General features: G+C 47.6%; 60 protein-coding genes (2 of these 60 cut by a window edge). 2 read left to right on the top strand and 58 right to left on the bottom strand.

The features are described 5' to 3' along the window. The 9 genes in view from ccmI to ccmA are tightly spaced (at most 46 nt apart) and all read right to left on the bottom strand, a layout consistent with a single transcriptional unit that may run on beyond the window. Positions 1 to 682, bottom strand: partial view of a c-type cytochrome biogenesis protein CcmI gene (gene ccmI / locus L4D76_RS10645; protein WP_428440882.1) — the 5' portion only. The gene continues 536 nt to the left of window position 1, outside the view; the window shows 682 of its 1,218 coding nt (coding positions 1-682); its start codon is at positions 680 to 682; its stop codon lies beyond the left edge, outside the window. Continuing rightward, positions 679 to 1,188, bottom strand: a complete 510-nt coding sequence (locus L4D76_RS10640) for a cytochrome c-type biogenesis protein (RefSeq protein ID WP_428440881.1) — start codon at positions 1,186 to 1,188, stop codon at positions 679 to 681. Before L4D76_RS10640 ends, ccmI begins: the two co-directional genes overlap by 4 nt. Then, the gene (locus L4D76_RS10635) at positions 1,185 to 1,739 is read right to left on the bottom strand and encodes a DsbE family thiol:disulfide interchange protein (RefSeq protein ID WP_428440880.1); all 555 of its coding nucleotides are present in this window, start codon (positions 1,737 to 1,739) and stop codon (positions 1,185 to 1,187) included. The genes L4D76_RS10640 and L4D76_RS10635 overlap by 4 nt, the downstream gene beginning before the upstream one ends. Next, positions 1,739 to 3,721: a heme lyase CcmF/NrfE family subunit gene (locus L4D76_RS10630; RefSeq protein ID WP_428440879.1), complete on the bottom strand. Its 1,983-nt coding sequence runs from the start codon at positions 3,719 to 3,721 to the stop codon at positions 1,739 to 1,741. Before L4D76_RS10630 ends, L4D76_RS10635 begins: the two co-directional genes overlap by 1 nt. Next, the gene (gene ccmE / locus L4D76_RS10625; protein WP_428440878.1) at positions 3,718 to 4,203 is read right to left on the bottom strand and encodes a cytochrome c maturation protein CcmE; all 486 of its coding nucleotides are present in this window, start codon (positions 4,201 to 4,203) and stop codon (positions 3,718 to 3,720) included. Before ccmE ends, L4D76_RS10630 begins: the two co-directional genes overlap by 4 nt. Then, positions 4,200 to 4,406, bottom strand: coding sequence for a heme exporter protein CcmD (gene ccmD, locus L4D76_RS10620; protein WP_428440877.1), 207 nt, complete (start codon positions 4,404 to 4,406; stop codon positions 4,200 to 4,202). Before ccmD ends, ccmE begins: the two co-directional genes overlap by 4 nt. 7 nt (positions 4,407 to 4,413) lie before the next feature. After that, positions 4,414 to 5,145, bottom strand: coding sequence for a heme ABC transporter permease (locus L4D76_RS10615; RefSeq protein ID WP_428440876.1), 732 nt, complete (start codon positions 5,143 to 5,145; stop codon positions 4,414 to 4,416). Between the two features lie 46 nt (positions 5,146 to 5,191). Further along, positions 5,192 to 5,860: a heme exporter protein CcmB gene (ccmB, locus tag L4D76_RS10610; RefSeq protein WP_428440875.1), complete on the bottom strand. Its 669-nt coding sequence runs from the start codon at positions 5,858 to 5,860 to the stop codon at positions 5,192 to 5,194. Between the two features lie 2 nt (positions 5,861 to 5,862). Next, positions 5,863 to 6,516 (bottom strand): cytochrome c biogenesis heme-transporting ATPase CcmA, encoded by a 654-nt coding sequence (ccmA, locus tag L4D76_RS10605; protein ID WP_428440874.1) that lies wholly within the window; start codon positions 6,514 to 6,516, stop codon positions 5,863 to 5,865. 117 nt (positions 6,517 to 6,633) lie between these two features. Between ccmA and L4D76_RS10600 the strand changes: the two genes are divergently transcribed. Continuing rightward, on the top strand, positions 6,634 to 7,479 hold the full coding sequence (locus tag L4D76_RS10600) for a hypothetical protein (protein WP_428440873.1): 846 nt from the start codon (positions 6,634 to 6,636) through the stop codon (positions 7,477 to 7,479). A gap of 17 nt (positions 7,480 to 7,496) precedes the next feature. Then, the gene (locus tag L4D76_RS10595; protein ID WP_428440872.1) at positions 7,497 to 7,793 is read left to right on the top strand and encodes an EscU/YscU/HrcU family type III secretion system export apparatus switch protein; all 297 of its coding nucleotides are present in this window, start codon (positions 7,497 to 7,499) and stop codon (positions 7,791 to 7,793) included. A 20-nt stretch (positions 7,794 to 7,813) separates the two neighbouring features. Here L4D76_RS10595 and L4D76_RS10590 read toward each other — a convergent pair whose 3' ends face one another. The 49 genes from L4D76_RS10590 to L4D76_RS10350 form a co-directional block, all read right to left on the bottom strand. Beyond that, positions 7,814 to 8,248, bottom strand: coding sequence for a DUF2802 domain-containing protein (locus tag L4D76_RS10590; protein WP_428440871.1), 435 nt, complete (start codon positions 8,246 to 8,248; stop codon positions 7,814 to 7,816). Next, on the bottom strand, positions 8,248 to 8,733 hold the full coding sequence (locus tag L4D76_RS10585) for a chemotaxis protein CheW (RefSeq protein WP_428440870.1): 486 nt from the start codon (positions 8,731 to 8,733) through the stop codon (positions 8,248 to 8,250). Before L4D76_RS10585 ends, L4D76_RS10590 begins: the two co-directional genes overlap by 1 nt. 23 nt (positions 8,734 to 8,756) lie before the next feature. Next, a complete protein-coding gene (locus tag L4D76_RS10580; RefSeq protein ID WP_428440869.1) occupies positions 8,757 to 10,100 on the bottom strand; it encodes a chemotaxis protein CheW in 1,344 nt (447 codons plus the stop codon). Beyond that, positions 10,090 to 10,869, bottom strand: a complete 780-nt coding sequence (locus tag L4D76_RS10575; RefSeq protein WP_428440868.1) for a ParA family protein — start codon at positions 10,867 to 10,869, stop codon at positions 10,090 to 10,092. The genes L4D76_RS10580 and L4D76_RS10575 overlap by 11 nt, the downstream gene beginning before the upstream one ends. A 10-nt stretch (positions 10,870 to 10,879) precedes the next feature. Further along, entirely contained in the window at positions 10,880 to 12,040 is a 1,161-nt protein-coding gene (locus tag L4D76_RS10570; RefSeq protein ID WP_428440867.1) for a protein-glutamate methylesterase/protein-glutamine glutaminase, read from the bottom strand. 93 nt (positions 12,041 to 12,133) lie between these two features. After that, positions 12,134 to 14,422: a chemotaxis protein CheA gene (locus tag L4D76_RS10565; RefSeq protein ID WP_428440866.1), complete on the bottom strand. Its 2,289-nt coding sequence runs from the start codon at positions 14,420 to 14,422 to the stop codon at positions 12,134 to 12,136. Between the two features lie 9 nt (positions 14,423 to 14,431). Continuing rightward, entirely contained in the window at positions 14,432 to 15,151 is a 720-nt protein-coding gene (locus L4D76_RS10560) for a protein phosphatase CheZ (RefSeq protein WP_428440865.1), read from the bottom strand. 37 nt (positions 15,152 to 15,188) lie between these two features. Beyond that, positions 15,189 to 15,560 (bottom strand): chemotaxis response regulator CheY, encoded by a 372-nt coding sequence (gene cheY, locus L4D76_RS10555; RefSeq protein WP_170107603.1) that lies wholly within the window; start codon positions 15,558 to 15,560, stop codon positions 15,189 to 15,191. 75 nt (positions 15,561 to 15,635) lie between these two features. Continuing rightward, complete coding sequence (locus L4D76_RS10550; RefSeq protein ID WP_428440864.1) at positions 15,636 to 16,358, bottom strand: RNA polymerase sigma factor FliA; 723 nt, start codon at positions 16,356 to 16,358, stop codon at positions 15,636 to 15,638. Beyond that, the gene (locus L4D76_RS10545; protein ID WP_428440863.1) at positions 16,351 to 17,238 is read right to left on the bottom strand and encodes a MinD/ParA family protein; all 888 of its coding nucleotides are present in this window, start codon (positions 17,236 to 17,238) and stop codon (positions 16,351 to 16,353) included. Before L4D76_RS10545 ends, L4D76_RS10550 begins: the two co-directional genes overlap by 8 nt. Next, on the bottom strand, positions 17,231 to 18,928 hold the full coding sequence (gene flhF / locus L4D76_RS10540) for a flagellar biosynthesis GTPase FlhF (protein ID WP_428440862.1): 1,698 nt from the start codon (positions 18,926 to 18,928) through the stop codon (positions 17,231 to 17,233). Before flhF ends, L4D76_RS10545 begins: the two co-directional genes overlap by 8 nt. 109 nt (positions 18,929 to 19,037) lie before the next feature. Next, a complete protein-coding gene (gene flhA / locus L4D76_RS10535) occupies positions 19,038 to 21,134 on the bottom strand; it encodes a flagellar biosynthesis protein FlhA (RefSeq protein ID WP_428440861.1) in 2,097 nt (698 codons plus the stop codon). A gap of 258 nt (positions 21,135 to 21,392) precedes the next feature. Next, entirely contained in the window at positions 21,393 to 22,523 is a 1,131-nt protein-coding gene (flhB, locus tag L4D76_RS10530; protein WP_428440860.1) for a flagellar biosynthesis protein FlhB, read from the bottom strand. A 20-nt stretch (positions 22,524 to 22,543) separates the two neighbouring features. Then, a complete protein-coding gene (gene fliR, locus L4D76_RS10525) occupies positions 22,544 to 23,326 on the bottom strand; it encodes a flagellar biosynthetic protein FliR (protein WP_428440859.1) in 783 nt (260 codons plus the stop codon). A gap of 114 nt (positions 23,327 to 23,440) precedes the next feature. Beyond that, on the bottom strand, positions 23,441 to 23,710 hold the full coding sequence (gene fliQ / locus L4D76_RS10520; protein ID WP_428440858.1) for a flagellar biosynthesis protein FliQ: 270 nt from the start codon (positions 23,708 to 23,710) through the stop codon (positions 23,441 to 23,443). A gap of 23 nt (positions 23,711 to 23,733) precedes the next feature. After that, complete coding sequence (gene fliP, locus L4D76_RS10515) at positions 23,734 to 24,591, bottom strand: flagellar type III secretion system pore protein FliP (protein ID WP_428440857.1); 858 nt, start codon at positions 24,589 to 24,591, stop codon at positions 23,734 to 23,736. Further along, positions 24,578 to 24,979 carry a flagellar biosynthetic protein FliO gene (gene fliO / locus L4D76_RS10510; RefSeq protein WP_428440856.1) on the bottom strand — a complete coding sequence of 134 codons (402 nt, stop codon included), beginning with the start codon at positions 24,977 to 24,979 and terminating at the stop codon, positions 24,578 to 24,580. Before fliO ends, fliP begins: the two co-directional genes overlap by 14 nt. Positions 24,980 to 24,987: 8 nt before the next feature. Beyond that, the gene (gene fliN / locus L4D76_RS10505; protein WP_428440855.1) at positions 24,988 to 25,380 is read right to left on the bottom strand and encodes a flagellar motor switch protein FliN; all 393 of its coding nucleotides are present in this window, start codon (positions 25,378 to 25,380) and stop codon (positions 24,988 to 24,990) included. 16 nt (positions 25,381 to 25,396) lie between these two features. Continuing rightward, complete coding sequence (fliM, locus tag L4D76_RS10500) at positions 25,397 to 26,449, bottom strand: flagellar motor switch protein FliM (RefSeq protein WP_428440854.1); 1,053 nt, start codon at positions 26,447 to 26,449, stop codon at positions 25,397 to 25,399. A gap of 7 nt (positions 26,450 to 26,456) precedes the next feature. Then, a complete protein-coding gene (gene fliL / locus L4D76_RS10495) occupies positions 26,457 to 26,942 on the bottom strand; it encodes a flagellar basal body-associated protein FliL (RefSeq protein ID WP_428440853.1) in 486 nt (161 codons plus the stop codon). Positions 26,943 to 27,070: 128 nt separating this feature from the next. Continuing rightward, entirely contained in the window at positions 27,071 to 29,122 is a 2,052-nt protein-coding gene (locus L4D76_RS10490) for a flagellar hook-length control protein FliK (RefSeq protein ID WP_428440852.1), read from the bottom strand. Positions 29,123 to 29,224: 102 nt separating this feature from the next. Then, on the bottom strand, positions 29,225 to 29,662 hold the full coding sequence (gene fliJ, locus L4D76_RS10485; RefSeq protein ID WP_428440851.1) for a flagellar export protein FliJ: 438 nt from the start codon (positions 29,660 to 29,662) through the stop codon (positions 29,225 to 29,227). Between the two features lie 75 nt (positions 29,663 to 29,737). Then, positions 29,738 to 31,063, bottom strand: a complete 1,326-nt coding sequence (fliI, locus tag L4D76_RS10480; protein ID WP_428440850.1) for a flagellar protein export ATPase FliI — start codon at positions 31,061 to 31,063, stop codon at positions 29,738 to 29,740. Beyond that, complete coding sequence (gene fliH / locus L4D76_RS10475; protein ID WP_428440849.1) at positions 31,063 to 31,863, bottom strand: flagellar assembly protein FliH; 801 nt, start codon at positions 31,861 to 31,863, stop codon at positions 31,063 to 31,065. The genes fliI and fliH overlap by 1 nt, the downstream gene beginning before the upstream one ends. A 30-nt stretch (positions 31,864 to 31,893) precedes the next feature. Beyond that, positions 31,894 to 32,937 carry a flagellar motor switch protein FliG gene (fliG, locus tag L4D76_RS10470; protein ID WP_428440848.1) on the bottom strand — a complete coding sequence of 348 codons (1,044 nt, stop codon included), beginning with the start codon at positions 32,935 to 32,937 and terminating at the stop codon, positions 31,894 to 31,896. Beyond that, the gene (gene fliF, locus L4D76_RS10465) at positions 32,930 to 34,678 is read right to left on the bottom strand and encodes a flagellar basal-body MS-ring/collar protein FliF (protein WP_428440847.1); all 1,749 of its coding nucleotides are present in this window, start codon (positions 34,676 to 34,678) and stop codon (positions 32,930 to 32,932) included. The genes fliG and fliF overlap by 8 nt, the downstream gene beginning before the upstream one ends. 14 nt (positions 34,679 to 34,692) lie before the next feature. Next, positions 34,693 to 35,004, bottom strand: a complete 312-nt coding sequence (gene fliE / locus L4D76_RS10460; RefSeq protein ID WP_428440846.1) for a flagellar hook-basal body complex protein FliE — start codon at positions 35,002 to 35,004, stop codon at positions 34,693 to 34,695. 120 nt (positions 35,005 to 35,124) lie between these two features. Then, positions 35,125 to 36,561, bottom strand: coding sequence for a sigma-54-dependent transcriptional regulator (locus L4D76_RS10455; RefSeq protein ID WP_428440845.1), 1,437 nt, complete (start codon positions 36,559 to 36,561; stop codon positions 35,125 to 35,127). Continuing rightward, entirely contained in the window at positions 36,558 to 37,646 is a 1,089-nt protein-coding gene (locus tag L4D76_RS10450; protein ID WP_428440844.1) for a sensor histidine kinase, read from the bottom strand. The genes L4D76_RS10455 and L4D76_RS10450 overlap by 4 nt, the downstream gene beginning before the upstream one ends. Positions 37,647 to 37,787: 141 nt before the next feature. Further along, entirely contained in the window at positions 37,788 to 39,245 is a 1,458-nt protein-coding gene (locus L4D76_RS10445) for a sigma-54 dependent transcriptional regulator (RefSeq protein WP_428440843.1), read from the bottom strand. Between the two features lie 250 nt (positions 39,246 to 39,495). Next, on the bottom strand, positions 39,496 to 39,900 hold the full coding sequence (gene fliS, locus L4D76_RS10440; protein WP_428440913.1) for a flagellar export chaperone FliS: 405 nt from the start codon (positions 39,898 to 39,900) through the stop codon (positions 39,496 to 39,498). 15 nt (positions 39,901 to 39,915) lie between these two features. Continuing rightward, complete coding sequence (locus L4D76_RS10435) at positions 39,916 to 40,200, bottom strand: flagellar rod protein FlaI (protein WP_428440842.1); 285 nt, start codon at positions 40,198 to 40,200, stop codon at positions 39,916 to 39,918. 18 nt (positions 40,201 to 40,218) lie between these two features. Next, positions 40,219 to 41,592 carry a flagellar filament capping protein FliD gene (gene fliD, locus L4D76_RS10430; protein WP_428440841.1) on the bottom strand — a complete coding sequence of 458 codons (1,374 nt, stop codon included), beginning with the start codon at positions 41,590 to 41,592 and terminating at the stop codon, positions 40,219 to 40,221. Between the two features lie 24 nt (positions 41,593 to 41,616). Next, entirely contained in the window at positions 41,617 to 42,051 is a 435-nt protein-coding gene (locus L4D76_RS10425) for a flagellar protein FlaG (protein WP_428440840.1), read from the bottom strand. Between the two features lie 80 nt (positions 42,052 to 42,131). Beyond that, entirely contained in the window at positions 42,132 to 43,280 is a 1,149-nt protein-coding gene (locus L4D76_RS10420) for a flagellin (protein WP_428440839.1), read from the bottom strand. A 581-nt stretch (positions 43,281 to 43,861) separates the two neighbouring features. Beyond that, positions 43,862 to 45,007: a flagellin gene (locus L4D76_RS10415; protein WP_428440838.1), complete on the bottom strand. Its 1,146-nt coding sequence runs from the start codon at positions 45,005 to 45,007 to the stop codon at positions 43,862 to 43,864. 316 nt (positions 45,008 to 45,323) lie between these two features. Beyond that, the gene (gene flgL, locus L4D76_RS10410) at positions 45,324 to 46,514 is read right to left on the bottom strand and encodes a flagellar hook-associated protein FlgL (RefSeq protein WP_428440837.1); all 1,191 of its coding nucleotides are present in this window, start codon (positions 46,512 to 46,514) and stop codon (positions 45,324 to 45,326) included. A gap of 15 nt (positions 46,515 to 46,529) precedes the next feature. Beyond that, complete coding sequence (gene flgK / locus L4D76_RS10405) at positions 46,530 to 48,413, bottom strand: flagellar hook-associated protein FlgK (protein WP_428440836.1); 1,884 nt, start codon at positions 48,411 to 48,413, stop codon at positions 46,530 to 46,532. A gap of 400 nt (positions 48,414 to 48,813) precedes the next feature. Continuing rightward, entirely contained in the window at positions 48,814 to 49,773 is a 960-nt protein-coding gene (flgJ, locus tag L4D76_RS10400) for a flagellar assembly peptidoglycan hydrolase FlgJ (RefSeq protein ID WP_428440835.1), read from the bottom strand. A gap of 63 nt (positions 49,774 to 49,836) precedes the next feature. Continuing rightward, on the bottom strand, positions 49,837 to 50,892 hold the full coding sequence (locus L4D76_RS10395; protein WP_428440912.1) for a flagellar basal body P-ring protein FlgI: 1,056 nt from the start codon (positions 50,890 to 50,892) through the stop codon (positions 49,837 to 49,839). A 141-nt stretch (positions 50,893 to 51,033) separates the two neighbouring features. Continuing rightward, complete coding sequence (flgH, locus tag L4D76_RS10390; RefSeq protein ID WP_428440834.1) at positions 51,034 to 51,804, bottom strand: flagellar basal body L-ring protein FlgH; 771 nt, start codon at positions 51,802 to 51,804, stop codon at positions 51,034 to 51,036. A 17-nt stretch (positions 51,805 to 51,821) separates the two neighbouring features. Next, positions 51,822 to 52,610, bottom strand: a complete 789-nt coding sequence (gene flgG, locus L4D76_RS10385; RefSeq protein ID WP_428440833.1) for a flagellar basal-body rod protein FlgG — start codon at positions 52,608 to 52,610, stop codon at positions 51,822 to 51,824. Between the two features lie 20 nt (positions 52,611 to 52,630). Beyond that, positions 52,631 to 53,380, bottom strand: coding sequence for a flagellar basal-body rod protein FlgF (gene flgF, locus L4D76_RS10380; RefSeq protein WP_428440832.1), 750 nt, complete (start codon positions 53,378 to 53,380; stop codon positions 52,631 to 52,633). Positions 53,381 to 53,627: 247 nt separating this feature from the next. Next, a complete protein-coding gene (gene flgE / locus L4D76_RS10375; protein ID WP_428440831.1) occupies positions 53,628 to 55,007 on the bottom strand; it encodes a flagellar hook protein FlgE in 1,380 nt (459 codons plus the stop codon). A gap of 23 nt (positions 55,008 to 55,030) precedes the next feature. After that, a complete protein-coding gene (flgD, locus tag L4D76_RS10370; RefSeq protein ID WP_428440830.1) occupies positions 55,031 to 55,747 on the bottom strand; it encodes a flagellar hook assembly protein FlgD in 717 nt (238 codons plus the stop codon). A gap of 19 nt (positions 55,748 to 55,766) precedes the next feature. Next, positions 55,767 to 56,183 carry a flagellar basal body rod protein FlgC gene (gene flgC, locus L4D76_RS10365; RefSeq protein WP_428440829.1) on the bottom strand — a complete coding sequence of 139 codons (417 nt, stop codon included), beginning with the start codon at positions 56,181 to 56,183 and terminating at the stop codon, positions 55,767 to 55,769. 3 nt (positions 56,184 to 56,186) lie between these two features. Continuing rightward, positions 56,187 to 56,582 carry a flagellar basal body rod protein FlgB gene (flgB, locus tag L4D76_RS10360; RefSeq protein WP_428440828.1) on the bottom strand — a complete coding sequence of 132 codons (396 nt, stop codon included), beginning with the start codon at positions 56,580 to 56,582 and terminating at the stop codon, positions 56,187 to 56,189. 164 nt (positions 56,583 to 56,746) lie between these two features. Then, positions 56,747 to 57,577, bottom strand: a complete 831-nt coding sequence (locus L4D76_RS10355) for a protein-glutamate O-methyltransferase (protein ID WP_428440827.1) — start codon at positions 57,575 to 57,577, stop codon at positions 56,747 to 56,749. Between the two features lie 13 nt (positions 57,578 to 57,590). Further along, a protein-coding gene (locus tag L4D76_RS10350) for a chemotaxis protein (protein WP_428440826.1) crosses the window boundary here: on the bottom strand, positions 57,591 to 57,671 show its end. The gene runs 843 nt beyond the window's last position; only the last 81 of its 924 coding nucleotides appear in the window; its start codon lies beyond the right edge, outside the window — the gene reads right to left on this strand; its stop codon occupies positions 57,591 to 57,593.

Raw genomic sequence — 57,671 nt, 5'->3', positions numbered from 1 at the left:
AACGTAATAACCGGCGGGCGTAATCACTTTGCCCCGGATCCCCGATCAACATCAGAGTCTGGGCATAACCCAATTGAATCTCCAGATCGTTAGGTGCAAGAGCATAAGCACGCTTCATCGCGCCCTGTGACGTTTCAGCATCGCGGTTAGCCATACCGATACGTCCCAGCAACAACCACCCCATTGCATCATCCGGGTTGTTATGCAGTCGGGTACGCAGTGCCAGAGTCAGATCCACCATTTCCTCATCGGTTAATGGTGCTGCGCCCTGCTCGTCCATCAGACGTTTTGAGAGTTCTGGCAAACGTGAAGCCGTCTGCTGCCAGCTTTCCACCTTATTGATATTTCCAACGGAAAAATACATGCCATAGCAAATACCGACCAGCAGAATTAATCCCGGGAAGAGCATCAACGGACTCACCGTCACGGCTTGCTGCTTCGAGCTGACAGGAACATCATCCAATAGCGACTGTTGCAGCTCAGAAACCAACTCTTGTTGATTGACCACCAAACCTTCGCTGTCTTCTTCATTCAATTCGTTAATGCGATCTTTAAAGAACGCTTTATTCAGCTCGTCACGACTTGCAACGTCATCCTGCTCTTTCCCAAAGTACATAGGAGCAACAAAAACAACAGCAGCGATCAGAACCAAAATGACCGTTAGTATCCAAAACAGCGTCATTTCTTCACCTTACCGTTTTTATTCGGGGTTTGTTGTTCCATCTCTTCTAATAGCGTTTGTAAACGCTGCTCTTCTTCGGCTTCTAGCTTGACCTGGCTTTTCGCATCTTCCGTTTTACGTGAGCGCATAACCAAGATGGTAAAACCGATGATAATGAACAGAATTGGGCCCAGCCACAGAATCAACGTCGATGCCATGAGTGGAGGATCATAGGTAACAAAGTTGCCATAACGTGCAACCATGTAGTCGATCACATCTTGCTGACTCTTACCTTCGTTCAACAATTCGAAGGTTTTCTGACGCATATCTTGAGCAAGACCGGCATTGGAATCTGCGATGGTATTGTTCTGACACTTTGGACAGCGTAACGTTGCCGTCAGCTCCTGAAAGGCCTGTTCTTGCTTGACATTCTTAAACTCATAAACATCAATAGCCGCTAGTGCCGGCATCGCTGCAGCAACGATAAAACCCACACCGGCAAGCATGGCGAATAAACGTTTCATCATCCTTTCGCCTCCTCTTGCAGGGCTTTATACATGGGCTCTAATGTGCCGGCCCAGTTACGCTCATTCACATCACCGACATGGCGATAACGGATAATGCCGTTAGCATCAATCAGAAATGTTTCAGGCGCGCCATAAACGCCCAGATCCATGCCCAGCATACCGTTACCATCGAACAGGCTATGGATATAGGGGTTTCCCAGTTCATTTAGCCAGCTTACGGCTTTCAGGCGTTCATCTTTATAGTTAAGACCAATGATTTTTACACCTTTGCTCGCTAACTCATTAAGGTAAGTATGCTCAGCATAACAAGTCGGACACCAGGTCGCCCAAACGTTCAGCAGCAAAGGCTCGCCGGTGAAGATATCCTGCTGGTACACCTTGCCCGCTTCCACCAGATCTTCAAGCTTAAATTCTGGTACCGGCTTACCGACCAAGACTGACTCCAGCTTGGTGGGATCATCACCGCCGGCATTACGTGTCAACTGGATCGTAAAGACTATCGCCAGCCCCATAAACAGGACTAGCGGTACAAACAAAAATTTCTTATTCATCAGTTCACCTCTGCCTGTTTAGCCACTGCAACTGTGTCAACTTTCGCTTTTCTACGGAAGCGGTAACGTTTATCACTGATCGCGAATGCACCACCTAATGCCATTAACGCGGCACCAAACCAAATCCAGTTAACAAATGGTTTGTAGTAAATACGCACAGCCCAAGCGCCATCACCTAGCCTCTCACCCATTGCAACATACAGATCACGGGTAACACCGCTATCGATAGCCGCTTCTGTCATCATCGAGCCTGTTGTGCTGTAAAAACGTTTTTCCGCATGCAGGGTTGTCACCGACTTGCCGTTTTTAGTGACGTTGAAATCGGCAATATAACCATCATAGTTAGGACCATCAGCATCGCGCAGACCGTCAAACGTAAAGTCATAACCTTGCACCTGAACGGTCTCACCCGGAGCCAGACGTACATCATGCTCAAGATCATAGTTGGATACCAGCGTAATACCGATAACAGATACCGCCATACCTATATGAGCCAGCATCATCGCCCAGTGACTACGGCCAAGTTTACCCAGACCAGCCATGAAACTGTGGCGGTGAGTCGCACGCTGGTAAAGCTCAAAGCAGTGCATCACTATGATCCAGGTTGCCATCACCAGGCCAAGAACAGCCATTGGTTCAAACGTATCGGCAAAAATCAGTACAGAAACGAATGCAAACGGCACTGTTACCATCGCGGAAATCAGCATTTGCTTACTGACATTAGATACCTGATCACGCTTCCAGCGCACCAGTGGACCAATACCCAGAATAAAAGCAAACGGGATCATCAGCCAGGTAAACAGCATATTAAAGAATGGAACACCAATCGATACTGAACCCAGACCAATTTGTTTATGGACTAATGGTAATAGCGTACCAATCAGTACAACCAATAAAGCGGCTATTAATAACAGGTTATTAGCCAGCAACAGATTCTCTCGCGAGAACAGACTGTAACTACCACGCGAACGGATTTGACCACCACGCAAGGCGTATAACAGCAAAGAGCCGCCGATCACCACAATCAAAAAACCAAGAATGAACATACCGCGAGCGGGATCAGAAGCGAAGGCGTGAACCGAGACTAAAACACCGGAACGCACCAGGAAAGTCCCCAGTAAGCTTAAAGAGAAAGCAGAAATTGCCAGTAGTACCGTCCACGCTTTAAATGTACCGCGCTTCTCCGTCACCGCTAATGAGTGCATCAGAGCGGTACCGGCCAGCCAAGGCATGAAAGAAGCGTTTTCGACTGGATCCCAGAACCACCAACCGCCCCAGCCAAGTTCGTAGTATGCCCACCATGAACCCAGAGCAATACCCACAGTCAAGAATGACCATGCTGCAATTGTCCATGGGCGAGACCAGCGAGCCCATGCCGTATCAAGACGACCCGTCATCAGTGAAGCAATCGCAAATGCAAAGGCTACCGAGAAACCAACATAGCCCATATACAGCATAGGCGGGTGAATGATCAGACCCGGATCTTGCAATAACGGGTTAAGATCACGACCATCAATAGGAAAATAGGGCAAGGTACGCAGGAACGGGTTGGACGTCACAATAATAAACAGCAGGAAACCTACCGATATCATGCCCATTACCGCCAATACACGGGACACAGATTCTAGTGGCATGCCACGACTAAATCTCGCAACAGCAGCTGCCCATCCCGCCTGAATTAACACCCACAACAGCAGTGAGCCCTCATGCCCTCCCCACACAGCGACGATGCGGTAATACCATGGCAGTAAACTATTGGAGTTACTGGCAACATAACTCACGGTAAAGTCATTGGTATAAAACGCCCAGCACAATGCAGCAAAAGAGAGCATCAACATGCCAAACACACCGTATGACAACGGGCGAGCCATACGCATCACTGTCTGGTTGCCGACGGAGGCACCGTACAATGGATAGATACTGGCTAAAACCGACAGGCCAAGCGCAGCAATGAGGGCAAAGTGCCCTAACTCAGCAATCATTGAACACTACCTTGTTTTTGTACATCCGTGTATTCAAGAGGAACATGCGTTTTCTCCATCGCTTCCGCGACTTCAGGAGGCAGATACTCTTCATCGTGTTTTGCTAATACTTCATGCGCTTCAATCGTCGTAGGATTAAGCAGTACACCCTGTGCCACGATGCCCTGACCTTCACGGAACAGATCGGGCAGGATACCAGTATATTTAACCGTCACTGCCGGACCGACATCGGCCACGTCAAAACTCACTTCCAATGACTGAGGATCACGCTTAACAGAGCCTATTACCACCATGCCGCCGATACGTAAACGCTGGCCAACGTGAGGTTTGGTTCCGTCAGGCTTGCCTTGTACCAATTCGGTTGGGGTGTAAAACAAGTCCATATTCTGGTTTAACGCATACAACATTAAACCTATGGTTGAGCCGAGGCCAAAAACCAGCGCCAGTACAAGGGTCAGGCGCTTTTTACGTCTCGGGTTCATAATGTGTTCTCCAGTTTTTTCGCGTCTTCAATACGTTGTTCACGAGCCATTTTATTTTTAATGTCAGCCAGTAAGCGGCGCTTTTTACTTAAACTCGTCAATAAAATCCATAACATTGCGGCAAAAGAAATCCCGTATGCACCCCACACGTAAGATGCATAACCCCCCATCGCAAAAAAGTCACTCAATGATTCAAAATGCATTCTGGCCTCACTTCACTAAGTTACGTACCCAAGGTCGATGACTTTCACGGGCAATGATTTCATTACGCAGGCGCACTAGCGTCAGCGCACCAAAGAAACAGGCAAAACCAACGGCATTAATAAGCAGTGGCCAGAGCATGCTTGCGTCCATCGATGGTTTATCAAATTTAGTGATCGTGGCCCCTTGGTGTAAGGTGTTCCACCACTCGACCGAAAAATGAATAATAGGCAGGTTGATCACGCCGACAATAGCCAGAATACCCGCCGCTTTAGCCGCCGTTTTCTGATCATCAAAAGCGCTATGAAGGGCAATGACTCCCAGATAAAGGAAAAGCAAAATCAATTCAGAAGTCAGGCGTGCATCCCAAACCCACCAGGCACCCCACATAGGTTTGCCCCAGATAGCGCCGGTTAATAGCGCTATTACCGTAAAGACCGCTCCGATTGGGGCCATTGCTGCCGCAGCCAGATCTGACATTCTGATTTGCCAGACTAGCCCGATAAATGCCGCTATAGCCATAGACATATACGCGCCCATTGACCAAATCGCCGCCGGAACGTGCAAATAGATGATTCGGAAACTATCTCCTTGCTGGTAATCAGTTGGTGCAAACATCAAGCCCCAGACAGTACCGACAATAATAGATACAAAGGCAATGACAGAAAACCACGGTAACAGCTTGCCGCATAAACGGTAACAGTTTTCGGCTTTAGCATAGGGATGTAACCACTTCCACATAAATCTACTCTACTCAGTTTTGAAAGTATTCAATAATAATAGGTTATCAATTAACGCTTATGCGTAACGATGCAGCTACGGCAAACGGGGCTAACGTCGCAGAGCCTACCAACATGGCACCCATTAAGGCTAATTGTCCGTTATATGGCATGCCCAGACTGGCTGCATCAATCGCTGATGTTGCGAATATCAGAACTGGAATATACAACGGCAATATGAGCAAGCTCAATAAAACCCCGCCTTTTCGTAGTCCAACTGTTAACGCAACCCCTATCGCACCCAGAAAACTTAACGTTGGAGTACCGATAAGCAAAGTCAGCACTACTGCTTTCCATGTTGTCCAGTCTAACGACAATAAAATCGCCAGTAACGGACTAATCACCAGCAGCGGGACGCCGGTCAACAACCAGTGCGCAATCATTTTTGCCAACGCCAGAATCGAAAGTGGCGTTGGCATCAATAACATCTGCTCTAAAGAGCCGTCAACATAATCATCCCGGAACAAGCGCTCCAGCGATAACAGTGCCGCTAATAATGCTGCAACCCAAACAATACCCGGGGCAATACGCGCCAGTAAGCTTGGCTCGGGACCGATCCCTAGTGGAAACAAGGTGATCACAATAATAAAAAACCACAGCGGGTTAAATACATCTGCCTGGCGGCGAAAAGCGATCAGTAATTCGCGTCGAATTACTTGTGAAATGGCATTCAACATCCTTATTGCAGCCCCAACCTAATCTTGCGTAAATGGTTACTGTCCGCAAACATATCCTGATGGGTGGTTAAAATCACGATTCCGCCCCGCGCTACATGAGATAGGAATAGGCTTTCTAACACTTTCACCCCTTGCTTATCAATAGCCGTCAGAGGTTCATCAAGGATCCAGAACTTATGATTGCTGATCCACAATCGCGCCAGTGCGACTCGTCGCTGCTGGCCTGCGGATAACTGTCCTGCCGTCACATCTTCCCGTCCGGCCAATCCGACCTGTGCCAGCGCTTGCCATAAGCTATTATCACCTGAGACTTGGGGCTGGCCTGTCAGATCCTGATCTGTCTTATCAGTGTGCATCGCCTGAAAAAAAGCCAGGTTCTCATAAGCCGTCAGTTCACGTTTGACCCCGGTCTGGTGACCAAGGAACAACAAATCCTGATGGTAATCTTCTCGTGCTGATTCGATATTTTCATTATTCCAACAGACCTGACCGCTATCTGCATGGCCTAATCCCGCAATAATTCTCAGCAACGTAGTTTTACCGGCACCGTTATGGCCTTCAATCTGAACCAATTCCCCATTCGAGACGGTAAAATTCAAATTGTCGAACAGTACCCGCTCATCACGAACACAGCTTAATTTTTCTACTGACAGCATATGTAATGATGCATCCTAAGTGACACAATTGAGAATTCATATTACCACAATCACTTGCAATTTGGTTAGACACCGGGTTGTATAGATTAGTGACGAAGGTTAGTAAATGTGAAGTGAATGCGTATCCACAGCCCTGCAGCAACCCCCTCCCTGAACAATAGCAAGGCAGAGGGGCAACAGAAAATAGAAAAAATGCCAGTAAACGGTAGATTTTCGGCTAATTTTCAACCAGTTAATACTTCAGCTAAGATGAGCAACCAGACCACACAGTTAGATCAGCTATTGTTCCGGCTTGATGCGCTGCAACGTTTATTTACAACATTGTCACTGGTTTCGTCATTACCGGGACGTCCCCCCAGCCCCATTACACAGCTTTTGCCGCAATTATTAATCCCGCAACATCAGGCACTGCTGGTTAACTGGCTTAAACACGGCGCTGGTAATAAAGTGCTGGGTGAAATACTCACGCAACTTGCCAACCCGCAAAGTATGTTAATCCAATGGCTTGATGCACTTCCTGAAAGCCACCAAGATGACATCAAGGCGCTATTGCGGCTGGCCGCAGAACAGCGAGTCACTGAACCGGCCAAAGATTTGGATAATACCGCGATTCAACTCTACCTCCCGCAACCAAGCGGGCGGGAAATTCAGCTTAAAATTCGCCAGCAACAGGCAAACACCAATAGCAAGAAGAAAGACTTGCCCAGAAAATGGACGGTAGAATTAACATTACCTGTCGGTCCGTCTGACGCATTCAGTGCAACGGCTATATGGTGCGATGATCAGCTTAGCCTAGCCTTTGAAAGTGAAAACGCCGCAATGATCGACCGGGTAGAGCACCTTTCCCCACTTCTATTTGAACGGTTAGGTGCGATGGGAATAACAACCGACACGGTTAATTTTCGAGTAAGCCAGGCAGCAAGCTCGCCTTCGCCAGCCAACGGCTTATTAATAAAGGTCTGATAGAGTCCAGTGAGAATATGAAAAGCAGTAAAAAGGCGATAGCCCTAACCTATGATGGAGTGCAAGCTCCGCATGTCAGTGCCAAAGGCTTTGAACACCTGGCAGAACACATTATTGAGCAAGTGAAACAGCAAGGCGGGTTGATCCATAAAGACGAAGTGCTCGCCCAATACTTAAGTCAGTTTGAGATCGGTGATGAAATTCCAGAAACCTTATATCAGATCATTGCAGAATTGATTGCATTTTCCTGGTACTTAAACGGCAAAACCCCTCCGGGATGGGAGGGGCTTAAAAGCATCAATCAGAAAGTATAATCTCGACAGATTGGCAAAAACTAACGACGTCTTGGTGGCGCCATTTTTTGCTGAAGCCTTAACAATAATTCTGCTTCGGCTTGTGGCAAATCGCATTCTTGCATTAACTCGTTAACATCAGCACCTAATTCAACCATCTTACTGGCGCGGCTATAGAGCTTTCCATCCGGATCCTGCATTGCCATTTCACCTTGACGATCAGCGACATCTTCAAGGTGAAGTGCCATATCAGCCAATTTCTGACTCATCGCCATTGTACCAGCACGTAACTCATTAAATTGCTTTAACAAACTTTCATGCTGCTGACGGGCATTTTTTGACACCAGCTCCATCGCCTCGATTTTAGTTTCGAGTACCCGGCGAGCTTTTCGCTCCCGTCGAACCAGCACAAAAGCGATTACGATGGCTAGCACCGCAATCACCACAGGCGACCACTGTATGACTAGGTTAAGCATTATAGGTACGCCATGTCATCCCATTCTTCATCTGACAATAGCTTGTTCAAATCAACCAGGATCAATAGCTCACCATCACGGTTGCTGACACCTTGAATAAACTTAGCGCTTTCTTCGGTACCAACACTTGGCGTACTATCGATTTCAGAGCCACGCAAATAAACCACTTCCGCAACACTATCAACAAGAATACCAATAACCTGCTTTTCTGCTTCAATGATCACGATACGTGTATTGTCAGAAATTTCACCTGGCATCAAACCAAAGCGTGAACGGGTATCAATAACCGTGACCACATTGCCACGAAGGTTAATAATACCCACTACGTAGTCTGGCGCGCCTGGTACAGGTGCAATTTCTGAATAACGTAATACTTCACGAACCTCCATTACGTTAATGCCATAGGTTTCATCTTCCAACTGGAAGGTAACCCACTGCAGTACTTCGTCTTCTTTTTGAATCTCGGCTACACTAACCTGCGACATGTTTTTTCCTCTTTGGCCTATCGTCACATAATACCCTTAACATCTAAACCCTCATTCAGCATTGAGATAAGAGCATTAACATGAATTAAAGCACACATTTTTTCTTTAACCATTCCAGCAAGCCAAGGGCGTTTTCCTGCCTTTTCCCGCCAGCGAACACTTTGCTCTGTCAGGGTTTCAGTGCCATGGAGCTTATCACAAGCCAGCCCCCACTTACTCTCACCTAACATCACGATATAACGATAATTTTTCTGATATTCATCAGTATCTAGTTTTTCTGGCATCACCCAGCAGGCCGTATCCACCACATCGAACTGTTGTTCACGATTGGTCATTAATCCTAAATACCAAGCTGGTCGACCGAGTAAATGATTCAATTCACCCATTTGGTGAATGCCACCCAACTCATTCAACGCCACGGCAAAAGTTACGCCATTAACCTCGAAAAACAATGCTTGGAATGCCTGCTCAGTGCCAAGTTTACGCCATTGCTCAGGCGGCTCATCACCACCTTCTTTTGCCTCAAGTGACGTTGACACATCTGGTTTAAGATCAATTTGAGCCTCTTTCTGAACAACAGATCCAATGTCCGGTTCTGTTATTGCAGGCTGAAGCTCCGCATTGTTAACCTCAGCAAAAGCTTCAACCTTAGAAACCGCTTCAAGATCAGGTGCGGCTTCAAGATCTGTAGCAGTGTCATTCTCAGCAACGGCCAGAAATTCAGCTTCAGTCTGTGTGGCAATCAGTACATCACTTTCCAGTTGGATCTCTTGTTGCATCCGGCTCATCTGACTCAGCAGCCGTTGAACGCCCTGTAACTCCGAACGTTCATTGTCTAATACTGCCGTTGCCGGTGAACTGTCACTCGACCTCGGTTGCACCTTAGCGGCAGGTTCTGCCCGGGGTACCCATCCCGATGCCTGACTTCCTCTTGCGGGCCAAGCCACTTCAGAAGCCATAGCACCAGAACCGTTGTCAATCTCAGATAACGCATCCTCCGAGTCTGATGGCTTTTCTAACCCATCAGATAATTTCTCGGTATCACCAGATAACTGATCAAAATCAAACGGTGCCGCGGTTGGCGCATCTTCATTATCAATCGAGTGAATACTTTGCAGATCCCGGCTATCCTGCTGTTCAGCAAGGCGGTGACCTTCTGGATCCGCTGAATCCTCGCTCAGATTACCTTTATTATGGCAATCTTGCTCAATAGCAGGAACAGAAGAAAGAGAATCCGCACTTTCTTCAATTACGGCGGTCTTTTGCTCTGCAGCGCTTTCCTCGTCAAAAATTGACGGTTCAGCCAGCAAGTCAAAAAAATAATCATCCAGCGCTTGCTCGCTGGATAAACGATTTTTATCGTTCATCTTGTTCTAATCGCTCAAGATAATTTAATAAGGTTTTATAAGCAAAAACACCACGGCAATTACGAGCAAACAAAGATGGCGGCATATGTTTGATGCTGGCATCACGGAACTTGGTATCGATAGGGACAGCCGAAGCCCACACCTGTTCGGGAAACCTGACTTTAAGCTCCTGCAATGTGTGCAATGATGCCCGGGTTCGCTTATCGTACATGGTTGGCACAATACAGACCTTAAACCCTGCAGGTTTTGATTTCTGCATGATCTGCAAGGTGCGCATCATACGTTCCAGTCCTTTCATTGCCAGAAATTCAGTTTGTACCGGGATCAGAATCCGATCACTCGCCGCTAACGCATTGACCATCATGACACCCAGAATAGGCGGGCAATCGATCAACACATAGTCATAATCATCAACCAGACTCTGCAATGCTCTTTTCAGCACTAAGCCCATACCGCCCCGATTTCCCATTACCCTGTCGAGCGTTGCCAGCGACATATGGGCAGGAATAATGTCGATCCCTTTAAACGCTGTGCTCAATATTAAAGGCTGCACGGCGGCACGAGAAATCGCAGGTAGCTGAAACAGATCAAATAAACTTGCCGGTACATGATCCGCGTCAAAATTCAAATACGTAGTCAGCGAAGCATGGGGATCGGTATCAACTAACAATACCCGCTTATTACGCTCGCTTAACAAGCCAGCCAAGGCCACCGTCGTTGTCGTTTTACCAACGCCGCCTTTTTGGTTGGCAATGCTCCAGATAATCAATGCCCGCTCCTTATCCTAGTCCAACCTCAACCAGAATACGCTCCGCAATACGCTCCAGCGGCAAATCTTCACTAGAAATCCCCGCTTTAGCAACTGCTTGCGGCATCCCGTAGACCACACAACTCTCTTCATCTTGAGCCCAAATGGTCGAGCCATTTGTTTTCAGCATGCGTGCACCTTCCCGGCCATCTGCCCCCATACCGGTCAATACCATAGACAATACTTTGTCATGGTAGACTTTGGCAGCAGAACCAAAGGTGACATCAACACATGGTTTATAATTCATGCGATCACCACCATCAAGAATGCGGATACGCGCAGCCCCCGGACGTCCTTCTACCATCATTTGCTTTCCGCCTGGGGCCAGATAAGCGACCCCGGCTTGCAAGGTATCGCCATCCTGAGCTTCTTTGACACCAATCTTACAAAGGTTATTCAATCGCGCAGCAAACGCCGCAGTAAACGTCGCTGGCATATGCTGGATCAGTACGATTGGATACGGGAAATTAGCGGGAAGCTGGGTCAATACTTTCTGCAGTGCAACTGGCCCTCCGGTCGATGTCCCGATTGCCATTAACTGGTATTTTTTCCCCGAGGCTTTAAAACGAGCCATCGGCTTAGCCGTAGCCGGACGTGCTAACGGACGCGTCGTCGCAGCGGGTCTCAATGACGTCGCGGCTGGTGTTACCCGTCCTGCCGACAGAGGTTTAGTCAGCTCACGAGTAGCCTTGGTAGCAGGCGCTGCCGTACGAACAGCACGGCGCATATATAAACGCTTACGGGCTAATTCACCCACGCGCTTTTGTAATAACGCTACCGCTTCGTCACGATTACGAGCGATGTCTTCAAATTTTTTCGGCAGAAAATCCAATGCACCGGCATCCAGTGCATCTAACGTTGATTTCGCGCCTTCGTGAGTCAGTGATGAGAACATCAAAATCGGCGTTGGCGCAATTTTCATGATTTCACGCACAGCCGTAATGCCATCCATTACAGGCATCTCAATGTCCATGGTAATAACGTCTGGCTGCAACTTCTGAGTTAACTCAACCGCTTCTTTACCATTAACGGCATTGCCGATCACTTCAAGGCGAGGATCCGAATTAATAATTTCACTTACTCGGCGACGAAAAAAACTCGAATCATCCACCACCAAAACTTTTACTGCCATGTAGTATTTATCTCGTCGTTATAAATTACCGGATCTTAATGTTCAGTCAGGGGCGCGAGCCCCTAACATTACTCGCAATCAATGAGTCACTAATTAATGACCAACGTAATGCTTCAGCAGATTTGGAACATCAAGGATCAGTGCTATGTGGCCATCACTGGTGATGGTTGCACCAGCCATACCTGGCGTACCCTGAAGCAGCTCATCCAGAGGCTTGATCACGACTTCCTCTTGCCCGATTAAGGCATCAACCACAAAACCAATTCGCTGGTGGCCAATCTGGACAATTACCACATGCCCATGAGCGCGCTCATTTTTTGATACGCTTGCACCCACTAACCAGTCTTGCAGGTAGAACAGCGGGATGGCTTTATCACGAACAATGATCGTTAACTGCCCGTCTACGCGATTTGTCTTGCGCAGATCCAGATGGAAAATTTCGTTAACACTGGCCAGAGGTAAAGCAAATGGCTGATCAGCTACACCCACCATCAGAGTTGGCAGAATGGCGAGTGTCAGTGGCACTTTAATATCGATACGAGTGCCTTTACCAAGCGCTGAATCAATATAGATAGAACCATTTAACTGGTTAATCGCAGTTTTCACGACATCCATACCCACGCCACGACCAGAAATATCTGAAATCTCTTTCTTGGTCGAGAAGCCCGGTGCAAAAATCAGGTTATACGCTTCGTTATCAGAGATACGAGAAGCAGCATCAGCATCCATCACACCACGCTCAACGGCAATAGCACGCAGTCTGTCCGCATCCATACCACCACCATCATCTTCGATAGTGAGTAAGATATGATCCCCTTCTTGTGAAGCAGAGAGCAATACGGTACCAACGCGTGGCTTGCCGGCCTTCTCACGAATGTCCGGCATTTCAATACCGTGATCGACGGAGTTGCGTACCAAGTGAACCAATGGATCCGCTAGGGCTTCAACCAGGTTCTTATCAAGATCCGTTTCTTCTCCGCGCATTTCCAGCACGATATCTTTCTTCAAAGTACGCGCAAGATCGCGAACCACGCGAGGAAAACGACCAAAGGCTTTCTTGATTGGCTGCATACGGGTTTTCATTACCGCGCCCTGCAGATCGGCGGTCACCACATCCAGATTGGATACAGCTTTTGACATTTCTTCGTCGGCGGTGTTCAGGCCAAGACTCACCAGGCGGTTTCGTACCAATACCAGCTCACCGACCATATTCATAATGGTATCAAGGGTTGAGGTATCAACACGCACTGTCGTATCAACTTGCGGTTTAACTTTATCTTTCGCAGCCACAGCCTTTGTTTTACGTACTGCAACTGGCTGACTTTCTGGCGCAGGAGCCACCGGCGTAGCAGATGCAGGGGTCGACGTGGATGCCGGTGTTACAGAAACCGGAGCTGGCGCTGGTTTAACACTCGGCGCCGGATTAATTTCAGCGATCATGTCAGCAACGGGTTTCGTCGCCATCTCTAATTCTTCTATTGTAGGACCTTTGCCACTACCGTGCAGTTCATCTAACAGGCGTTCAAATTCATCGTCTGACATCAAATCATCGCCAGCGGCGCTCGAGCCGCTATCGGCAGGAATTGATGACACCGGCGTCGCAACTGGCGCCGAGGCGACGGGTGCAACTGGAGCACTCGGACTATTCGCAGGTCCATTACCGGCACCATGCAATTCATCAAGCAAGCGTTCAAATTCATCATCAGTGATGTCGCCAGTTTCAGTCTGGATTTGAGAAACCACATTCTGGTTTGCCGCTGATGGTGTACTCGTGGCTTTCGGTTGCTCAACTGACGGGCTCGAACCTTGCCCGTGAAGCTCATCAAGCAGACGTTCAAATTCATCTTGAGTCATATCATCAACAGAACCGCCCGCCATTGCTGATGAAGCGGGAGCTGGCTCTGCCGGCACTTCGGCTATCGGTGCAGGGGCTGGCGCGGGTTCTGCTGCTATAGATTCTGCCACAGCTGGCCCAGCTAACTCAGCTGCCGTCGGTGGATGGCTAAAACGATGCAGTGCATCAAGCAAACTTTGCTCTGCCGGATCAAGGGGTTCACTTTCCTGAACCTGACCAAACATAACATTGATCGTATCCAACGCTTCTAAAATCACATCCATCAATTCAGACGTAACCTGGCGTTTGCCAGTACGAAGCAAATCGAACACGTTTTCCGCACCATGGCACGCATCAACAAGTTCAGTTAAAGAAAGAAAGCCTGCGCCACCTTTAACGGTGTGAAAACCACGGAAAATGGCATTCAACAACTCTGAATTTTCAGGGTTGCGTTCAAGCTCTACCAGCTGCTCAGAAAGCAGCTCAAGAATTTCTCCTGCTTCAACCAGGAAGTCCTGCAGGATGTCTTCGTCTAAATCAAAGCTCATAAATTTCCCCTAAAATCCAAGACTAGATAGCAAATCATCAACGTCATCTTGAGAAGACATCACATCAGAGCGTTCTTCAGCGTTGACGATTGGCCCTTCAGGGGTAAGCGCATTCGCTTCCTTGAGGGCTTCGGTTCTATCATCTTGTTCCATGCCAAAAGCTTTCAGGATATCGACCAACCGATCTTCCACTTCATGCACCAGTTCGATCACCCGGCGAATAATCTGACCGGTAAGATCCTGGAAATCTTGAGCCATCAGGATTTCCGTTAAATGATTTCGAAGTTCACTGCTATCACCGTCGATCTGTATCAGTAGATGATCAATGCCATGGCAAAGAGTTTTGAACTCATTGAGTTCAATCTGCCCCTTCATTAATCGTTTCCACTGAGGGTGAACCTGCAGCAAATTCTGATGCAATTTATCAGCGATAGGTAATGTAATTTCGACCGCATCCATTGTTTTATTTGCTGCCGCTTCGGTCTTGTCTATCACATAGGACAAACGGCCACGAGCGTCAGGTATTTCGGTCTTCGCTAAATCATTGATGCGGGGATCCAGGCGAAAATTTGCCAGCGAGTCATGTAACTGCCGGGTTATTTTGCCCACTTCCGCAAACATGGGATCATGGCTATCGGAAACCAAAGTCTGCACAAGCGAGTTGGCATCTGCCTGTTTGCCTTGTTCCAACAAACTGACCAGCTGTTTTGCCTGATCGAGTGAAATCATTATTATTATTATCCTTTTAGCATCCGACTAAAGATGATTACTGCAACCGCTCAAAAATTTTATCTAATTTCTCTTTTAGCGTTGCTGCGGTAAATGGCTTAACAATGTAACCATTTACACCGGCCTGTGCGGCTTCAATAATCTGCTCGCGTTTTGCCTCGGCCGTGATCATCAGTACCGGCAGGTGTCTTAATTCAGCATCTGCACGAATGTGCTTCAGCAAATCAATACCTTGCATACCTGGCATATTCCAATCGGTAACGACAAAGTCAAAATCACCTTTCTTCAGCATGGGTAGTGCAGTCAATCCGTCATCCGCCTCAAGGGTGTTATTAAAACCCAAGTCACGTAGCAAGTTTTTAACGATACGGCGCATTGTTGAAAAGTCGTCAACAATGAGGATTTTCATGTTTTTGTTCAAAGTTGCCTCCACTGAGGTCACAGTGTTTTTTATCTAGGTTTAATTTAGTAATACTAAACAGTATTAAAGAGCCCAAGCTTTCAGCTTGGATCGCAAACGTTGCATAGCCTGACTCTGAATCTGGCAAACCCGGGATTCACTCACCCCGATAACGGCCCCGATCTCTTTAAGATTGAGTTCTTCGTCATAATAAAGAGACAGAACCAAAGCCTCTCTTTCAGGTAATGTCTTGATGGCTTCAGTCAATGATTGACGAAAATTATCATCTACAACACCCTGAAAGGGAAGATTTTCTTCCAGTGACTCTTCACTTGCCACTGCATCTTCTGACACGCCGAGATCATCCATCCCAACCAGACGTCCACAATTAACATCATTTAACGCCTGATGGTACTGATCGAGTGTCATTTCGAGATATTCAGCTATTTCTTGATCATTCGGGTCACGTCCCAGTTCATTTTCTAACCGGGAAATGGACTCACTGATACGTCGGCTATTTTTGTATACCGAACGAGGTACCCAGTCGCCACGACGAAGATCATCGAGCATCGCTCCCCGAATACGAATACCGGCAAAGGTTTCAAAGCTCGCCCCTTTAGTCGGATCGTAGTTTTTTTGTGCTTCCAGCAAACCGATCATACCGGACTGAATCAAATCTTCTATGAGCACGCTAGGAGGAAGCCGGCCCTTAAGATGATGGGCAATACGTTTAACCAGCGAAGAATAACGCTCGATAAACGCTTGCGGACTTTCCTTGTAGCGTCCGTAAGTGAGTGCTTTATTCACCGACTGACACCTCAACAGGTGCTTTTTTTACGATCAACTTCTCAACAAAAAATTCCAGGTGACCACCCGCATGTGTGGGGATGGGCCAAGTCAGCGCTTTGTTGGACAGAGAAGTTAACGCTAATGATGCCGGACAACGTGGGTATGCATCAACGACAATTTTCTGACGCTTCACAGCCTGGCGGACGCGATCATCAAGTGGAACACATGCCACTAATTCAAGATTTGCATCTAAAAAGCGTTCAGTCACCCGGGTCAGTTTGGTGAATAAATCACGACCTTCGCGATAACTACGCACCATATTGGCGACAATTTTAAACCGTTGAACATCGTATTCACGGCTCAATAATTTGATTAATGCATAAGCATCTGTAATTGACGTCGGCTCATCACACACCACAACCACTACGTCCTGAGCAGCGCGAGAAAAACTCAGCACCATATCGGAGATACCAGCGGCAGTGTCAACTAACAGCACATCAATATCATCCTGCAAGCTGCCAAACGCACGGATCAGGCCGGCGTGTTGGGTTGGGGTTAATTCTGCCATATTTTGCGTACCAGATGAAGCTGGCACGATTTTTACGCCATAAGGACCTTCAACAATAATATCCTGAAGCTCACATAACCCCGCCAATACGTGCGACAGATTGCGTCCGGACCGTAGCCCTAACATAATATCAACATTGGCCAGACCTAAATCAGCATCCAGTACCATGACTTTCTTACCCTGGCGGGCCATAGAGATCGCCATGCTTAGCGTAACATTGGTTTTACCAACCCCGCCTTTACCACCGGTTACTGTAATAACCTTGGTGGATGATAATTTTGTCATACGGCGCAGGCCGCTCGCTTGATCGTGCATCATGTTCTCAATCATAAAAATCCGCCGCCTGATTTTCTGAGTTATCACTACTCCAGAAATGAGATTGCTGACTAATTTCTTGTTCTAATAATTCATTAGCGCGTGAAACAATATAGTTACCCGTGGCAACTTTAATGTCTTCCGGCACACGTTGACCGTCTGCTAAATAGGCAATAGGTAATGCATTTTGTATTGTTACGCACATCACTTCACCTAAACTTAACGACTCATCGAGTTTTGTCAGCACACACCCTGAAAGCGGTATCCGACGGAAGTGTTCAATGGTTTCCTGTAACACCCGACGTTGTGCCGTTGATGGCAATACCAGGAAACTACGGATATGTGCGCCACTGTTTTGCATTAATGTATCAAGTTGCTCAGATAAGCGAATATCTCGCTGTCCCATACCGGCAGTATCGAGCAACACTAAACGGCGATGTCGCAACTGGTGAAGTATATCGGCAAGTTCTTCAGCATCTTTAGCAACTCGTACCGGACAACCCATAATTCGACCGTAAGTGGCCAGTTGTTCATGAGCGCCAATACGGTAAGTATCTGTTGTTACGAGCGCAATCTCATCAGGTCCGAAGTCCATTGCCGCTCGTGCTGCCAGTTTTGCAATGGTGGTTGTTTTACCCACGCCAGTGGGACCCAGAAGAGCCACGACACCACCGGTATCTAAAATACAATCATTGGTGGTGATGATCTGATCTGACAGTAAATCTAATACTGCCGGCCAGGCTTCATGAGCCGGTACATCTTCAGGGATATAACAAGCTAGCTGGTCTGAGAGTTCCGGGGATAATCCCATTTTTTCCAGACGTTTGATCAACATGGCGCGCATTGGCTCACGGCGTTCAACTTCCTGCCACATCAAACCGGACAGCTGATGTTCCAGCAAACGACGAATGGATGCCATTTCATTGCGCATCACGTCAAATTCATCATTCTGACGGCCAGATTTTGAGTCATAACGGGTAGGGTCAATACGCGGTTTATTCGTCCGCTCGCCACCTCGTCCAAACTCAGACTGCTGATCATGGCGCGAAGCTGAAGGACGACGAAGATCACCGCGGTCCATGGCAGAATTTGTTTGCCGCTGCCCCAAACCGGCAGATCGAGACTGCCGCTCATCAGCACCGCGTCGAGCAGCCCCCTGCCTGAAGCTATCTGCATTCATCATGTTTGGTTTTGGATCACGTCGAGGCTCGTTCTGGCTGTAACCGTTACGGTTCAGACTCGTGTTATTACGGTTCTGACTGCTGCCGCTACGATTAAGGTTATTACGTTCTGGCTGCGCACTGTGTGCGCCATGCTGCTTCGACTGACGCTTTAACAGCGCTGATAATGAATCAATTTCACTCTCGTCGTCGGCATTATGCTGTGACTCACCCGCTTGCGGTTTATCACCGGTATAGTTTTGCAGCACATTGGCAAAACGGCTGACCGCTGACGGTTGTTTTAACTGCACCTGATCATCAGCCAGCTTACGCTTAGCTTGTCCGAGGCGACTGGCCAGTGCATCGCGAGTGGCCTGAAGAGCTTTCGGCGGCTCATTGGCAACGTCTGTATCAATGGCGGCAACAATTTCGACACCACCCGTGACTTTCTTATTCGACATGATCACGGCATCAGCACCGAGCTCTTCTTTCACTTCGCTCAGTGCAGTCCGCATATCCTTGGCAAAAAATCGTTTAATTTTCAATTTTGTCTTCCCGTCAGATGGCGCTTCACCATGCTTGTACGTTTTACTCAATTACCGACTTGTTCAGTTATCTGCTGACCTAGCCACAATCTGTTTCGTTGCTACGGGCTTAGTTACCCACCGCATTCACAATGCGTATCTGTTTTTCATCAGGCACTTCCTGATAGGACAGTACGCGTAAACTCGGAATGGTATTTTTAACAAACTTCGCTAAGGTGGATCGTAACACACCAGAAGTCAGCAGTACTGCTGGCTCCCCTTTCAGCTCTTGCTGTTGGGTCGCCTCGGTGAGCGAACGCTGTAGTCGTTCTGCCAAACCAGGTTCAATCCCTGATGATTCACCACCGGCAGACTGCATTGTTTTATGCAAAAGTTGTTCCAACTCTGGAACCAATGTAATCACCGGCAATTCAGGCTCTATTCCATTGATTTCTTGTACGATTAGGCGTTTTAAGCCAATTCTGGCAGCGGCTGTCAGTATGTCAGGATCTTGACTCTTCGATGAATATTCAGACAAAGTCTGAACAATTGTTCGAATATCACGCACCGGAATGGCTTCATTGAGCAGGTTCTGCATCACTTTCACCACAACGCCCAGAGATAACTGATCCGGCACAAAACCATCGACTAGCTTAGGTGTTGATTGTCCCAACATCTCAAGCAGATTCTGTACTTCTTCATGACCCAGCAACTGAGACGCACTGTTGGTTAAAATCTGGCTTAAATGGGTGGCCAGCACCGTTGCCGAATCCACCACGGTATAACCCAGCGCCTGAGCATGCTCCCGTTGGGCTTCCATTATCCATACGGCTTCCAGACCAAAGGCCGGATCGGTCGTGTTTTCCCCGTCAATGGTACCGAATACCTGGCCCGGGTTAATCGCCAGCTCCATATTGGGATGAATATCCGCTTCACCACAAGCCACCCCCATCAAGCTGATACGGTAGCTATTCGGCGGCAATTCCAGATTATCCCGAATGTGGACTGGCGGGATAAGAAAGCCAAAATCCTGGGATAGTTTTTTGCGGACCCCTTTCACTCGGTCAAGCAACTCACCGCCCTGCTCTTTATCAACCATAGGGATCAGACGATAACCGACTTCAAGGCCGATAATGTCAACAGGTTGAACATCGTCCCACGAAAGTTCTTTTTGTGATGGTTGCAGTGCCAGTTCCGTCGACGGAGCCTCTTGTTCAACCAATGCCGCTTCTTTTTCTTTTTTCACGCGCCAATAAGCAAAACCACCAATCATCATTGCAAAAAGAAGGAAAGGAACATGGGGCATGCCCGGTACAATGCCCATTACAAATAAAATACCACCCGTAACAATCAATGCTTGCGGCTTATTGAATAACTGGAAGTTCAGTTGCTGGCCCATGTCTTCGTCAGTATTTTGACGGGTCACCATCATTGCCGCACCGATAGACAATAATAAGGAAGGGATTTGAGCGACCAGGCCATCACCGATAGTCAGCAAACTATAAATTTCAATGGCATCGCCAAATGGCAAGCCATGTTGACCCATACCTATAATAAGACCACCCACGATATTGATCACCAAGATCAAAATACCGGCAATGGCATCACCTTTTACGAATTTTGACGCACCATCCATCGAACCGTAGAAGTCGGCTTCTTTGGTTACTTCAAAACGGCGGGTACGCGCTTGTTCCTGATCAATCAGTCCGGCATTCAAATCAGCATCGATTGCCATTTGTTTACCCGGTAAGGCATCCAGGGTAAAGCGGGCACTCACTTCAGAAATACGGCCAGCACCTTTGGTAACCACCATAAAGTTAATGATCATCAAAATCAGGAAGACAACCAAACCGACAGCATAGTTACCGCCAATGACCACAGAACCAAAGGCATCAATCACCTGGCCCGCGGCATCTGAACCTTCATGGCCATACAGTAAAACCACACGGGTTGAAGCCACGTTCAACGCGAGACGCAATAAGGTCGCAATCAGAAGTACCGTTGGAAATGCAGCAAAGTCCAGTGGGCGACGTGTATAAATGGTGACCAGCAATACCACTAAAGACAAAGCAATATTAAAGGTAAAGGCCAGATCCAGTACCAGCGGAGGTATCGGTAATATAACCATCGCTAAGGTTGTAAGCACCATGATTGGTGCGCCAACAGCTGGCATAGACTGTAATCGGGATAACGGTAACTTATCCGTAAAAGGTATCAAAAACTTCATGAAATATAATTATTCGGTGCGCCGCTGAAATTGCTATTGAAAGACTCTTTTAAAATGTTTGAGTCCGATTAGGAACCATGCTGAATGCAAGAACCATGCCCTAAGTCACTGTCATTTTTTTGACCCCGAGAGAGACTAACAGAAGTCTGGATAAGCAGCTAGAAGACGAGTGAGTTCTGTGACATTTTGCCTTCTTTAAAATGATTTTAATTTTACATAGCGTCCCGGTGCGCCAGTTAATATGAGCCAGGTATCGCATTATTGACGTAACTCTGGTGGAATATCCATCGATTCTTTCGCCAGCATCGGTCTTTTTCCTCGCCCTTTGCGGTACTGTTTTAACTGGAAGACATAAGCTAATACTTGAGCCACGGCGGTAAACAACCCGTCAGGTATCTGCTGTTCAATTTCTGTGGAATGATAAATCGCTCGTGCCAATGGTGGTGCCGGCACGATATCAATACTGTGCTTATTGGCAATTTCACGAATTTTAAGTGCCATGTGATCGGTACCTTTCGCAATAACAACCGGCGCCTTATCAAGATCGGGATCATAACGCAAAGCAACCGAGAAGTGTTCCGGGTTGGTGATCACGACATCGGCTGTAGGCACATCTGCCATCATCCGACGCTGTGCCATTTCCCGCTGCAACATACGAATACGCCCTTTCACTTCCGGTTTACCTTCAGTGTCTTTATATTCGTCTTTCACTTCCTGTTTGGTCATTTTCAGCTGTTCATTGTGCTGCCAGATCTGATACGGCACATCAATCGCCACAACCACCAGCAGTGAACAACAGATCAAAATGACAAAGCTCAGCAAAAGATCTAACGCATGAAAAATATTGGTCGGAAACGTTTCAACACTAAGCTGGAAAAAATCATCAAGACTGCCGTACATCAAGTAAAGCGCTACGCCAGCCACTAAACCGATTTTAAGTATTGATTTTATCAGCTCAACCAAGCTTTGAGTGCCGACCATACGCTTCAGGCCACTTAGCGGGTTCATCTTTGATAGCTTCGGTCTCGCCGCTTCGGCAGAAAAACTCACCCCACCTAAACCCGCAGCACCAATTAACGCAGCGGAAAAAAGAAAAAGCAGCACTAAACTCAGCGGTAATACGATGTGCCAGATAGCCAGGCTAATGATTGAGAACAGTTTATTCAGGTCAAAGATGTCATCACGGCTTAACGAGAACATTTTCGTCATCACCTGGGCGAGCGACGTTCCCAGCCCTTCACCAAACCACATCAGCGCAACGGCACCTGCGATCAGTACCGCAACTGAAGCCAATTCTCTTGAGCGCGGAACCTGACCTTTCTCCCGCGCCTGCTCCAGCCTTCGCGGGGTGGCGGATTCGGTGCGTTCCTGACCGTCTGAATCTGACATTTAGCTCTCTAATCTCATCTTTAACAATCAACTCGAACCAGGCTGCATATTTGTTCGAAACCAAACTGCCAGTTGTATTCATACTGCGGCAGCATCCCCATCACCAAAAACCAGCTGATCAACAAACCTAGCAACAGAGCTAATGAAAAACCAAGCGAAAAAATATTCAGCTGAGGTGCCGCCCGGGTCATAACACCAAATGATAAGTTCACCGTCAACAAGGCAATAACACCAGCCAGCGCCATATTTAACGCCGCTTTGAACATATGGCCAAACCACTCGGTCAACTGATAATAATCCACCGGCTGTAACATCGCCTTGCCAATCGGTAACGTTTTAAAACTGAGCACCACCATATTGAGCATGGCCAGATGGCCATCGGTCGACAGGAACAACATGATCGCCAGAAACAGGTAGAGCTGACCAAGTACCGGCGTATTCTGCCCATTTGCCGGATCAACCATAGAGGCGAAGCCGAGGCTCGATTGCATACCGAGGATCTGCCCCACCAAGACAAAAGTCTGGGTAATAAACTGAGTCACCATTCCCATCGCGACACCGATGATCACTTGCTGGCCGGTCGTTATAAAACCTTGCAAAGACAATAAGGCAATATCCGCCGGCACCTGAGGCAAAACGGGCATCACAGCAAACGTGATCGTTACTGCCAGATATAAGCGAATTTTAGGCGACACAAACCGGGCACCAAAGAAGGTCATCGCCATCATCATGGCTGAGATGCGGGTTAAGGGCCAAAAGTAATTAGCAATCCAATCAAGGAGCAGCGCGGACGGGTAGGTCATCGGGTTACTCGCTTATCTCTATACGACATGACTTTTTAATACTCGGCACTTTGATACGCAACCCTTTGATATACAATACTGCTTTCAGATACTGACTACCTTCTGTTAGCCGAACTAATATAACAGCTGAGGTATTCGTTCGACGATCCGAAAAAAGTAATCCATCAACATCTGCGTCATCATATGGCCGAAAAACATCAAGGCCAGCAAGGTAACGATCAGGCGAGGCAAAAAGCTCAACGTTTGTTCGTTAATTGATGTCGCCGCCTGAAAAACCGCGACCACCAAACCAATCAACAGGCCCGGAACCACAATCGCACAGACCATTAGCAACACCATGTACAGGGCTTCCTGGAAAATTTCGACAAACGCTTCAGGTGTCATAACATTTCCTTTCTGAATTGGTATCAGATACCAAAACTCCCCGCCAGGGTAGACAAAATCAGGTTCCAGCCATCAACCAGCACAAATAACATCAATTTAAACGGCAACGACACAATCATGGGCGACAACATCATCATACCCATCGCCATCAGTACCGATGCGACCACCAGGTCAATGATCAAAAAGGGTAAAAACAACATAAAGCCGATCTGAAAGGCTGTTTTTAATTCGGAGGTGATGAATGCCGGGATCAGTACCGTAATCGGAACATCTTGCGGATCGGTTGCTGTTGAGCCCGACATATTAACAAAGCTTTCCAGATCTTTGACTCGGGTCTGCTTCAGCATGAACTGCCGGAGTGGCTGCTGGGCAGCATCGAAAGCTTGCTGCGCGGTGACTTCTTCATTGATATACGGTTGGATAGCATCGGTATTGATCTTGTCGAGTACCGGCGACATGATAAAAAAAGTCATGAACATCGCAATACCGATAATCACCTGATTAGACGGAGTCTGCTGCAAGCCCATTGCCTGCCTTAAAATCGACATCACCACCACAATACGGGTGAATGACGTCATTAAGATAACTATCGCCGGCAAGAAGCCTAAGGCTGTCATCAATGCCAGGATCTGCAGAGTTACCGAGTAATCTTCCGTGCCGTCAGGATTGACGGTAACAGAAAAAGCCGGAATACCACCACCGCTGCCTTGGGTTAACAAACGAGATGCGCCTTGTTCCTTTTGCATCGCGCTGGCAGTAACACTCTCTCCACCTGCCGACAATGCCGGCAACTCATTAGCCGTGGTTTCCGCCGTTACAGGCAAAGTAAAGAAAAAGGCAAAAGCCGCCAAAAAGGCGGCAATAATATTATTTCTTATCATTTTTTTTCAACAACTTGCTTAGGTGGTTAGAAAAATCCCCACTTTGCTGTTCACCCATGGGCAACGGCTCTTCTAACTTGGTTAGCAACGAGATATTGTGCTGCGTTACCCCGACGAGCAATTGCTCGTTACCGATCTGCACTAACACGATACGTTCCCGCTGGCCGATAGGTAACTGCTTCAGCACCTTTAATGAACCGTCTGCCCCTTGAATACCTGGTAACTTCATTCGTCTTACTAACCAGGCTAAAAACAAGATAAGCAGCACAACTAACATCAACGAGGCTAACGTCGTCGCGACATTGATCTCGGACGCTGGCGCAGCCAATACAGGTAGGCTGACAAAGGCAAATCCTACACCAGCAAATAGAGATAGCGGATATTTCATAGTTAACCTTAACGAAGTTTTTTAATGCGCTCGGTCTGACTGATCACATCTGTCAGACGAATACCAAACTTGTCGTTAACCACAACCACTTCGCCGTGCGCAATCAGCGTACCGTTAACCATCACATCGAGTGATTCACCGGCAATACGGTCTAACTCCACCACTGAGCCCTGATTCAATTGCAGCAAGTTACGAATACTGATTTGAGTGCGGCCCACTTCCATCGAAATGGTGACCGGAATGTCCATTATCGAATCGAGCTTACGCCGCTCATCGTCCGAAATTGGCGAGCTTTCATCAGTGAGTTCTTCAAGAGGAGCAGGCTGCGCGGTTTCTTCAACCACCTGCTCTGCAAGTGCAGCAGCCCAATCATCAGCAATTTGTTGGTCATTTTGAGACATAACTTACACCTGTTATTTAATTGTCTGATTTATCACTATTAATTTCTGTCAATGCGGAGCCTAACTCATCACGGTCGAGAAAAGCCAAATCAGTTTTCATCATATCCGGACGCTTGAGTTTCTCGGTCACCTTCAAGGCGATGTTATCACCAGATTTACCCATTTTAGCGCGGTAGGTTGGCAGATCTTCGACAAAAACAGTCGCCGATTCCGGTAAGTCAATCGGAATGATATCGCCGGCCTGCAACTCCATCAAATCACGCAATGATAAATCAAGATCCAACAGATTGGCGCGAAGATTCACCGGCACATCCATGATTTCATCACGCAGGGCTTTGCTCCAGCGTACATCGGTATCCATCTTGTCACTCTGCACACCGGCATCGAGCAGTTCGCGGATCGGTTCGACCATCGAGTACGGCATCACTACGTGGAAATCACCACCACCACCATCCACTTCAATATGGAACGAACTGACTACAATCACTTCTGTCGGGCTAACAATGTTGGCCATGGTCGGGTTTACTTCTGAGTCAAGATATTCAAACTCAACGTCCATAACCGGCGACCAGGATTCACGGTAGTCTTCAAACACCAGTTTCAGCAGCATCTGGACAATACGACGCTCTGTCGGGGTAAACTCTCGCCCTTCGATCTTGGCATGGAATCGGCCGTCACCACCAAAGAAATTTTCCACCAGGATAAAGACCAGGCGGGCTTCCATAGTAATTAAGGCCGTACCTTTAAGCGGCCTGAATCGCACCATGTTCAAACTGGTCGGAACGTACAATGTATTCTGGTATTCACCAAATTTGATCATCTGTACGCCGTTAATTGACACTTCTGCCGTTTTACGCAGCATGTTAAACAAGCTGATGCGCATATGGCGGGCAAAACGCTCGTTGATCAGTTCCAACGTTGGCATTCGGCCCCGGACAATTCTGTCCTGAGATGAAAAGTCGTAATCGGCTACACGGCCGTCACCAGCAACCTCTTCCTCTTCATCTTCTACGTCATCAACACCATGTAGCAGGGCATCAATTTCGTCTTGAGTTAATAAGTCACTCACATTAAACCTATTGCATTACGAAACCAGTGAAGAGCACTCGCTCGACGACTTGTTTACCAGAGACTTTCATCATCGCAGATTGTATCGCAGACAGAGCCTGCGTACGTAAGTCAATACGACCACTTGGGGTACGCAATTGCTCTACCGTTGCCGCACCAAATGCTTGTAATAACGTACTTTCAATCAACGGGGTATGTTGCATGGCTACAGCTTCATTACTATCACCACGCACCATTAACTGTACTTTGACTTGTACCAGACGATCGCGTTTATCACCCGTGACATTAAAAATAAATGGTTGCGGAAGAATAACATAATAAGCAGGCTCAACCTGAGTCGCTTGCTGTGTCGCGACAGCGCTCTTTTCCGGCTCAGGGGAGTCATTTCCCATCAGTAACCATGCACCGACGCCACCACCCAGTAGCACAACGACGAGCGCGACGATAATAATAAGCTTCTTTTTGCTTCCCGTATTTTCAGCGCCTTCTGCCATTCTTCCTGTTATCCTTTTTTATCTATAATTTTTCGGGATTTTCTTTAAAATCAATTTATTGTCAAGCAAACTTATGTTCAACGCCTTACAGCTTCCAGATAGGGGCATCTTCTAAGTTTAGCTATTTTCTAAGCATAATAGTCCACCCGGTCATCAGCTTGTTTCACAAACATTTCTACCGCTTCTGAGCCTGAATGCCCCATTTCCGATTCACTGCCTGTTTGATGGCTGCCGTCAGAGTGTTGCTGGGTACCACCTTGCTGACCAGATTGTCCTGCCAATTGTTGACGCGACCCATCTTGCTGCACCGTGCTTTGGGCTAACTGTAACCCTTGCTGGTGAAGCATCTCACGTAATCTAGGCATTGCCTGTTCAATCAGATCACGGGTTTGCTGATTACCGACAGTAAACTGGACCGAGGCCTGATCCTGATTCACCGAGAGTTTAATCTGTAACTTACCTAACTCTGGTGGATCTAAACGGATATCAACATGTTTGAGGTTCTTCGACATCATCATGTTTACTCGCTCGGCCACTTGATCACCCGCTTGTTCTTTAGACAACTGCAACGGGCTTTGTGCCTGCGCTAGGGCTTCACTTTTTGCTTGCCCGTTAATACTTTGTTGCCCGGACAATGAGCTGATCTGATGTGAAAGATCTGCCGGTTTCGTCTCTGCATTCACGCTACTGCTCGCATCGACGGTCGCAGCCAGAGCTGCGCTGTTCATCGCCGTATCTATCAGAGCCGTATCACCGGCAGTCGGATCTGCTGCTCCAGCGGCTGTCATCACCATTGCGCCCGCCAGTACCGGCGATGCCGAAGTGGTTGCCCAGGGTATTACCGGTGCACCGTCTACCGGAGCCGCCTGAACGGTACCGTTGACGACGGTTGCTGGTGTTGCAGCTGCACCTGAAGCCGCTGACGTACTTGCCAAGGCTGCCATTGCCAGCTCTGAAGTCGTTAGTGACGGCTTACTTAGGCCTGCGGTTTCGTTGGCAACACCCCGCGTCTGCATTTCTGCCGGTAACATATCCGCAGGCAACGTGACTTTGCCTCCGACTGCCTGCTCACCATCCGTTGCCGCTAGCAGCTGCGGCTGTTGTTCTGATAATCCGCCTGATTGGGCTGTCGCTGCCGTTGGCTCCGCCATACCCGCTATCACTTGAGGAGCAATCACCTGAAGATCAATGTCTTCACTGACCTGTTGCGGTTGCGTCAACTCAGCGGATGGATCTGCCGAGATCGCTGTTGCTGCCGTTGGTACCGTCATACCTGCTATCACTTGAGGATCAATCACCTGACGATCAATGCCTTCACTGATCGGTAATGATTCACTCGCTTGACTATCCGTCGCAGTTACCTGTGCAGATGGCACTGCAAAAACGTTAGCCAGTTGCTCCTGGCTGAGCTCCGATTTGTTCTGAACGTCCGCTTCAGATAAAGGCAGTCCAGCAAATTGTGCTGACGCATTCTGAACAAACGGTTCAGAATCCCCCGTAAGATCTTCCTCTCCTGCCGCCATCGTTGTTGTTGCCGCCACATTGCCGATGTCGACACTTGTATCAATTGCTGCCTCTCCGTTCATCGAGGCCGTCGTTTTGTTCATCAAAGGCTTAGCCATATCACTTGTTATAGCGGCTGGCGGCAAAGTCTTGCCAGCAGTTGAATGTGGCTCAGACAGTTGCTGATTGGCTGCCGATAAGCGGTTAAGCAGTTCTTCACCGTCCGCCATTATCTGCTGCTTACCCTCTGGATCAAGCGCTGTTTCTTGTGAGCCAGCCTGCTTGCCCGAGATTTGCTCGCTATCAGTACCAGATGCCCTTATTTTGCTCACTTCGGCGCTCTGTTTTACTTCTGCAAGCTGAACATCATCACTCACTGCATCTGAATCAGTATCGGTAGCCAGATTTGAAGCGGAAACAGAACCAAGCTCCTGATTTTCTGAGTCAATGTTATCTGAATTCGCCTTTTTGGCCGCCGTCGCTGGCGTATCTTGTTCATCGCTGATTACGTTTTTCAGCTCGTTAGCAAAACTGTCTGATTCACTGCTCGTCGCAGACAGTTCCGGATCGCCCTTTACGCTTTCAGCCGTCGCTTTTCCCTCAACGGCCACTTTGCCTTCACCCGACCGAGGTAATGATGTTGAAAAATCTGCTGACAATAGGCTAGACGAATTCATTGTGACTCTTTACATTGAGAATACCAGTAAGCACTTTATGCAAAAAACGCACCAGATTATAAGATTCAGCAAGCGAGTAACTAGTTTCGAGTATCTCGATCCCTAACGCCTGCGAGCAAACTGCAGGGTCGCAAATTCATCCATCATCAGTTGTTCTTGCCGATCGAGCTTTTGCTGCCGTTCCGTCTGTTTTTTGTCTATCAGCCATTCGATCGAACGACGCTTTTTTCTTACCTCGTGCCAATGTTCGCTGCACTGTTCCACCTGATGGTCAAACTGATAGCCGGCTTCTTTTTGTTTAACAAGCGTCTCATCAAGCTGAGTCAGGAATTTTTGTAAATGACTATACGAACTGGCCGTTAACCCTTGCTGACCACGCACTGAAAACTGTTTACAGTAATCAAGCCGGTACTGCTCAATCTGCTGCAGCTGCTGAAGATAATTTTCTCGTTCTAACCGGGCCTGATTCAACGCGAGCGATGCCTGGTGTTCTTCATCTTTGGTTATATTTAAAATCAGTTCTAATGCACTGTCTGACATAGCCGTTCCAATCTTCTCTGGCCATTAGCCTTAGGGCCTGTTTATCTTTCGACATAATTGCTGCGTTTTAATCTTTTATTGACCACTTAAGGTTGAGCGCAACATATTGACGCACATATCGTATGGTACAGACTCTTTCATTTCCTGCTGCAGGTAAGCGTCTAATTTTGGCTTGAAGATGAAGGCCTGGTCGATACTCGGATCCGTGCCGGGTTTATACGCACCGATTGAAACCAGATCCTGGTTCTTCCGGCAAATAGACAAAATCTGCCGCACTGCTTTTGACATTAACATGTGCTCGTCACTCACAATCGCAGGCATTACCCGGCTAACCGAACGTTCAACATCGATGGCCGGATAATGTCCGGCATCGGCCATTTCTCGGGATAATACAATGTGACCATCGAGGATCGCCCGCGACGCATCAGCGATGGGGTCCTGTAAGTCATCGCCTTCGGTCAGCACAGTAAAGAAGGCTGTAATTGACCCCTGGCTCTCACTACCATTACCCGCTCGCTCCACCAGCGCCGGTAATTTTGCAAAGACTGAAGGTGGATACCCTTTCGTCGCCGGAGGCTCACCCACCGACAAGGCGATTTCACGCTGAGCCTGAGCAAATCGAGTCAGTGAGTCCATCAACAACAGGACATCTAACCCCTGATCCCGGAAATATTCCGCGATAGTCAGCGAAGTTTGACAGCCTTTTAAACGCATTAAGGGTGAAGTATCAGCTGGTGCGGCAATCACTACAGCACGCTGACGTCCTTCTTCACCGAGGATCTCGTCTATAAACTCTTTAACTTCCCGACCACGTTCACCTATCAGCCCGACCACAACAACCTGCGCTGTCGTACCGCGGGTCATCATGCCAAGGGTCACCGACTTACCGACACCTGAGCCGGCAAATAATCCGATACGCTGGCCTTTACCAACAGAAAGCAAACCATTAATGGCTTTAATACCCACATCAAGCGGCTCTTTAATCGGCTTACGCGCTAATGGGTTGATAGGAGTGGCATTGAAAGAGGCGCGGGTGGCGGTAAATATTTCGCCCAAACCGTCAAGTGGATTTCCGACACCGTCGATCACCCGGCCCAATAATTCAGGCCCGACAGGTAAGCCGCTGTCCTGTAGTACCGGAGTCACTCTGGCACCAGGCATCACACCGGTGAGCTGCTCACTGGGCATCAGAAATAAGGTTTCACCCGAGAAGCCAACAACTTCAGCTTCCATCTCACCGTTCAGGGTTTCCACCCGACATAAGCTACCAACAGGCGCACGGCAGCCAACGGCTTCTAACGTTAGTCCGACGACGCGAACCAGTCGTCCGGAGGCTACGGGACGACACGCTAAGCCTTCCGTCTGGTGTTGAGACAGCCGCATTGCCAGTGAAGAAGACATTACTGCCCTCCTGCCGGCTGGCTGTTAACTCCATTAAATTGCTGTAATAAGTGGCGAATACGATCTTCAATAAAATAATCGACCGTCGAGTCTTCTGACCGTACCTGCAGATCCCCACGATTCAGTGATGGCTCCGGTTGTAATGACCACTTGCGCTCTGCCAGATCTTCTTCGCCGTATGCCTTGCGTACCATATCAAGATCGTCAGGATGAAGACTTAGCTTTGTCTGACGCTCGGCAATCGGTAGAGAACCAATCACTTCGCGGATGGTATTGAGTATGACTTGAGGATTGGTCTGTACTTCTACCCGAATTAATTCACGGGCCAGGTTGGTTACCAAATCCAGAACCTGATTTTCGACATCGGTATCAATTTGTTGCAATGGCGTGGCAAGCTGCTCGATCAACTGAGTAAGATGCGATACCTGCTCACTAATTTGGGTTTGTCCCTGCTCCAGCCCTTGTTCCAGCCCTTGCTCGCGGCCCTCTATCAGGCCCGTTTCAAGTCCTTCGGCTTTACCTGCCTCAAAACCTTCAGCATGCCCGGCAGTTTTGCCCTCGGCAACCCCTTCATCATAGGCAGATTGACGGATCTCTTCTAAGTCAGAAGCCGTTAAAGGGGGAGGCCCTTGCTCTTCTTCCTCTTCAAGTTCCTCTGGCTGCCAGCGCGGATCGTAGTTAAGGGCATTATCACTTGGTGCCTCTTGCTGCTGGCTGTAGTCAGGGTATGCCCAGCGCTCAAGCTCCTGCGCCTGATGCTCAGATACACGGAGAAAACCACGGCGGCGTTCATTCGTCATACTGATAACCTATGACTGGAGTTCATTCGCTTACAGGAATTCATCAGCACCACCGTTACCTGCGAGCATTAATTCACCGGCATCGGCTAAGCGACGGGCGATAGAAAGAATTTCTTTCTGCGCAGCTTCCACATCGGCCACACGAATAGGACCCATTGCCTCCAGATCGTCTTGCAGCATTTCTGCCGCACGTTTTGACATATTACGGAGAATTTTCTCACGCAGGGTATCATCCGCACCTTTAAGGGCTTTCTGCAACAGATCTTGCGGTACGTCACGCAGTAACAACTGGATCCCGCGATCGTCCACTTCAGAAAGGTTTTCAAACACAAACATTAGATCTTGGATTTGAGTTGCCATGTCCTCGTCATTTTCGTGGATCTGATCCATCAACAAGCCTTCGACATTATTATCGAGGTAGTTCATGATTTCAGCCGCTGCTTTCAAGCCGCCAATTTTGGCAGCCTGAGTACCAGCCTGACCGGCAAACTGTTTCTCCATGATGTCATTCAGTTCATGCAGTGCTGCTGGCTGAACTTCTTCAAGATTGGCAATACGCATCATCAGATCAAGCCGCACGCGCTCTGGGAACTGAGACATAATTTCAGCAGATTGCTCAGGCTCCAGATATGACAGCACGATCGTCTGGATCTGCGGGTGCTCGTTAAGAATAATACTGGCAACCTGGCGCGGATCCATCCATTTCAATGAATCCAGCCCCCGGGAACCACTGCCCATCAGGATCTGATCTACAAGGTTATTCGCCTTATCTTCACCTAACGCAGCAACCAGGGTATTACGAACAAAGTCTTCGCTGCCCGTACCGATACTGCTGTATTTCTGAATATCCTCAAGGAAATGGCGATGTACTGCAGAGGCCTTCTCCTGGCTCAAATCTGCCATACTCGCCATCGAGCTACCGACACGCTGTACCTGTTTCGGTTCGAGGTGACGAATAATACTGGCCGCATCCTGCTCACTGAGGCTGAGCAATAAGATCGCCGCTTTCTCAGTGCCACTTAAGCTCATGACATCAAATTTTTTATCTTCTGTGGTTGCAACTTCATTAGCCATCTTCGTTTAACCAACCTTTCACTACTTGCACCGCTAAATCTTGCTCATTCGCCACCAACGCTCTGACCGCTTTTAGCAGATCTTCATCTTTATGCAGGTTTGGCAGATCTAAATTACTGCTACTCAATTCAAAACTTTCCATGCCATCGAGCTCTGCACCTATCAAGCCAATACCCTCTTCGCTATTGGCAGGAACCGGTAGGCCATTGGCGTCCAGCGGTGTACCATCTGAGGCCTGATTCGGATACAACAATTTTTTCATTGCCGGACGAACCAGTACAATGATCACGACAATAATCACCAGGGCGGCAGCCAGCCAACGTATCCAGGTATTGAAATTCGGATGATCCCAAATTGGCAAATCAACCAATAGCAGCTCTTCCGGAACCGCAAATGCGACCGAGATGACTTCCAGCAGATCACCCCGTGACTCAGCAAATCCAACCCCGCCCATTAACAACCTGCGAATTTTGACCAAATCAGCTTCACCGACCGGTACCCGGGTAATTTCACCGGTTTCAGGGTTAATCACCTGCTTGTAATTGATCGCCACAGACACGGTCTGACGACTGATCGTGCCAGATTGAGCCCGCTTATGACTAATAGTGGTATCTAATTCAAAGTTACGGGTGGCTTCACGGTGAACGGAGCCGTTGCTTGAACCCCTACCTGACTGCATATCAGCAATATCTTGCGGGATAGAAGCGTCTGCCGGGGGCTGATTACTTAACGCGCCGGGAATGCCCGCAACAATATTGCCGTTATTGTAATCTTCCAGCGTATATTCACTGCGGGTTGATGAGGTCGAGGGATCAAACTTTTTGCGCGTTTCTTCAATCGCGCTGAAGTCCAAGGATATATCAACCTGAGAGGTATAATTCCCTAACCCTAAAACAGGAATTAAGATCGCATCAATTTTTTCACGCAGGGCTTGTTCCTGTTTACGCTCTAATTCGTATTCTTTACGTTTCGCCGTTGCTGCCGGATCTTCCGTGCCCGAACTCAACAGCCGACCATGTTGATCGGTCACTGTCACCCGGGTTGGTTTCAGGCTAGGTACCGCCGTTGCCACCATATCAACAATGGAGTCAACTTCTTGCTGACCCAGCATGCCATTCGATGACAAGGTCAAAAATACCGTTGCTGACGCTTCCTGATTATGACGTACAAACACGCTTTGCTTGGGCATAGCCAAAAGCACCTGGGCTTTGCGTACCTTACGGATCTGTTCAATGGCACGAGCAAGCTGACGTTCCCGACTGAGCTTCAGGCGCTCACGTTCAAGACGCTGAGAAACACCAAAGCCCATATCTTGCAGCAGAATATCATCGCCTTCAGACACTACCGTGTTTAAGCCGGTACGGGTTAAGTCCAGCTTAATTGCAGCAAAATCATCGGCCGGAACGCGAATCGTGTTCCCTTCAAGTTTGTAGTTCACTTGCTTTTGATCAAAATGATCAAGGATCGGAATGAGTTCATCTGTGGAATACGTACCGAGCGGACGCATCTCGGGCTCTTTTATCCACATCACCACCATGACAATTAATGCCACACAGATAGCGACAGACAGCACAAGGATAACCTGACGTAATAAGTCCAGGTTTCCTAACATGCTATCAACACGAGTGGCGCTTTTTTCTTCCGCATCGGGATTATGCAGATCAAGTTCACTGTCTGTGACAACAGGAGCCGGTGCATTTCCCGCTACAGCTAATTCGTGGTTTGGTGTTTGTTCCGACACTAACTATTCCTGGATTACACTGGCATATTCATTAATTGTTTATAAGCGTCCACCAGTTTGTTACGAACCTGTACGGTAGCTTCAAAAGCAACACTCGATTTATTTCTTGCAATCATCACATCAGATAATGACACACTGCGATCCCCTTGATCGAAACGGGTACTGAGATCACTTGATTGTCCCTGAAGCTGATTAACCGACTTCACCGCATCATTAAGCAATGCACCAAAATCGGCACTGACCTGCTGCCCCGTTGCCGGGCGAGAGGCATTTTGAGCTTCCAGCTTCAGGCTTTGCATTTCAGTTTGTAGTCCATTGACTTTCATTGTCTTCCTCGCGCTGTCATTATATTGACGTTGGTGTCGATTATCACTGTTTTTGCTAATTAAATTGCAAGCTTAACGCCAGTTTTATTAATAAACCGTAATAAATCACGATTAATCTAATCAGAGTGGGATCTCAATTCCGGCATCGCGCATTTTGGCTAATTTGTAGCGCAATGTTCGCGGGCTGATACCCAGTTGTTCAGCCACGTCTTTACGTCGGCCTTCACAAGCTTTAATGGTATCGAGAATAATCGTGAACTCCTGCTCGCGCAGTTCATTTCCTAATCCGTCTCGTGACGTTGCAACCGAGACAGGTTCGACATTGGGTAGCTCTGCATTCGATTGTACCTCTGTATGCGATTGCACCTCTGTATGACATTGCACCTCTGTATGAGATTGTACCGCGGTCTGCAGGCTTTGTGCATCCAGCCAGTCCAGTCCTTCTAGTAAAATATGTTCACCTTCAACACTGTGGCTGTCACATAAGATCAATGCACGCTGAATGACGTTATCAAGCTCACGTACATTGCCCGGCCACTCGTATTGCTGCAATTTCACTTGCGCACTCTGGCTCAGTACCGGTACCGGTAACCCTTGTTTCATGCAATGGCGTTCAATGAAATATTTTGCCAGCGGTATGATATCACCTTTACGCTCAGTCAGTGCCGGCCATACTAATGGAAACACATTCAGACGATAATACAGATCTTCACGGAAATGTCCTTGCGCCACATACTGTTTTAAATCGCGGTTACTGGTCGCCAGAACACGGATATCCAGCTTGATGCTTTTACGGCTGCCCAGGCGTTCAACTTCGCGCTCTTGTAACACCCGGAGCAATTTCGCTTGCAGGTTTAAATCCATCTCACTGATTTCATCAAGTAAAATAGTACCGCCCTGCGCCTGCTCAAATTTTCCCGGACAGGCTTGCACAGCCCCGGTAAATGCGCCTTTTTCATAGCCGAATAACGTAGCTTCCAGCATATTATCCGGGATCGCAGCACAGTTAATCGCAACAAATGGGCCTTCACTGCGGCTGGAGTGGTCATGGATATAACGTGACATGACTTCTTTACCGCAGCCGCTAGGGCCAAGTACCATCACATTGGCATCCGTTTTAGCCACCTTCTCAGCTAAAGCGAGTAGTTTGAGACTCTTCTCATCGGCCACAATAGCATGGCTTGACTCACTCTTCACCGGCGCATAACGACTCACCATGTTGAGCAGCACTTCGGGGGCGAATGGCTTAGCCATGTAATCAATCGCCCCTTCTTTCATTGCTGATACCGCATCTTCAATGTTGGCGTAGGCGGTCATTAACAAAACAGGTGTCTTCGGCCAGTGCAGTTTGATATTACGCAATAATCCCAAACCATCCATACCGGCCATCTGTACATCAGAGACGACAATATCAACAGATTTCGATTTTAATGTCAGTAAAGCTTGCTCTGCACTGTCTGCTTCTAACCATTGGTAGCCAGCCAGCGCTAATGTATCAATCAAGGCTTCACGTAAGCCTTCATCATCTTCTACGACTAATACACGGCTTTGATTCATCGCAATTCTCCTAGCGCTGCCTGCTTATAGGCCTGTTGTTCATTGTCCGAACAGGTATTAGCCTGTAGCGGTGCCTGATTTTCCGCCAGGGGTATCTTTAAAGTAAAACACGCCCCGTGACCTAATTCTGACTCTAATAAAAGGTGCCCTTTATGGGCATTTGCCACCATCTGTACCACAGCCAGCCCCAACCCGGTCCCTTGCTGACGAGTCGTAAAAAACGGTTCTAATATTTTCGCTTGCATATCAGCCGCGATACCCGGCCCGTTATCGGTTACCGACAGATAGACATCATTGTTATACCGCGTACAACTCACCGCGACTTTACATTGTTTACCCGACATCTGGATCGCATTGGTGATCACATTACTTAATGCACTGGCTAAGGCATTGGCATTGCCTAAAATCGTCGCACTTTCATCATCGCAATCAATACTGAAGTCGACCTGGTTCGCCACCACCTGCGCTTCCACCATAGGCTCCAGCTCATTGAGCAAGCTGTCGAGGTCAAAGCGATTAACTACCTTGTTATCTCCGCCCTTGGCAAACAGCAACATGTCGTTGACTTGCTTCTCCAGGTCGTGCAGGCGATCAACTAATTTTGTCTGAAAGCGTTGCCGGGTCTGCGTATTCAAATTAGGCGCCGATAAATTAGAGGCATACAGCATCGCACTGGATAAAGGGGTCCGCACTTGATGCGCCAGTGAAGCGACCATTTTTCCCAGAGATGATAATCGCTGCATTTCACTGAAACGGGATTGCAGCAGACGCGTTTCGGTCATATCGGTTATCAAAATCAGCTGACCGGCATCAGAAGCCGAAATCGCTAATTTAACTTTACGTCCACTACGTAAAGACACTTCATGACCGTCATCCTCCTGAGGAGCAAAAGCACGCTGGATCACCGAGAACCAGCGTTCTCCCTCAAGCGGCCCCCCCAACAGGCGGTGGGCCTCCGGGTTTGCTTCACCCACGCACCCCATAGGATCAAGCAAGATCACCCCCGCAGGCATGACATCCAGTACTTGTTTATAACGGCTGATTTGCTGAGTTAGCGTTCCCAGCGGAGATTCGATTTCACCCATGCGATACCTAACAAAAGCGCACAAAATGCTCTATAAAGCATTTTTCATGCCAAATTAAAACCAATAGTATCAGCAGGTTGAATAAGAGGAAAGGATACTGGCGGAGTCAAAAAAATGACACCGCCATAGAAAAGTGACAATTTAACGTAAATCTTCTTTGTTTAAACCATACTTACGCATTTTCTCAACCAGAGTCGTTCGGCGCATACCCAGCATATCTGCAGCACGGGCAACAACCCCCGTCTGAGCTTCAAGTGCCTGGCAGATCATCTCCACTTCAAGTTCAGCCAGCATCTCTTTCAGATTCACCCCTTCCGGAGGCAGATCATTTGAGCCTGACATTTCTTCCTGCTCATCATATGAAGAGACGAACATATCGGCTAATGCTGCGCGTTCCTGATCTTCTGTCGACAGAAAATTTTCTTCTGGCTGGAAGTCAGGAATATGACTATAGCGATATTTCATCGGCAAATGATTCACATCGACCATTTCACCCGGATAGAGGATGAGAAGGCGTTCAACCAGATTCGCCAGTTCGCGAACATTGCCTGGCCAGTCATGCTCCATCAACGAGGTAATCGCCCGCGGCGTAAAGTGGATTAACTTCGCCCCTTCCGCTTCCATTCTTGCCAGTAGTTCTTGCAGCAACAGTGGCGTATCTTCGATACGTTCACGTAACGCCGGCATTTCGATAGGAAAGACATTCAAGCGATAGTATAAATCTTCACGGAACCTGTTCTCGTGGATCATTGTATCGAGATTACGGTGTGTTGCCGCAATAATGCGGACATTGGTTTTAATGGTTGCATTACCACCCACACGCTCAAAACAACGTTCCTGAAGCACACGCAGTAATTTCACCTGCATCGGCATCGGCATATCACCGATCTCATCAAGAAATAACGTGCCACCGTCAGCCAGTTCAAAACGCCCCTTACGCGAAGCAATCGCCCCGGTGAAGGCCCCTTTTTCATGGCCAAACAATTCACTTTCAAGCAGATCCGGTGGAATAGCACCACAGTTAATAGGCACGAATGGACCGTCGCGACGAGAAGAATGATAATGAATATTGCGCGCGACAACTTCTTTACCGGTACCGGACTCCCCAAGGATCAAAACACTGGCATCTGTTGATGCAACTTGATCTATAAGGTGGCGTACCTCGCTGATGCTTTCACTGCATCCGACCATGCTGCGGAATAACATATTCTTCCGCCCGATCTGAGGCACCTGAAAGGTACGCTTACCAAGAAACTCCTGGCAATGGCGCAGTGCATCGGCTAATTGACCGTAATTTAATGGTAACTCTAACTCACCCACATAGTTGGGCAATCCTGCCAGTTCACGGGCATGATCAGATAAGGCAATCACCGGGATATGGTTATGAATGCGCAAGTAGTCCAGAATTTTCTTAAGTGACTTATTAGAACCAATTTTACCCAGTAAACAGGCACCCCATGCCCTTTCCCAGAGTGGGTTTTCTACTTCATCGGTTGATACAGCTTCATGCTGCTCACCAACAAAGTTAAGAATGACACTGAGGTCATGACGGTGCTGCAGATCGTCATCAATAACGAGGGTCTTTGCTATACCTTGCATAGGACTGATATTGCCTGCCTTTTAAGAATTTTCTATTTTGTGGCGTATTCGAGAGGAACAGCAACCAAAAGTTATGGGCTGCTATTGTAATAAATGCACAGGAGAAGGCAACCGGGGACGCATAAAAGCTGTGACCCCAGTACAAAGGAATAAATAAACTAAGACAGGATTTGGTTAAAATTGGATCTATTCAGCATATTTCTGTAGTTATTTAGCTGTCCTCATTGACTATAGACAATAAGAATAACAACTACACATCAAGCTGAGTCATGTTGTGATAATCCGCCGGGATCTGTTCCCATGCAGATTTGATCTCACGCAACATATCGATCACATCATCAATCGGATCAGGCTTATTCTCCTGGTTTGCCAGGTAAATTTGCTGGATCATGAAGTCATACAATGCATCAAGGTTGGCCGCAATCTCTCCGCCGTCTTCCATCGACAGGCAGCTGCGTAAGCTAATAATTATATCTAGCGCTTTACCCAAACGCTCACCTTTTACAGCAATAGAACCTTGCTGCATCGCTGCTTTACCCTGGATAAGGCGTTCTATTGCACCACCCATTAACATCTGAATCACCCGATGAGGAGATGCCGACGTTAACTGACTGTCTACTGAGACTCGTTTATAAGCCTGTAGCGATCCTCTCATTGCCATTTTATTACCTTACCGAAATTTATTATAAACCTGCATCGAGCGTTGCCCGTGCTGTAGTCGTTGTAGTTGACTTGCTGACATATCTCTGTGGTGACGGATCCGCGCAAGCAAACACGTCGTCCGTTCAACCGCAGCCTGCCACTCATCTTTATTTAAGCGTTCAGGCTCAGCCATCAACTGTCGTAAAAGAGACTCACGTTGCTGCAATAACTGTTGCAACTCATCAGAAGCAACGTCACCTTCAACAGCTAAAATCGCCTCCAGTTCATTGTCTAACTGATTTAAACGTTGCATAAAGGCTCTCTTTCATCATTACATCTGGGGCATCATGCTCATCATAGAGCCAAGCTGACCCTGCATTTTACCCATTGCTGAATCCATCGCCGTAAATTGGTCATGCGTGCGCTGCTTAACACTATCCATACGGCGATCAAGGTTAGCCTGTTCAGTATTCAGTCGCATCACTTGGTCGTTCAAACTATTCTCACGGCCTCTGATACTCCCAGTCGTTCCCGTATAACTATGGATAAGATCTTCAATACGACGAGCAAAACCATTTCGACTATTGAAAAACTCGCCGACATCGGCAAAGTTTTTCTCAAGCTGTTTATCCAGCATATCGTAATCAATTTCTAACCGACCCGCCATGGTGGTGGTAATGCCCAATTCACTCAAGGTTGAAATCGAATCTGGTGCATCTTCTATCGGCGTAGCAAAAGCACCACGAAGCTGGCTTGTCACCGAACGTACAATGCTATCACCCACTAGCGGGCCTTTCTCTTGTGTTTGTGGATCAAATTTAGCTAATTGCTGCGACAAATCAAAAAATTGATTATAGGCATTAACAAACTGCTCGATAGAACCACCGACACGATCTCGATCATAACCGACATCAACGGTGACATCGGGAGTTTCCGCGTCATCGGTCAGCTGAATTAAATTAAGATCAACACCTTGAATTGCATCTTCAATCACATTGGAACTGCTGGTTACAACAGCAAGCCCATCGATCAATACCCGCGAATCCGCTGCTTTTTGCATTTCACTCATCGAGTTCACGTCATGGTTAGTATTAAAACCAAACTTTTGCAGTGTACTAAATGGTGGCGCATCCACTTTTACTTTAATGGTATTGTCTTCGCCGCTCTTATCTGACGCTAACACTAAACGGGCCCCCGTATCATCTTTGATGATAGACGCCATCACCCCTGAATTTGATGGATGCCGATTTATCAACCGCACGACATCAAGGATTTTACTTTCATCTTCCGGAATATCGACAGTAAATTGAGAGCCGCCAAGGCCAATAGACAGTTTGCCCGCTCCCATTTTTTCTTTTTCATCAAAGGAGCTGGAAACAATTTTGTGGGATTCTGCAAGTTGTTGAACGTTAACCGTATACTTACCAGGAATAGCTTCATGGGAAGCGGTGGCGGTTAAAACGTCAGTGTCATCAGAGCTCGCCATTCGTGTAGACAATGTATTATTACGACGAAAGTCCGACATTAGATTTTTCATTTCATCTAATGATCCTTTCAGACGACCATATGCACTTAAATTAACATCAACTTGATCACGTTGCTGATTAATTCGAGCTTCTTTAGGTGCTCGCTCAGACGCCACGAGCTTATTAACCATGCTGTTAATATCAAGACCTGAAGCAGTGGCTGTTGCGCCTATGTTCATTGACTACCTCAAATGATGCCAGGGTTACACTTTCGTCGTTACCAGCCCCCCGGAATGCGATGCTAGCTGCCGGGAAAGTTCTAACATATCTTCATCAGGGATCTGTCTGACCACATCGCCACTACGTTTTTCATAGATAGTGACAACATTACGTCCAGATTCTTCATCGATACGAAATGCCAGCCCTTTATTCAGCGTGCCGACAAACTCTTCGATTTTTTCAACCATTTTCTCAAGCTGTTCGCGTTGGATCTCACCGTGCTTTTCCAGCGCTGCGGATTGCTCCACCCGACGTGCGTCCGTTTTACCTTTATCACTGCTGTGATCAAGGTTTGCTGGATTAACGGGGTTAGATGCTGGCGGCAAGCCCTGAGAATCGTCTAAAATACTAGCAACATTTGTGCCATTTCTTGATAGCGGTGAGGGCTGAGATGAAGTTGATACGGGTTTCATATCCATGATCATTCACCTTCTTACTTTTCTGAAAGCTGCATATAGCAGAAAACGGCAAGGGAAGACCCTTGCCGTTTTTAGTGGAATTAACCTAGTAGGCTTAGTGCAGCTTGTGGCGCTTGTTTTGCTTGCGCAAGAATTGACGTCGCAGCCTGAGAAAGGATCTGGTTCTTCGTCATATTCGTTGTTTCTTTCGCGAAATCAGTATCACGAATACGGCTGTTAGAGGCTGATACGTTTTCGTTGACGTTATCTAAGTTGTTGATGGTGTGGCTCAGACGGTTCTGAGATGCACCCAACTTTGCACGGTCAGAGTCAATTTGCTTCAGGGCGTTATCAAGCACGGCAACGGCTTCTTGTGAGCCTCCAACCGATGTTACATCGATCTTCTGAACAGAAGCGCCACCCGCACCGGCTGCTGCATCAGCCATACCTAGCGCAGCCGTTGTTTTCCCGCCTTCAAACTTAATAGCGGTATCTGAATCAGAAACAACCTGTAGCGCTAGCTTTTCAACATCATTACCATTTGCATCTTTTTCAGTAATCGTTGCAACAGAGGCATTCACGCCATCAACACGACCGTTGATCTTGGTCGCAAGCTCTTCAATGTCATCGCCTTCTTTCATCTGAACAGCTGTGCCATTGATTTTAAGATCTTCACCGGCCATCTCTTTAGACACTTTCCAGTCCGAACCAACGCCAGCCGTGCCTTTCGCCGCGGTGCTATTCATCGCATCGGCACGAGTATCAGTTAAAGAAAGCTGTACCGCTTCACCTGAATCGGCACCGACCTGGATAGAGCGGCTGCCAAACGTGCCGTTCATCAGTTTGGTACCACCAAAAGAAGTGGTTTCGGCGATACGGTTTATTTCGTCTTTCAGTGCGGTCACTTCTTCTTGAATGGCGACACGGTCATCAGCGGAGTTAGAACCGTTGGAAGACTGTAGTGACAAGTCACGCATACGTTGCAAGATACTAGTCGTTTCCTGCATCGAACCTTCAGCAGTCTGCGCCATAGAGATACCGTCGTTGGCGTTACGTACCGCCACATCCAGACCACGGCTCTGAGTCATCAAACGGTTAGAGATTTGCAGACCCGCCGCATCATCTTTCGCGCTGTTGATCTTGCTACCCGTCGCTAAACGCTCCATTGATTTACCTGAAGCTTCAGTCGCCTGGCCTAAGTAACGCTGAGCGGTCATTGCAGAAACGTTAGTGTTTACTGAAACAGCCATAATGTATCTCCTTAAGTATTCAAAATGGCTTGACCAGCCCAGCCGGCAAAACCTTGTTATTCTTAGTACATGAGTTGTAACGGCATGCTCAGGAAAACCTTTACGTTTTTTTTTAGAAAATTTTGAAAACCGCAAGAAATGTGATCAAGTTAATAAAAATCAACTCGATAATGGAAAAAAGGGGTTCTGGGGTTCTGCTCTAAAATCACTTCCCCATATCAAGCTGTTTGCTCTTCCTAGATACTCGAAACTAAATACTCGCCCCTATACTTCCATAGAACCTTAGGTTCATAGGACCGTTCTTTCCATACAGGACCATAGGTCCGCTCTTCCTGCTCTTCCCATAGGGCCTTAGGTTCATAGGACCGCTCTTCCCGCCTTTCCTAGAAACTAGAAACTAGAAACTAGAAACTAGAAACTAGAAACTAGAAACTAGAAACTAGAAACTAGAAACTAGAAACTAGAAACTAGAAACTAGAAACTAGAAACTAGAAACTAGAAACTAGAATAAATTTTCTCCAGACAACAAAAAACGGCAAGAGATTGCCCCCTTGCCGTTTTGTTATTTCTGAACAGGAATGTTATTGCAGCAGCGTCAGTGCTGCCTGTGGCACCTGTTTTGCCTGAGCCAGGATCGAGGTACTTGCTTGTTGCAAGATCTGATTCTTAGCCATTTCCGTCGATTCTTTGGCAAAGTCTGTATCACGGATACGGCTGTTCGAGGCCGATACGTTTTCCGAAACATTGGCCAGGTTATTGATGGTATGGCCCAGACGGTTCTGTTTGGCACCCAGATCCGCACGCTGGCTGTCGATGTACTTCAGGGCAGCATCAATCGTACCTACGGCTTCCTGAGCACCGCCAACCGTGCCTACATCAACTTTTTGTACCGTGATTGGCTCACTGGCTGAACCACCGAACAGATCCACACTTCCGCCAGCCGCATCTTTACCTTGTGCGAGCTTTGTTGTGCCATCAATGCTGACAGCCCCATTTTCCGAGAATAGCTGAAGCTCACCCTTGTCGCTGACAGAGGCTACAACAGCGGTTTGCTGGCCGTTAATACGCGTCGCCACCTCTTCAATATCATCGCCTTCAATCATATTGACTGAAACAGGATCCGTTAAGCCCGCAACACTAAGGTCCAGTTTATCGCCCGCAGCCGCTTTCCAGTCAGCATCCGCCATCCCTTTTGCCTTGATGATATCTCCACCCATGCGCGAGTCATCGGCACGAACACTGGTCAGGCCCATGATGATCGCTTCACCGGAATCCGCACCGATCTGGAACGCCGCTTCGCCAAACTGACCATTCAATAACTTACGGCCACCAAAAGAAGTGGTTTCAGCGATACGGTTCAGCTCGTCCTGCAACGCTGAGACTTCTTGCTGAATTGCCACCCGGTCATCATCTGAGTTCGAACCGTTGGAAGACTGCAGTGACAGATCACGCATACGCTGCAGAATACTGGTGGATTCCTGCAATGCACCTTCTGCCGTCTGGGCAATCGAAATACCGTCATTGGCGTTGCGCATGGCAACATTCAGACCGCGTGTTTGCGCCACTAAACGGTTGGAAATCTGCAGACCCGCGGCATCATCTTTTGCACTGTTGATCTTGCTGCCCGTAGATAGACGCTCCATCGATTGGCTAAGCTCACCAGATGCTTTATTCAGGTAACGCTGCGCAGTCATGGCAGACACGTTGGTGTTTACAGTTACACCCATTTTGCTCTCCTTTGACTTTCGCTTTCAAGCGAAACAGCCTACCCGCAACGATCAGTTCAAAAGACAATGAAGCGGGGCCAGCTATAATTTAATTTATTGGCAATTAATTTGCCACCAGACAAAATAAAGCAAACAACGTGCCAAGATTAAAACTATTATATAACAGTACGTTAGTGACAGGGAGGCAACATTGGCACATAAAGGCGGCAATAAAATGCCTTTTAATACCAATCGGTATAAGAGGCCGTATTCAAAAAAGAAAAGCCTTTGCATCTACAAAGGCTTTTCATTCCTATACCCAAACCATTTAGGACAATTAAATATAATTAAACAGGTTCAAATCTTTCGTTTTGGCAAAGGCTTGCTGTGATGCCTGCAGTGCCATCATGTTTTCATTTAGCTCAATGACGGCAGTGGCATAATCTAAATCTTCCAGGGTGCCGCGAGCCTGGCTCATCACGATCTTAAAATCCTGGTGCATATCTTCCTGACGATCTAAGGTTTGCAGACGGGTACCCACCTCTGAACGCGTTCGGTTTATATGCTTGAATGCTTGTGACAGCTCCTCTGCGACCTGATGCAATTCGGCGCTGGATGAGGCATCCGAAACATCTTTATCCGCCAGCTCAATACCTCGCTTAAAGGCATCGAAAACGCTGACATGCTCCTGGCGATTCAACGCCAGGCTATCGCCGTCGTTAATATCGCCTTCCAGGTCAATTTGTAGTGTTCCCCACTGGATCCCGGTTTGTGGATCAAAAGGAGCACTGTTAACTAACGTGCCATTTTGAAAAAGTTCGTATGACGTCCCAGAGCCGGACGCTGAAAACTCCACCCGATATTCAGACTGATCAGTATCATTGCTATTGCGAGCCTGCGATAACAGCAACAATGAGCCGCTCTGCAGATCATAATCAGCCTGGTAGTCACCATACGGGTTGGCAACTTCCATGAAAAGTTTATCTCCGGCATCATTTACCGGAACATCAACCGAAGGGGCCACTTTTGCCATCCGCTGATAACTGTCACCGGCGTAGGTCACATTGCCACTATTATCTCGGAAAAAAGGCTGCTGGCTGTATTGGGTGCCGGCAAAAACAAAATTACCTGACTCATCTTTGCTGTTGACCAGATTCATAAATGAATCGTATAAACCCTGCATATCCTGTTTATGCGCGATACGGTCATCACCAGACAGTGAACCGTTGACCATCATCATGGATTTACGTTTTGCCTCATCCAGCAGGTTTTCAACTTCAGCGACTGCGGTTTCTTCATTGTTCAGGCGATTTCTCGCCATGGTAATACTTTTAATCGACTGATCTATCAGGGTGTTCTGTTGATCGAAGTTCTGGATATAGATGGATGAGACAGGGTCATCGCCTGCCGTCAGCAGACGTTTGCCCGATGCTAATTGCTGGTGGTTTTCCTGAACCTTCACTTGCTGACGATTCATATCGTTGGCCACAGAGCGATAATTATGGAAGCTGGCAACACGGCTAATCATGACTTATGTAACTCCTTATCGCGACGCATTAAGCAGGGTTTCGAAGGTTTCGTTGGCCACCGTCATAATACGCGACGATGCCATATACGCTTGCTGGAACTTCATCATGTTGGCCGCTTCTTCATCCATGTTTACCCCTGAAATTTCTGCAACCCGGCTTTCAGCTGCATCTTTTTCAACTAATCCGACTTCCTTCAGACGTGCCGCCGAGGCCTTTTGCACCCCTATCTCGGTATTAAGCCCTTCATACACATCAATCACAGTCGAACGGCCGTTATCCATTAGTTTCTGTGACTGTAATCCCTGCATTTTTATCAGGTTACCGTTATCACCAGAGGCGGAATTCAGGTTAACCGCAAAGAGATCGCCCCCCATCGCACCTCCGGTTAAGGTGAAACTTGTCCCTCCCACGTTCACCTCTGTGGCCGGGGGGTAAGCTTGCGGGGCCTGCAAAATGTTGCCCTTCATATCTAATACGGCAAATTGGCTGGCATCCGGAGACACCGCTACCTGAAACTCATTCAGCGTACCTGCAGCCGTAATACCAAGATCAGCACTGCCATTCACTTTGGTGGCAGAGCTTAAATAACTTTGCGCCGCAAGCTGCGCAGGATCGCCTAAAGTCACCCGTATTTCACCCGCCGCATTTCGGGTCGGGCGTAACGAAATATGCTCGCCAGCCCCTATCGGTGCATCCATCTCTACCCGGAAACCATCCATCGAGAAAGCCGGTGGCGTACCGCTAGGGATCACGGTCTGGCGGGTGCCGTCAGGAGAAATCAGCGTGTGTTGACTGCCATCAAAGGTTAAATCGTATTCACCGATTTTTAAGGCATTAATATCTTCGATATAGACTTTTAAATCGGCACTTGAACCGGTCGGTATTCTTGCTCGGGCAGCTGCAGAGCCGGGATCATTGACATCATGAAACAGATTGGCACCCACCTGACCATTGAGATCCAGACCTTGCGATTGCAGTTCATTAACGGAATGAGCGAAGCCGATGGCAATCCGCCCCATCTCATCCATGCCCTGTGACAACGTTTCATCACGATACTGAAACAGTGCCGCCAGCTTGCCGCCGATATCATCATTGCGAATGGTTTTTAACGACTTACCTTCAACAATAGCCAACTGTGTTTGCTGTGGATCCGGCTTGCCGCTGACCATACGCAGCTCGCTCGATTCAGTCCCCGAGACCAGAGTATGACCGCTGCCAATCATAATATTGAAGACTTCATCGTTTTTACGGGTAACGGTTACTTTGGTGTACTGCGACAATTCATTGACCAGGTTTTGATGGCGATCCATCAAGTCATTATCTGCACCTGAAGCTGGTGTTTTCACTAAGGCTTTATGGATATCAACCAGCTCTTTTCCAATATCATTCACACGATCCAGGGTACGCGCCAAGACGTCATTAGCGACCGTTTTCTGCTGCGCCAATATTGTGTGGTTATCGTTTAGCCCGGCAGCAACCAATTTTGCCTTTTCAAGCACAACTTTGCGCGAACCCATATCATTCGGGCTGTCAGACAGGGCTTTTACCGCGTCGTACCATTGGTTCATGTCTTCAGGGATTTTCTTGGCGCTGTTTGCCAGCATATTATCTAAACGGCCTAACTGCCCTTCCCGCTCTGTCGCATAACTTAAGTTTGTCGTCGTCAAGTTTAGCTCATTGGTGGCAAATTGATCATAACCGCGGCGAACTTCTGCCGCATGCACACCGGTACCGTACTGACTACCGCCCCACCACGTGGGGTTATTGGTTTCCTGAACCACTGACTGGCGGCTATACCCTTCAGTATTAACATTGTTGATGTTATGGCTGGTCGTATTGAGCTGCCGCTGTGCAGTAAGCACACCTTGAGAGCCCAAACTGAGCAGATCAAACGCCATAACGCCTCCCGTTAATTACAAGGTTCAGTAAATCAAACAATTACCCATTGGAATGCAAAAATCATTCCAAAGTTTAAAACTATTTAATTGGTTGATTTTTATATGATTTGATTTGGTGGCGGTGGTTATTTATTGAACTGAGGCAAAGGGTTGCCGAAGAAAAGCAGTAACGAGTATCTAGAATAGAGTTCAGAGGAAGAGCAGAAACCGAGTAGCGAGGTAATTGAGGATTCTGTGGTCCTGTGGTCCTGTGGTCCTGTGGTCCTGTGGTCCTGTGGTCCTGTAAGCAGATTTCAGAAGCACTAAAGTCCTATCAAGCTTTTCGCTCTTTCCATAGGGTCTCAGGGCCATAGGTCCGCTCTTCTCCAGGAACTCGAAACCAGAATCTCGCCCCTGTTCTTTACTCCATCAAAGACTTCACTGTATTCATGACATTGATAACTTTGTCGGAATAGTTTGGATCGGTCGCGTAACCAGCCTGGTGCAAGTTCCGAATAAAATGGGTGGGTTCGGCAGGTTGTTCTAACGCTTTAGAATAACGCGGGTTATCGTTCAGAAAACGAACGTAATCATTGAAGCTGTCCTGATAATTATCATAGGAGCGAAACGCCGCTTTTTCTTGCACCGCAATACCCTGGTGGAATTCTAAGGTTTTGGTCGCCATTTTGTTACCTGACCAACGAGGATCAGCTTTGATATTAAACAGGTTATTACTGGATCCCGCCGCATTTTTAATGACTTTCTTTCCCCAGCCCGTTTCAAGCGCTGCCTGAGCAATGAGCACGGAAGGATCAGTTCCTATCGCACGGGCCGCTTTTTCGGCGTACGGGCGCATTTTGGTGACAAAGTCTTGTGGTGTATCAAATGATTGCTGTGGTTTTGCCGCTAGCATTGGCGGTTTCGCCATGTTCATGGTGCTGGCCTGCATAGCTTTTAATGCATCATCCGCCGCTTTATCTACCATCGCCTGATCCGGCTTTTTACCCTGCCCGTCGACAGGCAGGCGTAGTGGCGCATCATGCACCGCATTACGGATCACTTGATCTGACTCCTGAGCGTCTTCACCGCCCAGCTGCGCAACAATCATGTCGGCTAAACCCAGTGAACCCGTAGAGCTTAATTCACTGGCCATCTGCTCATCATGCATCTGCTCAAAGAACTTAGTGTTGCTACTGCTCATCAAATCAGATTCAAACGCTTCATTGGCCTGACGCATTGACTTAAACAACATCTGAGTAAAAATAGATTCAAACTGCTCTGCAGCAGCACGTAATGAGCCGGCCTCATCACCATTAATGCCTGCTCGTAATCTCTCTAAATTCGAAATGTCATGTACAAAGCCAATGTCAGGAGTCTTCATCGTTTCATTCTTTATCTGATTGCATTTAACTAGGGTCTGTTTGTCTTTTAACCGTTTTTTCTACTAAATAATAATGAGTTGGCCTTCAATGGCTCCCGCCTGCTTTAATGCCTGCAAGATAGCCATTAAATCTGAAGGAGCGGCACCAACCTGATTCACAGCACGTACCAGCTCGTCTAAAGTGACGCCCGGTTCAAACTTAAACATACGTGAATCTTCTTCTGTCACTTCAATATCAGAGTTAGGCACAACAACCGTTTCACCGCCGGAAAAGGCATTGGGCTGGCTAGCCTGATAGTTTTCTTTTATCGAAACGGTCATACCACCATGGGTAATCGCGGCCGGTTTCAGTTTCACGTGCTGGCCAACGACAATGGTGCCGGTACGTGAGTTAACAATAATTTTGGCAGCGCCATCAGCAGGATTGAACTCAAGATTTTCAATCGTTGATAAGAAAGCAACACGCTGGCTGACATCACGTGGAGCACGGACGCGTATCGATATCGCATCCACTGCGGCCGCCATTTGCGGGCCTAAAAACTGATTGATGGCATCAGACATGCGCTGCGCCGTTGTAAAATCGGATTCAAACAGGTTGAAGGTAAGAAAGTCACCACGGCCAAATGGGTTAGGGACTTCCTGTTCGACCATCGCACCATTAGAAATTCGCCCCACAGTCGGTATATTACCCACCACTTTCGAGCCATCGGCACCGGTTGCACTGAAACCACCAACCACCAGGCTGCCCTGTGCCACCGCATACACTTTGCCATCCAGACCTTTAAGGAAAGTTTGCAGCAAGGTACCACCACGTAAGCTTTTGGCAGAACCAATGGATGACACCGTAATATCAATAGACTGACCTTGCTTGGTAAAAGGCGGCAGTGTGGCATTTACCGCAACCGCAGCCACATTTTTGGTTTTTGGCTTGGTACCAGCAGGTAACTGAATACCAAAGTTTTGCAACATGGCGTTAAAGCTCTGATCGGTGAAAGGGGTCGTTTCACCCGTACCCGGCAAACCGACCACCAAGCCATACCCCACTAATTGGTTACTACGTACCCCGGCAACTTCTGACACATCTTTAATGCGTGCCGCCTGCAGTGGCAATGCCAACATCAGCACCAGACTGATGCAAAAAGTACGTAATTTCACTTTAGCGCTCCGCAATTCACTATCGAATAACTCATGGTTAAAAATAATTTTGTAGCGATTTTACTCGCAGCTAATTCAGTTAAGAACAAATAAGTGGAATGGCGACTAAAGGCTGACGTTAAAAAAGCGCGCCAACCACCCCTGCTCTTGGGTATCTTGTCTGTCACCAGTGCCTGAATACTGAATACGGGCATTTGAAATACGGGTTGAGGTAATGGTATTTTCCTGGCTGATATCATCCGAACGAATCGTACCACTGACACGAATATATTCATCGCCCGTATTGAGGGTTAACCACTTCTCACCTCGAACCATCAGGTTGCCATTCGCCAGCACATCAATCACTTCAACCGAAATAGAGCCCTTAATACTGTTGCTTTGATCGGCAGAGGTACTACCAGAAAACTTGTTGGCGTTAGCCACTTCATAAGAGAGATCTCGCTCGCCTATCGTTAATGGCTTACCACCTAAAACCAGAGGATCCATCGATAAATCCGTTGATTTATCAAGATCGGCACTGGCACTCTTTTTCGCCTGGGTTTTCTCTTCTAACAATACCGTGACGATATCACCAATACCGCGTGGTTTAGTGTCATCATACAGATCTTGTGCCTGTGCCAGGCTAAACAATGAACCCGTTGCCGTTGCATAGTGCTCGGGTTTAGGTTGCGGCCGAACCGTATTCCAGGCCGGATCGCCTGCCTGCGGATCTTCACGACGACGCAGCATATCAATCAAATCAGGACCTTGGTCGGTTGAACCTTCCACAGCATCAACCGATGTTGTCGCTTGGGCAACGTCGGACTCTTCCGGGATCTCCGGCATAATTTCACAACCGGAAAGCATGATCGCCAGACATACGATTAACTTATTCATGTTAATTTAGCTCCCAGTTACAGCTGCTGGTTCACGTAGCTCAGCATCTGATCAACGGTAGAAATCACTTTCGAGTTCATTTCATAGACCCGCTGCGCTTCAATCATGTTAACCAGCTCTTCGGTTACATTCACGTTTGATGTTTCCAGCATCGACTGACGGATCGCTCCCATTCCATCAAGACCCGGAACACCTTCCTGGGCATCACCGCTCGCCCCTGTCGGCAAGAACAGGTTCTGACCAATCGGTTCAAGGCCGCCAGGGTTAATGAAGTCAACCGTAGTGATTTGCCCTAAGACCTGATTCTCCTGCTGACCACGAATTCGGGCTGACACTTCACCATCATTACCGACTGTGACGCCCACTGCATCTTCAGGCACAACAATTTCAGGTTGCAGCACGTAACCGGATCCTGTTGTTACCAGCTGACCTTCGCCATTGATGGTGAACTGACCATTACGGGTATAACCCATATTGCCGTCAGGCAAGAGGATCTGAAAGAAGCCATCCCCTTCAATCATCATGTCCATGGCGTTATTGGTCGTTTGGGTATTACCCTGGGTAAAGACCTTTTGTGTTGCCACCACTTTCGAACCCGCCCCCAGCATCAGGCCAGTGGGTAATTGGGTATCCTGCGATGATTGACCGCCAGGCTGATTAATATTCTGGTAAAACAGATCTTCAAAGACCGCACGGCTTTTCTTAAAGCCCACGGTCGAGGCATTCGCCAGGTTATTTGAAATGGTCGAAATATTGGTTTGCTGGGCGTCAAGACCGGTTTTACTTACCCACAAAGCTGGATGCATATTCGTTTCCTTTTATCGGATTAGCCTAAACGCAGCAGGGAAGAAGACGCCTGGTCCATTTCTTCTGCGGTTTTCATTATCTTGACTTGCATTTCAAAATGACGCTGAAGATCAATCATACTGGTCATTTCCCCCACCGCATTAACATTGCTACCTTCCAACGCCCCTTTCAGTAGGGTGACACCCGCGTCAGCATCAAATACCTGAGCCGGTGTTTTCGATTTAAACAGACCACTGACGTCTTTATATAAATCACGGTTATCCGGGCGTACTAACTTCAACCGATCGACAATTTCCATCGCTTCCGGTGGTGCCCCCTGAGGTAATACCGAAATCGTACCGTCGTTGCCGACTTCAATTTTGCTGATTGGGAGAGGGATAAAGATCGGACCGCCATTTTCACCCAGCATCAGATTACCGTTGCTGTTTTGCAGCATGCCGGTTTGATCGATTTTCAGGTGGCCGGCACGGGTATAGGCTTCCTGACCAGAGGCATCCAATACCGCAAGCCAACCGTCACCTTCAACGGTCACATCAAGATCGCGCCCGGTCGTCATAACGGAGCCTTGTGAAAAATCTTGTCCGGGACGTTCTGTCATCGCAAAGACCCGAGATGGCAAACCTTCGCCGTATGCCTGCATACTGCGCGCTTGCTCGAGATCAGCTCGAAAACCCGTTGTTCTCACGTTGGCAAGGTTGTTGGCATGTAACTGCATACCATACATGTCTTGCTTGGCACCACTCATGGCTAAATACAGCGCACGATCCATTATTGCTCTCCCATCTCAATCTAATGGTATTAAGCAATAACTATGCCAATGATATAAATTGCATATTAATCAATGCGTTGTGAATTTACAGGCGTGAAGAGGAAATATGAAAAGACAATTTTATGGCGGATAAGAACAAAATTTGCCGCCTGATGGCCAGGCGGCAACTGTTATTTATGGTGCTAGGGCCTTTTTATCTTTCAGCATAATTACTGCAATGTTGAAAGATAAACAGGCCCTCTAATCGTTATCGAATTTGCAGGATAGTCTGCTGTAGCTGGTTGTCCACTTCCAGGGCACGGGAGTTGGCCTGGAAGTTACGCTGAGCGGTAATAAGATCAACCAGCTCCTGAGTCATATCGATATTAGACTGTTCCAGCGTGCCACTTTTCACTGCACCGAATGCGCCCTGACTGGCTTCACCCCAGATAGGCGCGCCAGAGCCCTGGCTTGTTACCCACTGAGTTCCGCCTTTAGATACCAGCCCCTGCTCGTTAGCGACGCGTACCATACCCACTCGGCCCAATGTCACGTTTTCACCATTACTGTAAGTGCCAACGATAGAGCCTTTGGCATCAATATCCACCTTGGCCAGATAACCTGTGGTCGCACCATCTTCGCTGAAACGACGCATTTCAAACGGGGCAGCATACTGAGTTGGTCCATCAAAATTGATATTTAAGGTCTGGGTATCATCCGCACCATTCAGCTCGAGCCCCGCCCCGCCTTCACCTTTACCCAGGCTCTGGGTCACAATTTTCTGGCCATTATTAATAGACTTCACAGATCCATCGGTACTAAACTCAAGATAGGTACCAACATGGCCACTACTATCAGGTGCATCTGCTGCGCCTGTTGCTACTTCACCATCACCTTCTGGTGTCGTATTAACACTAACTTTTTTCTCACCGGTGGCATCCGTTACCGTATAGAAAGCAGCCCAGCGGTTTGGAACACTATTCGTTGCTCCCTCAGCATCAGTAGCACCAGCATCTTTCACGTAATAGGTCGTCATTTTATATGGCTGACCGAGTGAATCATACATTGTCACAGATGTTGATTTGTTATAGGTATCTGAATCGTTAAAATCAAATTTCTGTGCATCTTTGGCTTCAGCTGCGGCAGGTAAATTAACACCAATATCGATGTTTTTAGAAGATCGAGGCTGACCAAACTGATCAGGAACCTTCAGCGCCTGTGATTCATAAGACATTACCTGATCCGTTTCCTGATCAACCCCGTAACCTAGCAGATACTGACCTTCGGAGTTAACGATTTGGTTCTCTTTATTCAGGTGAAACGCACCATTACGTGTCAGGCTATTATTCTGAGGTTGTAGCTTATCATCAGCCACAGCAAAGAAACCGCTACCAGAGATACGGAGATCCATCGGGTTGTTAGTGTAAACACTCGAACCTTCATGGAATTGCTGTGCGACAACAGACGTTTGCACACCACCACCGGTCGTGGTTTTCGCATTTGAAAAGATTGAGCTAGAGTACACATCACCAAATTCAGCACGTGACTCTTTAAATCCGTAGGTATTAGAGTTAGCAATGTTGTTACTTGTGGTGTTCAGATCTTTCTGTGACGCACCAATACCACTCAATGAAATATTAAATCCCATGTTCTGAATCTCCTAATACCTGTTTAGACCTTGCCGACTTCTAACACTTCAGCAAGTTTAAATGGCGAGTCAAAGCCCGCGAGGTTAAGCATGACATTGCCGTCACCATTACCAAGCAACACACTGTTGACATTCGCGTAGGTAGACACATCAAATTCTTGGTTTTTACCGTTAACTAAACCAGCCACTTTCAACTTATAGCGGCCTTCCGGCAACTGATTGCCCTTTTCATCGGTGCCATCCCATTCAAGACGATGTTCGCCGGGAGGCTTAGCACCAAGATCAAACGATTTAATCAACTGACCCTGTTCATTTTCAACGCGTACCAGCGTGTTATTAAGCGCTTGAGGCAACTTAACCATGCCGGTAATACCACCGTCAGCTTGTTTCACGCCGGTGGTACTTGGGATCAATACATCACGCCCGACCAATGAAGACGCTTGCAGCGCCTGATTTGACGTCATGGCAGAGTTTAAGCTGCCAAACTGTTCATTCATCTGGGTGATCCCGTCTACCGTGGCAAACGATGCCATCTGGGCGATCATCTGATCATTACCCACCGGTTTAAACGGATCTTGCTGGGCAAGCTGCTTTGTCAGTAACGACAGAAAGTCTTCTTGTTTGAGCTCGTTCTGACCCGTTACTTTTGATTGCGATTCTTGCAGCTTTTTCTCTTGCATCCCCTTGAGTTGATCAAGGTAGGACAAGTTGCTTTGACCTGTGCCTGTAATACCGGTCATAACCGTGACTCCTTAACCCTTATTTACCCATCTGCAGTGTACTCATCAGCATCTGCTTGCTTGCATCTGCGACTTGGACATTGCTCTGATAGGAACGAGACGCCGAAATCATGTTGGCCATTTCTTCCATCACGTTGACGTTAGGTTTGTAAATATAACCTTCCGCATTCGCCATCGGATGTTGCGGGTTATATTCCGCACTAAGTGGTTTCTGGCTTTCAACAATACCTAAGACCTGCACCGGTACACTTTCCTGGCGCTGAGCACCTGCATTTTGCAGGGCGGCGGCAAAGATCGGGTGACGCGCTTTATAGGTTTCTTCCGCTGAGCTACTGACGCTATTAGCGTTAGCAAGGTTACTTGAAGTCGTATTCAGACGAACTGACTCTGCGCTCATGGCAGATCCTGTCACATTGAAAATATTAAACAGGCTCATCGATTACTCCCCCCTCAGTGCCTTGCTCAGATTCTGGAATTTAGAACCTAAAAAATCCAGTGATGCCTGATATTCCAGCGAATTTTGCATAAACAGATTTTGTTCTAATTGCATATCAACCGTATTACCGTCACCAGTATCAGGCTGGGTCGGAACACGGTACATCTGCTCACCCATAATTTTTGTAGAGGCAGAGATATGCCGCCCGTCGGTTCGGCTCAGGCCAATGTTTGCCCCTGATGTTGCCGCTTTTAATGCGCGCTCAAAGTTCATATCTTTTGCTTTATACCCGGGGGTATTAGCATTAGCTATGTTGCTCGCCAAGGTTTCAGCACGCTTACCGCGTACGCCAACCGTATGCTGATGAACACCTAGCGCTTTATCAAAAGAAATGGACATACTCGCCTCCACAATAACTTGATATATGTAAAGCAATTACAGTGCCAAGTTTTAATTTTGAGAGAGATGGCCGGGTTTCGAGTAGAGAGTAGAGAGTAGAGAGTAGAGAGTTTCGAGGCGCTAATTGGCTCTTTCCAGAACTTATTACCTCGAAACTCGAATTGTTACTTCAACTTATAGATGATCCCCGGATTACAGCGGATCATCTCAAATTTATCCGTTAGCCCCGTCAGCGATTCAGACGCCCCTAAGAATAAATACCCGCCTGGGTTTAAACTGGCGGCCATTTGGTTAAGCACCTTAGCTTTCATCTCAGGAGAGAAATAAATCAATACGTTACGGCAGAAAATAATATCAAACTTACCCAGTAACGCATAGCTATCCTTTAAGTTTTGCGGACGGAAGCTGACCATGCGTTTCACTTTGTCATTTACCCGCATGCGACCATCACCATTATCTTCAAAGAAAATACGGCGACGCTCTGGTGACAGGCCTCGACTCAGGGCCAGATTGTCATAAGCACCAGCACGACAGGTATCTAACATGGTTTGGGAAATATCTGTCGCAGTGATCTGCACCCCTGTCGGCAACATTCCCGGACGACGGTTCTGAGTTTCCAGTGTTGTCATCGCAATGGAATAGGGTTCCTGGCCTGAAGAGCTCGCCGATGACCAAATCTTGATCGGACGCTTATTAGCTGCTAGTTCAGGCAAAATTTTGTCGGCCAGAACAGTGTATGGGTAGGAATCCCTGAACCATAAAGTTTCATTGGTTGTCATTGCATCAACAGCGGCGACACGCAGCTCTCGATTTCGACCACTGATCACTACTTGCAGTAATTCAGATAGAGATGATAGCGAAAATCGGCTGACTAATGGACTCAGGCGGCTACGCACTAAGTACTGTTTACTATCGCCAAGTACAATACCGCATTGAGCTTCTAAAAAACGGCAGAAATCTCGGTACTCTTGGTCCTTTATTGTTATAGCTGTCATCTACTACTCTTTGTCAGGATTTTTTAGGCATCGCAGCTTTAACAGCAGCCCCCAGCTCATCTGGGTTAAATTTAGGAATAAATGCGTTTGCACC

Source organism: Photobacterium sagamiensis (assembly GCF_050337085.1).
Lineage (GTDB): Bacteria > Pseudomonadota > Gammaproteobacteria > Enterobacterales > Vibrionaceae > Photobacterium > Photobacterium sagamiensis.
Note: the sequence above shows the minus strand (reverse complement) of the source record. Positions and strands in the feature narration are given on the sequence as shown.

Coding starts and splice junctions, on each gene's coding strand:
- L4D76_RS10640 (WP_428440881.1), bottom strand. CDS start 1,188: ATGATGAAACGTTTATTCGCCATGCTTGCCGGTGTGGGTTTTATCGTT.
- L4D76_RS10635 (WP_428440880.1), bottom strand. CDS start 1,739: ATGAATAAGAAATTTTTGTTTGTACCGCTAGTCCTGTTTATGGGGCTG.
- L4D76_RS10630 (WP_428440879.1), bottom strand. CDS start 3,721: ATGATTGCTGAGTTAGGGCACTTTGCCCTCATTGCTGCGCTTGGCCTG.
- ccmE (WP_428440878.1), bottom strand. CDS start 4,203: ATGAACCCGAGACGTAAAAAGCGCCTGACCCTTGTACTGGCGCTGGTT.
- ccmD (WP_428440877.1), bottom strand. CDS start 4,406: ATGCATTTTGAATCATTGAGTGACTTTTTTGCGATGGGGGGTTATGCA.
- L4D76_RS10615 (WP_428440876.1), bottom strand. CDS start 5,145: ATGTGGAAGTGGTTACATCCCTATGCTAAAGCCGAAAACTGTTACCGT.
- ccmB (WP_428440875.1), bottom strand. CDS start 5,860: ATGTTGAATGCCATTTCACAAGTAATTCGACGCGAATTACTGATCGCT.
- ccmA (WP_428440874.1), bottom strand. CDS start 6,516: ATGCTGTCAGTAGAAAAATTAAGCTGTGTTCGTGATGAGCGGGTACTG.
- L4D76_RS10600 (WP_428440873.1), top strand. CDS start 6,634: ATGCGTATCCACAGCCCTGCAGCAACCCCCTCCCTGAACAATAGCAAG.
- L4D76_RS10595 (WP_428440872.1), top strand. CDS start 7,497: ATGAAAAGCAGTAAAAAGGCGATAGCCCTAACCTATGATGGAGTGCAA.
- L4D76_RS10590 (WP_428440871.1), bottom strand. CDS start 8,248: ATGCTTAACCTAGTCATACAGTGGTCGCCTGTGGTGATTGCGGTGCTA.
- L4D76_RS10585 (WP_428440870.1), bottom strand. CDS start 8,733: ATGTCGCAGGTTAGTGTAGCCGAGATTCAAAAAGAAGACGAAGTACTG.
- L4D76_RS10580 (WP_428440869.1), bottom strand. CDS start 10,100: ATGAACGATAAAAATCGTTTATCCAGCGAGCAAGCGCTGGATGATTAT.
- L4D76_RS10570 (WP_428440867.1), bottom strand. CDS start 12,040: ATGGCAGTAAAAGTTTTGGTGGTGGATGATTCGAGTTTTTTTCGTCGC.
- L4D76_RS10565 (WP_428440866.1), bottom strand. CDS start 14,422: ATGAGCTTTGATTTAGACGAAGACATCCTGCAGGACTTCCTGGTTGAA.
- L4D76_RS10560 (WP_428440865.1), bottom strand. CDS start 15,151: ATGATTTCACTCGATCAGGCAAAACAGCTGGTCAGTTTGTTGGAACAA.
- cheY (WP_170107603.1), bottom strand. CDS start 15,560: ATGAAAATCCTCATTGTTGACGACTTTTCAACAATGCGCCGTATCGTT.
- L4D76_RS10545 (WP_428440863.1), bottom strand. CDS start 17,238: ATGATTGAGAACATGATGCACGATCAAGCGAGCGGCCTGCGCCGTATG.
- flhA (WP_428440861.1), bottom strand. CDS start 21,134: ATGAAGTTTTTGATACCTTTTACGGATAAGTTACCGTTATCCCGATTA.
- flhB (WP_428440860.1), bottom strand. CDS start 22,523: ATGTCAGATTCAGACGGTCAGGAACGCACCGAATCCGCCACCCCGCGA.
- fliR (WP_428440859.1), bottom strand. CDS start 23,326: ATGACCTACCCGTCCGCGCTGCTCCTTGATTGGATTGCTAATTACTTT.
- fliQ (WP_428440858.1), bottom strand. CDS start 23,710: ATGACACCTGAAGCGTTTGTCGAAATTTTCCAGGAAGCCCTGTACATG.
- fliP (WP_428440857.1), bottom strand. CDS start 24,591: ATGATAAGAAATAATATTATTGCCGCCTTTTTGGCGGCTTTTGCCTTT.
- fliO (WP_428440856.1), bottom strand. CDS start 24,979: ATGAAATATCCGCTATCTCTATTTGCTGGTGTAGGATTTGCCTTTGTC.
- fliN (WP_428440855.1), bottom strand. CDS start 25,380: ATGTCTCAAAATGACCAACAAATTGCTGATGATTGGGCTGCTGCACTT.
- fliL (WP_428440853.1), bottom strand. CDS start 26,942: ATGGCAGAAGGCGCTGAAAATACGGGAAGCAAAAAGAAGCTTATTATT.
- L4D76_RS10490 (WP_428440852.1), bottom strand. CDS start 29,122: ATGAATTCGTCTAGCCTATTGTCAGCAGATTTTTCAACATCATTACCT.
- fliJ (WP_428440851.1), bottom strand. CDS start 29,662: ATGTCAGACAGTGCATTAGAACTGATTTTAAATATAACCAAAGATGAA.
- fliI (WP_428440850.1), bottom strand. CDS start 31,063: ATGTCTTCTTCACTGGCAATGCGGCTGTCTCAACACCAGACGGAAGGC.
- fliH (WP_428440849.1), bottom strand. CDS start 31,863: ATGACGAATGAACGCCGCCGTGGTTTTCTCCGTGTATCTGAGCATCAG.
- fliG (WP_428440848.1), bottom strand. CDS start 32,937: ATGGCTAATGAAGTTGCAACCACAGAAGATAAAAAATTTGATGTCATG.
- fliE (WP_428440846.1), bottom strand. CDS start 35,004: ATGAAAGTCAATGGACTACAAACTGAAATGCAAAGCCTGAAGCTGGAA.
- L4D76_RS10455 (WP_428440845.1), bottom strand. CDS start 36,561: ATGAATCAAAGCCGTGTATTAGTCGTAGAAGATGATGAAGGCTTACGT.
- L4D76_RS10450 (WP_428440844.1), bottom strand. CDS start 37,646: ATGGGTGAAATCGAATCTCCGCTGGGAACGCTAACTCAGCAAATCAGC.
- L4D76_RS10445 (WP_428440843.1), bottom strand. CDS start 39,245: ATGCAAGGTATAGCAAAGACCCTCGTTATTGATGACGATCTGCAGCAC.
- fliS (WP_428440913.1), bottom strand. CDS start 39,900: ATGAGAGGATCGCTACAGGCTTATAAACGAGTCTCAGTAGACAGTCAG.
- L4D76_RS10435 (WP_428440842.1), bottom strand. CDS start 40,200: ATGCAACGTTTAAATCAGTTAGACAATGAACTGGAGGCGATTTTAGCT.
- fliD (WP_428440841.1), bottom strand. CDS start 41,592: ATGAACATAGGCGCAACAGCCACTGCTTCAGGTCTTGATATTAACAGC.
- L4D76_RS10425 (WP_428440840.1), bottom strand. CDS start 42,051: ATGGATATGAAACCCGTATCAACTTCATCTCAGCCCTCACCGCTATCA.
- L4D76_RS10420 (WP_428440839.1), bottom strand. CDS start 43,280: ATGGCTGTTTCAGTAAACACTAACGTTTCTGCAATGACCGCTCAGCGT.
- L4D76_RS10415 (WP_428440838.1), bottom strand. CDS start 45,007: ATGGGTGTAACTGTAAACACCAACGTGTCTGCCATGACTGCGCAGCGT.
- flgL (WP_428440837.1), bottom strand. CDS start 46,514: ATGATTAGCCGTGTTGCCAGCTTCCATAATTATCGCTCTGTGGCCAAC.
- flgK (WP_428440836.1), bottom strand. CDS start 48,413: ATGGCGTTTGATCTGCTCAGTTTGGGCTCTCAAGGTGTGCTTACTGCA.
- flgJ (WP_428440835.1), bottom strand. CDS start 49,773: ATGAAGACTCCTGACATTGGCTTTGTACATGACATTTCGAATTTAGAG.
- L4D76_RS10395 (WP_428440912.1), bottom strand. CDS start 50,892: ATGTTGGCATTGCCACTGCAGGCGGCACGCATTAAAGATGTGTCAGAA.
- flgH (WP_428440834.1), bottom strand. CDS start 51,804: ATGAATAAGTTAATCGTATGTCTGGCGATCATGCTTTCCGGTTGTGAA.
- flgG (WP_428440833.1), bottom strand. CDS start 52,610: ATGCATCCAGCTTTGTGGGTAAGTAAAACCGGTCTTGACGCCCAGCAA.
- flgF (WP_428440832.1), bottom strand. CDS start 53,380: ATGGATCGTGCGCTGTATTTAGCCATGAGTGGTGCCAAGCAAGACATG.
- flgE (WP_428440831.1), bottom strand. CDS start 55,007: ATGGGATTTAATATTTCATTGAGTGGTATTGGTGCGTCACAGAAAGAT.
- flgD (WP_428440830.1), bottom strand. CDS start 55,747: ATGACCGGTATTACAGGCACAGGTCAAAGCAACTTGTCCTACCTTGAT.
- flgC (WP_428440829.1), bottom strand. CDS start 56,183: ATGAGCCTGTTTAATATTTTCAATGTGACAGGATCTGCCATGAGCGCA.
- flgB (WP_428440828.1), bottom strand. CDS start 56,582: ATGTCCATTTCTTTTGATAAAGCGCTAGGTGTTCATCAGCATACGGTT.
- L4D76_RS10355 (WP_428440827.1), bottom strand. CDS start 57,577: ATGACAGCTATAACAATAAAGGACCAAGAGTACCGAGATTTCTGCCGT.